This is a genomic window from Dokdonia pacifica (assembly GCF_900188275.1).
In the GTDB taxonomy this organism is placed as follows: Bacteria; Bacteroidota; Bacteroidia; order Flavobacteriales; family Flavobacteriaceae; genus Dokdonia; species Dokdonia pacifica.
The window spans coordinates 115,344-173,014 of sequence record NZ_FZNY01000003.1; the positions used below are offsets into that span (position 1 = coordinate 115,344).

Genomic DNA, 57,671 nt, shown 5'->3' on the forward strand with positions numbered 1-57,671 from the left:
AGCTTTCAGTACTGTTTTATTACCATTAGTATCGGTATGCTCAATACGTGTGTTTCCTTCTTGTGATATCGTTACAGATTTCTCATTATGACGAAAATCTCCTTCTTGCATTGTTGCGACATGAGAAGCAGAATCTGCGCTCCATGCACCCATACTATGTGGGTTATTTTTTGCATATTGTTTTACTGGCTTAGGAGCACGACGATCTGAATTTCCTTCTCTTAATACAGGATTTACAGCACTACCTAAAACTTTAGAATAACGTTTACGTATTTCTTTTTCTTCGTCGGTTTCTGGTTCTTCAGGAAAATCAGGGATAGCATATCCATGACTTTGTAATTCTTTTATGGCAGCTGTAAGCTGAGGTATCGATGCGCTAATATTTGGAAGCTTTATAATATTGGCTTCTGGTTTTTTTGCTAATACACCTAAATCTGCGAGGGAATCATTTTGTTTTTGAGCATCTGTAAGATGATCAGAAAAATTTGCAATGATCCTTCCGGCTAGAGAGATGTCTTCAGTATCTATTGCTATGTTTGAGGATTGAGTAAAACGTTTTACAATAGGTAAGAACGAATGCGTTGCAAGCATTGGAGCTTCATCTGTAAACGTATATTTGATGATAGTTTTAGCGTTTGCCATATAAAAGAATTGTTTTTGCTTTGCTCTTAAGTCGTAATAGACTCAAAAGGATTGCAAATATAGCTAATACGATGCATTTATTATAATGTAAGAAGAGGAGGAAATGGGTTAATTTTTTGCAAAATAACGGTAGATGTCTATGTTGAAAATGCTTGTTGAATTATAAGGGTAAAAAACAAAAGCCATATCAATGCAAATACATGCTTGATATGGCTTATAGGTTTATAATTTGAAAATTATAAACTTGGGAATAGTAATGTGTAACTAATGACTAATAATTCAAAGAAGAGAGTTATAAACAACCCCCTTCTCCTCTTTCTAACTTAACTACCAAATCAATTTATTAATCACGATATTTATTATCTAATGATTAATTTCTTAGTAATCGTATTGTTATTTCCAATAATGTGCAGGAAGTAAACCCCTTTAGCTAATTCATTTGTTTGGATGTTTTGTGAGCTGCTAAAATTTTTCAAATCAACTGTTTTAACAATTTTTCCGTTCATGTCTACAATAGAGAGTTGCTGTAATATAGATTTACCCGTATACCTTAACATTACCTGATCTGTTGCAGGGTTAGGGTATATGTTTACGCTTTCGCGAAAGCTAACTTCGTCTATCCCTAGTGGGTCACGTTCTTCAAATAGAACCGTAAATCGTTCGGGCTGTATTCCTTTGTTGGCGGTAAATGTGTATGTGTTTTCCTTTAGGTTTATACTTGCGTTTGTAAGATGGTCTATTAAGAAAATAGGAGTGTTTTCTAAATGTACACCTTCTAAATGATCAATTCCGATAGTATATGCAACAGTCTCTTCTATAGTAGTAGAAAAACCAAGCTGTAATTCTATCTCAGAATTAAAAGATTCTCTACCTTGAATACCAAGGTATTCTCCATCTAAATTTGTAAATAAGGACAGGAAGGTTCCTAGACGTTTTGAATCATACCCTTGATCAAAACCTGCAGTTGCATTTGGGGTAAACCCAATGGCAGTTTGAGCAATTGCTTCATCATACGTTGAGGTCGTAAGATTTAACCAAAGCTTCTCTATTTCTGATGTTGTTTCTGAAGATCTAAAATCAGTATTGTTTCCTGTAACTCGTTGACTATTTGAAAATATAACTGGCGAATTGTTAACCATTTCTGATTGATCAGCCTTGATTCCAAATCCTTGTCCTGATGCCATGAAAGGGCCTGGCGCCGTACCTCCATTAACAGCAGCCAGTCCCATCATCACATTACGCATTGAGATATCATTCATTGAAAAGTTGCTTGTTCCGAAGCCGGGTAAATCTGCTACAGGATTTGTTATGTGATCCCAATAATAGACCTCATTTACAGCAATGTTAGCATTAAGAAAAGCAGTGACATCTATAGCAGATGCGTAAGGATTACCTAGTAGATTATAGTTATTTGTTGTTTCGGGACCGTTATAATTAATTGGTACAGAGATGATTCCTGAGTTTAAAGTTCCTTGTGTAAACTCAAAAGTATAAGAAGAAGTGGGTGAATCATGAGATGGGGAAGGGAATACAAGATTTCCAATTCCTGAATCTGGCAGGGTTCTATTTCCTATATATGGATCTAGATAATCCCCATCATCATCTAGGAAGTTTTCAGCATTAGTAAACTCAGGAAATGTAACTAAATCAATACTATAGGGGGCAAAATTGCTAGGGATAATACCAAAAACAGCTCTAGAAGTTCCATAAACTCCATCTCTAGTTTCTGCACTCATAGGACTACTCATTGCAAAAAAGTTACGAGCAGCTATAGAAGGGGTTACTTTTTGTACTATAATATCCCCGTTATTTATTGTTACTGCATCTTCTTGAACTTGTACAAGACTACTTTCCGAACTTACAAATAATGAACCAGTTGGGTTTACAGTAATATTGTTTTCTATAGAAATATAAGAGTTATTCACAATTGATACAGGGCCATTTATGATGAGTTCACAAGCAGAGAAGGAGCTTAGAATTGGTCCGCCTACTATAGCACTTGTATTAATAATAGCTGTCATAGTAGCATCAGGAGTTCCATTATCCCAAGAATCATTTTCCCAAGTTGTAATTTCTCCTGAGCATGCTGGTTCTGGAATAGCAGCACCCGAGCAATCAAAAGAGTCATCTGTTATTTGTACTCCGGGAAAAGTGAAACAATCGGCACCAAAGGCACCACCACAGGCCGTATAGTTTAGATCTGTAAAATTGTCACTTGATTCAAAACAAATCATAGGATCGATGTCCACTTGACCAGGAGCATTATATCTTATTTTCAAGTGAGTAAGTACAGTTGGAGTTGTTGTGACTGCTCCATTACCAGACGCTATATAAGCAGATTCTGGTGCAATTTGCACATAACTTAGAGAAAGTCTAGAACCAGTATTATCTGTAAAAACAGTTGTCCAAAATCCCGCAGATAGAATATGTGTACCTTCTTCAAAAATAGCATTCCCAGAAGCTTGTGCTGCTGTACCAAATGCATCTGTGTTGTAATTAATATAAAATTGTCCTGTCCCAAGATAAAAATTGGAGGTAGAAGAAACAACAATGTCTACCTCATAATAATCATCATTACCATCATTTGTGATTTGGGCATTTTCTAATGTAAATGAGATGTCTTGCTGTGCATAGGAGATACTCATACTTAATAGAAAAAGTATATATATAATTTTTTTCATTTTTTTAATATTTCTTATTAATACATTTTTAGATAAAAACTGAATGGATTAGTCATTAAAAGCTTGACCTTTTCCTAGATTCGGAATAAGTAATGAGTTGATATCTATGGTCTGTACTTGTCCATTCATATCCATATCTGCTTCTAGATTACTATCACTTCCAAGTAGAGAAATCACGATATTTAAATCTGTACTTTGCACTTGTCCATTCCCATCAAAATCTCCCCCATATAATGCAAATTTTCCGTTTGCTAGTTCTATTAATGAATTTTCCTCACCTTCAACAAACGCTATTGAAAAAGAAAAATCTAAATCTAATGGCGTAGCTGAATTTTCAAATGTCAAAGGGTTACTAGACATAACACCCAAATGGTTTCGGTGATTAATAGATACATAGTAAGATCCAGCTGGGAGTGGAATGTTTATATTGGAAATCCCATCACTATCCAATATAAAGCCATTACGCTGTATTAGCGCAGATTGACTATACAACACTACTGAGCTGTCGTTTTCATCTCTTATTTCTAACCATACCCAATCAACAATTGATTCTGATGGATTACTAGCCTCATCAAAAACACTTTCGTTACAAGTACGTCCATCTGAATAAGGACTTGTAGTAGGAATTAAATTTGCTATACGTAAATCATCTCTCATTAAATCTTCTTCACCTGATAAAGGACTTGTTCCTGCTCCTTGTAAATAGGCTATAGTTCTCAAGGTTATTGGTTCTAAAATAACTTGCATTTCAATTGCTCCTATATCATACCCTTCATTATTAGAGTTTCTAGGATTCCCTATTTGATCTGTAATTTCTGTAGTAGCTGGATTTCCATTGTTATAAGCAGGGCTATTGTTGTAAAAAGAATGACTTAGAGTGTTTCCACCATTATCCGCTAGTGGTAGCAGCAATGGATTATTAACGCCTATAATATTATTATTAGTACCATCTACTATTGCAGTTGTTCCGGTACCTATAAGGTTATAACTACTTTCCAATTCAAAATCATTAGCTGCTATATCTGCTGGAATATTACCCGAAATAATAGAATTTTGTACTGTCCATATCGTAGTATTGACTCCGCCATCATGACTTATTGCTCCTAAAGGTCCTTGTCCTTCACTTGAATTATTGGTTATGGTGCTATTAGTAATGAGCATCGTGGTTGTGCGTCCTGAATTTGTTCTTGTCTCAATGGCCGAACCTCCACTAGGCGCGGTATTTCCACTAATAGTCGAATTATTTATAATTAAAGTTTGACTTGATGACGAATTTGATGCCCAAACTTTAAGGGCTTCTGCCCCGGTATTATCGTAAACAACAGAATTATTAATATTAAGTGTTCCTGCTTCGCTTTCTATTGCAGCACCATAATTAGCATTATTCCCTCTGAGTGTTACACCATCAAGGTTAACGGTTCCTGTCCATACGGAGATTGCCCCTCCATTAGGAGATGTACAAGAAGCTATAGTTACATTGTTAAAATCCGTTTGATTAGTACCTAACAGTAGAATACCTCCACCATACGTTGTATAAGGCCCTTGAATAGTTGAAGAATTACCATTAATCATGGTTAAATCGTTTATTTCCAAATTGAGATGCGCAAACCCATTATAAAATATTCTGGTTGCATCATTTCCATCAATGGTCAAAAGATCTTGACCTGGCCCTTGAATGATCAATGATCCTCCAAATCCACCAGTAGCTCCAACTTCCATCTGACCAAAAAGTATAGCAGAATTTGTGTCATTTGGATCTGTATATTCTGGTGGATTTACAGTGATCGTCTGAGGTGAATTAAATAAGGATGAAAACTCAATAGTATCTGTCCCAGGGTTATTATTTGCAGCTATAAACGCTTCTCTAAGTGAACAATCCCCATCACAAACACCATCATTAGTGTCTTCTGTTTTTGTGACTACAAAATTACTTACAGATTGTATTTCTATTGCGCCAATGTCACTAGTGCCCAATATACCTCTGGTATTACCTATCTGGTCTAAAGGGAGAGTCGTAAACCCAACATTTAATACAGGGCTATTACCATAAGGAATATGACTCTGAGTATTTCCGCCATTATCGGCTAAAGGAGCCAACAATGGGTCATTGACATTTAGAATATTATTTAATCCACTAATTTGAGTAGCACCAGTTCCAATAAGATTATAATCACTATCAACATGGAACAAATCCGTACCTATATCAGAAGGCGAGCCGTTTGCAAAGTTCCCTGAAACAATAGAATTATCTATCGTTCCATCAATTGTACCTGTTCCGCCAAAAGTAATTGCAGCACCAGCTATACCATCACTATCCGATGTATTGTTGGTAATTGTATTACTGTTTATATTATGTATTTGCGTTCGATCTCCGTTGGTAATAAATTCAATCGCTGAAGCGCCACTTGGTGTAGTATTTCCGCTAATGGTCGAATTTTCCATTTTAAAATCAACATCGGCAATATTAGCATGCATACGTATAGGCGAAGCTCCTGTATTGCCATAAATAGCAGAGTTCTTGATCTCGAAAATCCTTCCTTCCTCTTCGATTGCCGAACCGTATCCATCAGAATGATTGTTTCTAAGGGTTACCCCATCCAGATACATATTGCCACCGTAAGACGAGATAGCTCCGCCTCTTAGAGCTTCACAATTTTCTATGGTGACATTAATAAATCGACAATAAGAGCCTAGATCACCGCCTAGTTTCATAAAACCACCTCCCCATTGCGGGTAAGGTTGGCTGTCATTGTTGGTTCCTGGCTGATCGGGTTTTCCGTTAGCTATAGTTAAGTTATTAATCTCAACATCTATATGTCCGAACCCAGCATAAAATACTCTATGCTGTAAATTACCATCAATAGTTAATAGATCTTGACCCGGTCCATTAATGATATAGTTTCCTCCGTGACCACCTGATGGTGGACCTATTTCTAATTGTCCTAGTAATAATGTAATCGTTTGTGGTGAATCGAACAAGGAAGAAAACTCTATAATATTATCTCCAGGAGTTTGATAAGCCACTTGTAATGCTTCTCTTAAAGAACAGTCTGCATCGCAAACACCATCATTAGTGTCTTCTGCTTTTGTTATTGTGAAAGTTGTTTGCGCTTGTGATTGAAAGGCAGATAGTAAAAATGCTAAGCATCCTACTATCATTTGATAGTTTAATTGTCGAATGTAGTTTTTCATGGAGTACATTTGTTATTGTAGTTTTAGGGTTAAAAAACGCTTCCTCCATTTCTTGATTTCAAGTAAAAGAATAGCGTTTTTTTATGTCAATAATTAAAAACGAGTCAAAAGTATTGTCATAAAGAGACTAAGAGGTATTTTGACGGTAGACTAGTGGTGGACACTCCTTAAAAATAAATGGACAAATGGTGGACAAAAAAAAGGCAAATTATTATAAATGCCTTTTTGTTAGAAGATTATGATGTTTTTTTAAAAACTCTGTAGAAACTCATCTAAATCCTGTCTTTGTGTAAGGTTTAGTTTTTTACGCAATCTATAACGACTTTTTTTTACAGAAGAAGGGTTGATATTTTGAAGTATTGCAATCTCTTTATTTTCAATATTCATTCTAATAAGAGAACATAAGCGTACTTCAGTTTTTGTTAGGTTTGGGAATTGACTATTTAAACCTTTATAGAAACTATTACTTAATGTTTCTATACGATCTTGAAAATCATAAGATCCATCATCTACCCATATTTTGTTTTTAATTTCATTTTCTAAATCCTCTAATTCATTAGCTCTAGCTCTTCCTGTGGTCGTTTTTAATTTTTCAAGTTTTTTGACTAGTGTTTTGGCCCACTCTTGATTCTGGGAAATATTAAATGCAAAATCAGTAAGATCCTTTTTTTGATACTCAATTTCTTTATCAAGCATTTGATTTTTCATTTCGGCTAGATCTTTTTTGTTTTTATTGATTACTGCCTTTTGTTTATTTTTTTTGTTGTTAAAATAGTAAAAAGCTCCAGCCGCAAATAATGCTAGCGCAATTAAGAGCATCCATTGAAATTGAACTTTATTCTTAGTGTCTAATAATTCTACTTGAGTGTCTAATAATTCGATTTCAGATTGTTGTTGTTTAATTTCTGAATCTCGTTTTTCCATTTCATAAAGCGTCTGATAATAGGATAGCGCCTTTACTTTTTTTGTACTCTCTATGGAGTCTTTAATAGTAATATATTCTTTTAAATAATCTAATGCTGCGGTATAATTCCCTATCTTTTCATTTGCTATAAATAGAAGTCTATTCGTTCCCATAATCCCACTATAATATGTAGACTCTTCTTGAATTTTTAACAGCTCTAATCCAGTAACTCTAGCTTGTTCATACTTTTCTTCTTTCAAATAGAGTTTTGTTAAAGCCTCTAAATACTGTCTTTTTAAAATAATATCGGGTCTATTGATATCTATCTTTTCTTTAAGTCTTTTAAGCATTGATTTTGCTAAATTCAAGCTATCAGTTTCTACGTAAGAATTTGCTAATGTTTTAAGGGCTGCAATTTCAAACATTTGAAATTGAGGAAATTCTTTAATGATTTCTAATTGTCTTTTATTGTATTTAATAGCAGCTGCGTAATTATTTTGTGCATATTGATTATTAGCTCGGTTACCTAAATTTACTAGATAGGGACCATATTCTTTCATTTGATAAGACAAGGAGTCAATAGCTTGCTGCTCTTTTTCGGCTTCATCATAAAAATCATTTTGTCCATATAATATAGAGAGTCCAATACGTACTTTTAAAATATTGACAGAGTCCTTTTTGTTAAGAAATATAGAAAGTGCTTTTTGATATTCTTGAGAAGCTTTTGCAAATTCACCTATTTGCGATAGCGCAAATCCTTTATATCCTTTATATCTTGCATATTGTGTAGAATCTTTTGCAATTAGAGAAAATGCTTCTGCTTTTTCATACAATGAAATAGATTCTTGTTCAAAACCGGATTCAAAGTAACTATCGGCGCCACTTCCATATAAATAGGAAAGTGCAAGCGTGTCAGTAACCGGTAAATCTTTGGCTATAAAATTCTTAAATAATTGAAGGCCTTCTTCAGTTTGTCTTATTCTATTTACTAAATAAAAAATACGTTGCCCAGTATGTTTGGCTGCTATATTTATAGAATCTAATTCAAAAGCTAGTGTAATTGTTTCTTTTACTATAGAGTCGTATGGAAACTCTCGTCTTTCTCTTGTTAATTCAGAAAGACTGTCTAAGAGTTTAAGTTTTTCAACACCTTTCGATTGGTGGATAATTTCTTTAAGATTGCTAACTTTTGTTGAAAGTGGATTTTCTTGTGCATTGCTTACCAAAGAAATACAAAAAATGCTATAGAATAGTAACGTTTTCAAAGTGAGGTTGTTTAGGGAAATGTTCTATTTAAATATAAGAAAATATATTTTGATGATTTATAGGTTTTTATTGAGTAGTTACATTGTTTGTTTATTAAGAATTATTTGTTGTGTATTACGCTTTCGCGAAAGCGTATTTTTCATTTCCCTAAATTGGTGCTATATTTTTTACCAGTATTATTAGAGATATCACTTGTTTTAGCAATACTAAATTGACAAATAAATAATACAAGAATTTAAATGGTATTTAGGGAGGTTTTCATTTTAAAGTGATATTCATAAATATTATACCTGCAATGTAAATTGAGATCGTATATAAAAAAATAAGCGCAAACGCGTATTATATAAGAGTTAACACGTATTAAAGCAAAAGAAATTGAATTGAACATAAAAAAAGAGTTATTGACTGCTAAAAATTTGATATAATATCTTTATTCTTTAATGCCCAATAGGTAACTGAATTTGTGACGCCTTCAATGCCTAATTTATGAACCATGTTACTTCGATGTTTTTCGATTGTTCGTATAGATACTCCTAAAGTATTAGCTAATTCAGTATTAGGTGTTTTTAGAGCAATTAATTTTAAAATAGTAATTTCAGAAGGTGTTAATAGTTTTATTTTCTTCAATTCTTCAGTAGCATTTTTTAATGAAAAATCATCAAAAGATGGACTGAAATAGACTTTGTCATTAAGTACAGCTTCTATGCATTGTTCTATTTCAAGAAAACTATCTTCTTTTAACAGATAGCCATTAATGTATAGGGATTTTGCCTTTTTTATATAATCTATTTCTCTGAGGTAGGAAAGTATGATAAATTTAGTGTCGATCCCTTTATCTTTTATCATCTTTATGACGTCAAACCCCGTTAATAATGGCATGTTTATATCTAAGATTGCTAATTTTGGTTTTAATCTTAGTATTAACTCCAAGGCATGCATACCATCTTTGGCTTGTCCTATAACGGAATAATGGTTTTTAGTAAACTCATTATATAATCCTTTTAAAAGCATAGGATGATCATCAGCTATTACTAATGAAATATTTTCTTTTTTTATCATTACGAAATGGGTGTTATGAGTTCCAAGGTTGTCCCTTTATGATCACTATTAATAAATAGTTTAGATTTAATTATTTTGGTTCGTTCTAGGAGTGTTTTCATTCCTAAGCCAGAATTTGACTGAATTTTTTCGGTAAATTCAAAACCTATACCGTTGTCTTTTATAACAGTTTTTATAGCATCTGTCTTTTTTGTAATTAATATAGAAACTGATTTTGCGTTCGCATGTTTTACTATATTATTTAATATTTCTTGAATGATACGATATAAATGCAAGGCATTTTGTTTAGACAATATATCATCAATATTATCAATCTCTGAAATGAAAAATAAATCAGTATTAGCATCTACTTCAATGATCATTGATTGTATGCTGTTAGTAATGCCAAGATGTTCGAAAGTAGTGGGATATAAACTTTTAGATATGCCTCTTAATTCCTTCATAGTGTTTTTGGCTAAATCATTAATGTCATTATTTTTAAAGGATTTTATTTTCTTGGTAAGTAACGTAAGTTTTTGTCCAACGCTATCGTGTAAGTCTCTAGCCATTTGTGTGCGTTGCTCTTCTTGAGTTTTTATTAATTCTTGAGAAAATAATTCTTGATTATGTTTTTCTTTTCTAGAGAAATTCCTCGAATGGATTAAATAAATAATTGTAAATCCAAGAGACAGGCTTAGACCTCCAAAAATCAACCACTGATTTTTGATTTTATGTTGTTGATCTAAAACCGAGATTTCTGATTGTTGTTCTGATATTTGAAAATCCCTTTTTTCTGTTTCGTATAAGGTTTGATAAAAAAGTAGTGCTTTCGTTTTTTGTACTGAACTTACAGAATCTTTTAGAGTTACATACGTTATATAATGTTTATAAGAGTTTTTAATATCCCCTAACATTTTATATATATGAGCTAATTTTTCTTCTATAAGATAACTACCTCTTATCTCACCAATAGATTTTCTGTAATCTAAGGTCCAGGTAGCTTCTATTAGGGCTTTATTATAATCTTGAATAGAAATATAATAATCTACAAGTGCAGATCTGTAATTGTCTTCAAAAGGAATAGGTGTGCGTGTTATATATGTTGTTTGAATATTATTGTAAATTTCTTTAGCTTGATCTATACTGTCGTTTTCTGAGTAGGCACTTAATAATCCATAATGAATCATTGGACTTATCCCTAGATTGTAATCTGGTTCATTTACAAGTGTGTATGCTTCTTTTAAATATGCTATTCTTACTTTTTCATTTCCTAACATTTCTTGTTCTAAAGATGCATTGTATAGATTTGGTATTAAAACATTGAGTAGATGCATGCGGCGTGAGAGAGTAAGGATTTCTTCTCGCTCTTTTTTTGCTTCTTCTAGAAAACCTATCTTGGAATATAAGGTAGCCAATGAGGCTCTGACATCTAGAAGCTTTGATGTGTCTTTTGCTTTTTGAAATACTTGAGCAGATTCTATTAGTAATTTAGAAGCTGTCGCATAGTCTCCGGTGTCTTGATATGCGGCAGACTTATACGCTCGTACAATAGCATACTTAATAGAGTCTCGATCTAACAAAGCATATTGCTCTGCCTTTTCATATATGGGAATCGATTCTAATAACTCTCCTGAAAAAAAATAACTATCACCTGCATTAGTATATAGTTGAGCTAAAAGACCAGAATTTTTAACATCTAAATTTAGTTTTTCAAAAGAATTAAATACTTTGATGCCTTCTTTTGGGTTTCTAGCTCTATTAGCGTAATAAAAAATGAGATCTCCTGTTTGCCAAACACCTAAGTGTATAGAGTCTAGTTCATAAGCATAATGAATAGTTTGCTTAACGATAGAGTCAAATTGTAATTTATGATTATAACGAGTAAGCTTAGTAAGACTATCTAAATAATAAAGTTTTTCCGAACCTGTAGAATTATGAATAATCCTTTTAAGGTTCTTAACTTTATTTTGAATAGAAGTTTCTTGGGAATTACAAATTAGGGTACCGCCAAGTAATAGGTGTAATAATAACCGTTTCAATTATAGGGAAACTTTAATTTAACTTAGAGGAGGTATAGGATAAAGATATTGAAAATATCTCTTGTATAATTATATTTTAACTTTAAATAATATATTTTATCTATAGTTAAAATATAGAAATACTTATATCTTTCATTATATGAGAAGAATGAAAAAAACAAAAGCCATATCAATGCAAATACATGCTTGATATGGCTTTTTTGGTATTTTAAATAGTAAAAAACTTGACGTTTGTAAGGGATGTTTCATTCCTATAAAACTATTTAAAATGCCTTCAAAACATGAATTGTAACCTTGAATTACAATTAGGATGTTTTGATGTGGTCGCTTTTACTTAAGATTTTTCGATGTATGCTTTATTGATAGTTGTACGCTATTAATTAATAATACATCTAGCTTTTGCAGCGCTTCTTGTTAGTTTTATCACGACCGAGTTTCTGAATAACATATGTTTTTTGAAACTTTTTTGGGCTAATACAATATGAACAGAATCGCTTATTTCGTATTAAGCTTACCTAAAGATAATTAATTTTATTGCTCAATAAACAGGGGAGTATGATTTTAATTATCAACCGTTTATGAACTTAGGTTGTTAACAATTGTGCATAAAAAAGCTTTTGATGGATATCAAAAGCTTTTTTTATATTTCGTAATGAAGGTGGTTTCTTAAGAACGCTTTTCTTTAATACGGGCTTTCTTACCAGTAAGACCTCTGAAATAGTAGATACGAGCTCTACGTACACTACCTCTTTTGTTAACCTCTATTTTTTGGATAGATGGTAGGTTTAATGGGAAAACACGTTCTACGCCAATAGTTCCAGACATTTTTCTAATTGTAAATGTTTGAGTTCTTCCAGTTCCTCTTAATTGGATTACAACTCCTCTAAAGAACTGTGTACGGCTTTTTTCACCTTCTTTAATTTCGTAGTAAACAGTAATGGTATCACCAGCACTAAATTCTGGTAAATCATTCTTTGTTATAAATTCGTCTTGTACAAATTTTACTAAATCTTCCATGATGATGGATTTTATATTTTTTAAGTTAGTGCAACATTCACGATTCTCGTCAGAGGTTGATCTAAGCGGATGCAAAAGTACAATTTTAAATTACTTAAGCAATGTTATTTTGATTATTTTTTAATTGAATAGTTCTTATACTTTATATGTATAAACAACAAAAAAACTTCTACAGACTTGTAGAAGTTTTTAAATTTTATGGAGAAGCAACTTATAGTGCTGCTACGTGCTTAGCGAGTTTTGATTTTAAATTAGCCGCTTTGTTAGAATGAATAACATTACGTTTTGCTAATTTATCTATCATTGAAACTACAGCAGGATAAAGAGTTTCTGCTTCTTTCTTAGAAGAAAGATCGCGTAATTTCTTGATCGCATTACGAGTAGTTTTATGCTGATACTTATTTCTCAGTCTTTTTGACTCGTTACTTCTAATTCTCTTTAATGCTGACTTGTGATTTGCCATTGTCTTACTTTAATTATATTATAAAATATGTAGCCCGTAGGGGAATCGAACCCCTCTTACCAGGATGAAAACCTGGCGTCCTAGCCGATAGACGAACGGGCCTAGGTAACATTTTGAAACTTAAAATACATGTGTAATTTTTATTTCAAATGTTGTTTTGTAGCCCGTAGGGGAATCGAACCCCTCTTACCAGGATGAAAACCTGGCGTCCTAGCCGATAGACGAACGGGCCTAGAACAATTGCTTAAATTGCGGATGCAAAAATACAACTATTTTCACATGACACAAGTCTAAATTGAACTTTTTTTAAAATATTTAATATGCCTTTGCAAATAGTACTCTTTGAGTAGATGGTGCACCACTATAAACACAGCTTCCATCTTCTTTTGGATTGTCTAATGGAATGCATCGTATGGTAGCTTTAGTAAGCTCTTTGATTTTATTTTCAGTCTCAGCAGTTCCATCCCAATGAGCACTTATAAATCCTCCCTTAGATTCTAATATATCTTTAAATTCATCAAAGTTTTGTACTTCTGTAATATGGGTATCTCTATATGCTTTCGCTTTATTATATAAGTTTTCTTGAATATCTTTTAGAAGCTGCACTACAGTGTCAACAACATCCTCTTTTGCGACAAACTCTTTTGTAAGTGTATCTCTTCTGGCAAGCTCTACAGTTCGTTTTTCTAAATCTTTTGGACCTATTCCAATTCTGAGTGGCACTCCTTTTAATTCATACTCATTAAATTTCCAACCTGGTTTATGAGTATCTCTATCATCAAACTTAACAGTCACATTGTGAAGTCTTAAGTCATTAACAATTTCATTAGCTACTTGGGAGATAGCATCTAATTGTTCTTGATTCCTATAAATAGGGACAATCACCACTTGGTAAGGTGCTAAGTTTGGAGGTAGTACAAGTCCCTGATCATCACTATGGGTCATGATAAGTGCACCCATAAGGCGTGTAGACACTCCCCAAGATGTAGCCCATACATGTTCTTGTTTCCCTTCTTTTGTTGCAAACTTTACATCAAATGCTTTCGCGAAATTTTGCCCTAAGAAATGTGATGTTCCTGCTTGCAGTGCTTTACCATCTTGCATTAATGCTTCAATGCAAAATGTTTCGTCAGCTCCAGCAAAACGTTCACTTTCTGTTTTTAAACCTTTAATGACTGGTACTGCTAGAAAATTCTCTACAAACGTTGCGTATACATTATTCATTAAATCAGCTTCTGCTACAGCTTCCTCTTTTGTAGCATGCGCAGTGTGACCTTCTTGCCATAAAAACTCTGCTGTACGCAAGAATAAACGTGTACGCATTTCCCAACGTACAACATTTGCCCATTGGTTTATTAATAATGGTAAATCTCGATATGATTGTATCCATCCTTTATAGGTATTCCATATAATAGCTTCACTTGTTGGTCTTACAACAAGTTCTTCTTGAAGTTTTGCTTCAGGGTCTACAATAAGTTTTCCTTCATTATCAGGATCTGTTTTAAGTCTATAGTGAGTAACAACAGCACACTCTTTTGCAAATCCTTCTGCATTTTTTTCTTCAGCTTCAAAAAGACTTTTAGGAACAAAAAGAGGGAAGTATGCATTTTGATGTCCAGTCTCTTTAAACATTCTATCAAGCTCTGCTTGCATTTTCTCCCAGATAGCAAATCCGTATGGTTTGATGACCATGCATCCACGTACAGCAGAATTCTCTGCAAGATCAGCTTTTACAACAAGTTCATTATACCATTTTGAGTAATCTTCGCTTCTTTTTGTTAAGTTCTTCCCCATAAAAGGTTATTTTGGCACAAAATTTGTGACTATATTAGACAAATAATAATTAATACAAAATTAGTTATTTTTAGTACGAACAACAATTAAACACTTTAGAGATATGCAACTTTCTTCTACTCTTAAAATCACTCTAAAAACCTTCCTTTTTTCTGGGTTGGCAGCAATAACCCTTTTCTCTTGTAGTTCTTCACAAGCAGTATATGACGATGATGGTATATATAATGGTAATGATACTGCAGCAACACAAGAAAAAGAAACCGATAGTCTAAGCGCTAAAGATTTGGTTTATAAAAATTATTTTGAAGAAGAAGCAGAAGCGCTAGAAGATCTTATTGAAGAAGATGCAATATTTACAGATGTAGATTCTTATTCTTCAGAAGAAGATGCACAGTATGTAGAAGGCGATGGGTATGATACTAATCGCGGTGCTTGGGGAGATGAGACAGAAACTACTATTGTAAATGTATATAATAATACTCCTTTCTGGGGAGGCGGTTTCTGGGGCGGAGGCTACTGGGGCAATGCATACTGGGGAGGTGGTTACTGGGGTAATCCTTATTGGGGAGGCTTCTGGGGACCTAGATTTGGAGGTTTCTTTAACCCATACTTTGGTTTTGGAAACTTTTATAACCCATATTACTGCTTTGGATATGGAAACGGTTTCGGCTTTGGAGGTTTCAATAACAACTTTGCATATGGTAGTAGATATAATAGAGGAAGAAACGCTGTAGCATATCACAATGGTAGAAGAACTTCAAGATCAGCAGTAGCACAAAGAGATGCTAGAAGAGCAGCAACTAGAAATGCATTAGCTAGTCGAGGTAATAGATCTAGAGCAACTTTTTCAAGAAATAGAGGTACAACACAACCTAGAACTACATCTAGTAGAGGAACAGGAAGTAATTATAGAGATGGTGTTTCTCGCGGAAGCGCAAATTCAAATAGACCTAGTTATAGTAGAGGTGGAGGTAATCGTCCATCGTCAGCTTCTAGACCTAGTGGAAATAGTCGCCCTAGCTATTCTAGAGGAGGAAATTCAAGACCAAGCGGTAGTGCGCGTCCAAGCGGTACACGTCCTCAAGGTTCTGCAAGACCAGCTGGTCGTCCAGCAACAAGACCATCTGCAAGACCTAGTAGTTCAAGATCTAGACCATCATATTCTAGACCATCTTCTTCAAGAAGTAGTAGTTCAAGAAGTAGCGGTTTCTCAAGAGGAAGCAGTTCTTCAAGATCTTCAGGAGCTTCAAGAGGTGGATCACGTGGAGGAGGAAGAAGAGGATAAATAGACGCTTTTAAAATTTATTCAAGAAATACTTAGCTAGATATTTAATCATGAAAAAAGTATATATACTCGTTGCACTTATGAGTGTGACACTGACATCTTATGCTCAAAACATAACAGATGCCTTACGATTAGGAACTACAGATATTACAGGTACAGCTCGCTTTAGAGCATTAGGAGGAGCTTTCGGAGCATTAGGAGGAGATCTAAGTGCTATAGGTATTAATCCAGCAAGTAGTGCCATATTTACAAGAGGTACTACGTCATTTACATTAGCCGTAGATAGTTATGATAGCGATGTGAATTATTTTGGAACTACAAACAATACTTCTGATGAAGATGTTTCTTTTAGTCAAGCAGGAGGGGTATTTATCATTGAAGGAAATCCAAGTTCAAAATGGAATAAAATAGCATTAGCTTTTAATTATGATCGCTCTGCAAATTTAGATGATCAATTTTTCGCATCTGGTATTGGAGATATTTCTATAGCTAACTACTTTGCTGATTTTGCACAAGGAGTTCCATTGGATTTATTACAATTACAAAGCGGCGAAAGTATCACAAGTTTATATCAATTTTTAGGAGAACAAGAAGGGTTTGGAGCACAACAAGCATTTTTAGGTTTCCAATCTTTTATAATAGATCCAGTTGATATTAATGATCCTAATAATACAGTATACACACCTAATATTGTTGGAAATGAATTTGATCAACGATATTCATTTATATCAGAAGGGTATAACAGTAAAGCGTCCTTTAATGTAGGAGCACAGTATGAAGAAAGACTATCTTTTGGATTTAATCTAAACTCTCATTTTGCAGATTATACAGAATCTACAGAATTAGTAGAGTTTAATGATAACGAAGGAAGCCTTATCAATGAAGTACGTTTTCAAAATAGTTTACGTACCATCTCTAATGGTTTTTCTTTCCAGTTAGGTACCATAGCAAAATTACATCAAAACGTACGTTTAGGACTTACCTATGATTCTCCTACTTGGTATACGATATCAGAAGAAGGCACGCAACGTGTTTCTACAGTAGGAAGTGATATTGATGGTGATTTTACAACTTCAATTAATCCTAGAGTAACAAATATTTTTCAAGATTATGAATTAAGAGTGCCAGGGAGATATTCAGGAAGTTTAGCGTATCTTTTTGGGAAACAAGGACTCATTAGTTTTGATTACTCGTATTCAGATTTTTCTAATCTTACGTTTAGACCTACCAATGATGCTTTCTTTCAAGATTTAAATCAACAAATTGAAAATACATTAAAAGGAGCTTCTACTTTTAGAGTAGGGGGTGAATATCGTATTAAAGAATGGAGTTTACGTGCAGGATATCGTTTTCAAGAGAGCCCTTATCAAGATGGAGAAACGGTAGGTGATTTAACAGGTTATTCTGCGGGAGTTGGTTATAATTGGGGAAATGTAAAGTTTGACCTAGCTGTAGATCTTTCAGAACAAGATCGTAACCAAGCATTATTTAATACGGGACTTACGAGTCAAGCAGCAATTCAAAGAAATAATACAGCTATTGTAGGAACACTTACATTTAGTCTGTAAAACAAACATATCATATAAATAGAAAAGGGTAGCTATAAGCTATCCTTTTTTGTTTTAATACTGTATCTTTAATATCCTTTTTAAATTATACATTACATGAAAAAAATTATTGCTTTTGCAGGAAGTAACAGTAAGAATTCTATCAATGCCCAATTAATAGAATATTTAGCAAATCAAATTACAAGTGCTTCTACTTCTGTTATAAAACTTACTGATTTTGATATTCCTATGTATTCTATTGATATAGAAACTGAGCAAGGTTTTCCTGTTGACGTGACGATTCTTAAGAATAAAATTTCTGAAAATGATGGGGTTATTATATCTGTAAATGAGCATAATGGAACTGTTTCGGCTTTCTTTAAAAATATTTTAGATTGGTTATCTCGTGTAGATAGAAACTTTTTAAGTGGAAAAAAGATTTTATTACTAAGTACATCTCCTGGTGCTAGAGGAGGTAAAAATGCATTAGATTATGCTAAAGGATCATTACCACATATGGGAGGTGTTGTTGTAGAAAGTTTTAGTTTCCCTTCCTTTCAAGAAAATTTTGATAGTGCCTCACAAACAATTACAAACCCTACATTAGAATTAGGAGTGCGCGAAGTAATGGCTTCTTTTCTTCAGGAAGTAGATGGTTAACTCTATTTTCCCATTTCTAATAAGGCAATATCAAATGGAGAGCTAAAACTTACTTTTCCATCGATAACCCTTACTTTCTGTTTTGAGTAGGTTTCTATAAGGTATTCTGCTTTCGCGAAAGCTTTATCAACCTTAAATTCTTTCTTTCCAAAGGGAAGGTTAAGACCCACAATCACGTGATCTGTATATTCTCCAACAGTAAGATGACGACTAAAGATATATGACGTATTATTTATAACAGTATGCTTTCCTGCACCAATAGCTGGATGATTTGCTCTGAATTGACCTAATTTTCTCCAATGTTTTAATACTTCTTTTGTTTTTGGAGAGTTTTTCTGATCCTCCCAGTTCATATAACTACGTAATGTAGCATCTCCTTGTGTGCCTTCTATGACAAGACTTCGGGCGCTTTCATCTCCATAATAAATTTGAGATATACCTGGTGTTAGTAATAATTTAGTACCTGTTTCTTTTGCTTTTTCTCTGTTTACATCAAAAGGTTGTCCATCATCATGGGAAGTAGCATAATTTGTAATACTCACCCCTTTATGAGATGTTCTGTTTATACTATCATATTTTGCAAAAAGTGTTTTGTAATCCCCTTGTGCATCATACTTAAACTGGAAATTAATAAGGTTATCAAAACCATTAGCAAAATAATCTACTTTAGTTCCATCGCCAAAGTCAAAAGCACGACCGCCATCTACAGAGTAATTATAAACTTCTCCGAGCATAAAGAAATCAGTATCGTCTAGTACTTTGTCTGGGTTTGCTTTTTTGTATGTTGCAAATGCTTTATCTGCCTGCGCTCTTAATACAACCCAAGATGCTTCATCTACATGTTTTGCGGTATCTACACGATATGCATCTATTCCTAATTCTCGTACATAATCAGTAAGCCACTTGATAATGTAATTACGTGGAGTTTTTTTATAATTGTTTTCAGTAAAAAAAGTAGCAAGCTCTTGCATTTCTTGATCATAACGGCCTTCTGCTTTCCATTTTTCAACAAGAAGTTCTGGAAGTTCTACTTCTGCAGTACTTTCTGTAAGAATATCGGGTAAGTTTTCTACAAGGCTACAGGCAGTTGTATTTTCATAGGTAGAAAATTCACAATTAGGATCTTCTCTTGCCCAATCTGTGCCCCAGAATGGATCTTGTGCTGTAACTGGTCCTGTGTGATTTAGCACCACATCCATTACAACACGTATTCCTTGAGCATGGGCTAGATCTATCAATTCTTTTAAGTTATCCATAGTTCCAAAGTTTGGATCTAACTGTGTCCAATCTTTGGCCCAATATCCATGATATCCATAGGTAACTCCAGTGCCTTCATCTACAGCTCCGTGTACTTGCTCTACAACAGGTGTAAACCACAATGCATTTACTCCTAGTTCTTTAAAATACCCTTCTTTAATCTTAGAGGTAATTCCTTTCAAATCACCACCTTCAAATCCTCGTAATACAGCTGTTTTTTCAGATCTCTCAAAATGAGTGTCATTTGTAGGGTCACCATTATTAAAACGATCGGTTAATAAAAAGTACATATTTGATGCCTCCCATAAAAAAGGGGTAGTAACAACCTCTTTTTTTGAAATATCATGAGTAGGATCTTCTTTTTTTTCTTCTTTACAAGCTGATACTAAAAACAATAAAATAAATAAAGGATAGAGCGTATAATTCTTCATGATGATTGATTTGAAAAGCTAAGCTACTAAATTGCATTTAAAAAGCAATCTCTTTTCGCGCAAAGCAAAAGAAAATAAGTATTTTTGGGATATTAAAAACGTATTTATGTCATCTGTAAAAGCTTGGATTCAAGCCTCTAGATTGCGCACTTTGCCATTATCTATATCAGGTATACTAGTAGGAGGCGCTATGGCGGAACGCACAGGTTTTTTTGATTGGAAAATATTTATTTGTGCATTATTAGCAACCTTAGGGTTTCAAGTATTATCAAATTATGCAAATGATTATGGTGATGGTGTGAAGGGAACCGATAATGAAGATAGAGTAGGTCCCGCACGTGCCATGCAGAGTGGATTATTAACAGCTTCAGACCTTAAAAAAGGCATTGTAATAACAGCGATACTTACTACAGTTGTGGTGATTTATTTGATTTATATTTCTTTTGGAGCAGATCAATTATTCTTATCACTTATCTATATGTTTTTAGGCATAAGTGCTATTGTAGCAGCCATTAAATATACTGTAGGAAAAAGCGCATATGGATACAAAGGGTTAGGCGATGTTTTTGTGTTTTTATTTTTTGGACTTGTTGCAGTGATGGGATCTTATTTTTTGTACGCACAAAAATTACCATTATATCAATTTTTAGGAGCAACAACTATAGGACTATTGTCTACAACAGTGTTGCATCTTAATAATATGCGAGATCGAGAACAAGATCAAAAGGTGGGTAAGAATACACTCGCTGTTATGTTAGGAAAAAATGGCGCATTGCGGTACCATAATATGCTATTTGGTTTTAGTATTTTAAGTTGGATTGCCTATTTGATTCTTTCTAATGCAAAACCCATGTTATTTATGAGTTGTCTAGCATTTTTGCCGTTACTTGGCCATTTTATAAAGGTTCAAAAAACAAAAGATCATGCCGCTTTAGATCCACAACTCAAAGTAGTAGCACTTTCTACGTTTTTACTTTCACTCTTATTTTTTATACTATCTATAACAATTTAAATTCTTTTTTTGAAGGCTACTTATCATAAACATATTCTCAAGTTTAAACGTGCTAGCGGCACATCTAGAGGAATTTTAAAGACTAAAGAAACCTGGTATATTGTTATAAAAGATGGAAATAAAACAGGCATAGGGGAGTGTGGTATTTTAAGAGGATTAAGTTTTGATGATCGTCCAGATTATGAAGAGCGTTTACGATGGACATGCGCAAATATTCAGAAAGGACCAGAAATGTTATGGGAGGAATTAAAAGAGTTTCCGAGTATTCAGTTTGGTGTTGAGATGGCTTTTCTATCTCTAGAAGCGCAAGATCCTTTTGTATTATTTCCTTCAGAGTTTACACAACACAAAGACGCTATTGCGATCAATGGTTTAGTGTGGATGGGCGATGAGGTATTTATGAAAGAGCAGATAGAACAAAAATTAGAAGCTGGTTTTGACTGTATCAAAATGAAGATCGGTGCTATAGATTTTGATAAAGAATTGGCTTTACTTCGTTTTATTCGTAAGCACTATGACGCTTCAAAAATAACTGTGCGTGTAGATGCTAATGGAGGGTTCGCTTTCGCGAAAGCAAGAGAAGTTTTAAAAGAACTTGCTACATTAGAGATTCATTCTATAGAACAACCCATTGCTGTGGGCCAATGGGAAGAGATGAAACGGCTTTGTGAAGAAACACCTACTCCTATTGCGCTTGATGAAGAACTAATAGGGGTGATGGATGTAATAAAAAAGCGTGAATTACTACAAATTATTCGGCCGCAATACATTATATTAAAGCCCAGTTTTGTGGGAGGATATCAGGGTAGTGAGGAGTGGATAGATCAAGCTGAAGCGCTAGGAATAGGATGGTGGATCACATCTGCCTTAGAAAGTAATATAGGTCTTAATGCCATTGCACAATGGACGTATGACTTAAAAGCAAAAGGACCACAAGGACTAGGTACTGGCAGTTTATTTACTAATAATATTCAAGCACCTTTAGAAGTTAGAAAAGGGGCATTACACTATAATAATCAATTAGATTGGGATTTTAATACAGATACATTATGTTTATAGAACAAGCTTATAAAGGAGAAAATGAAACGTGGAAGTTTGTAATTACGACCATCATTACTATGGGGATTTTTATTCTTAATCTTCTCTTTTTCATTTTTATTGATATTGATGTTCAAGAAGAAATGGATAAAATGTCTCAATTAATTCCTAATAAAAATGTACTATTAGGACTTAATTTATCCATTTTTATTCCGATACTTTTAGTTCTCTTTTTATTAGTTTGGGCGCTTCACAGAAGAAATATTATTACGCTTACTACCGCGAGACCTAAAATAGATTTGAAAAGAGTTTTCTTTAGCTGTTCATTGGTAGTTATTTATACCGTGGGAAGTTTTGCAATCGCTTATTATTTTTCTCCAGAAGATTATGTATTGCAATTTGATCCTTTAAAATTTACAATTTTATTTATAGTAAGCCTTATTCTTTTTCCATTTCAAATAGGGTTGGAAGAGTGGCTTTTTAGGGGCTATTTGATGCAGCAAGTAGGGATTATGGTTCGTAATCGTTGGTTTCCTTTACTATTAACCTCAGTGCTTTTTGGAATTTTCCATAGTGCCAATCCAGAAGTAGCAGAAATGGGACCTATTATTATGGTGTATTATATAGGTACTGGGTTGCTATTGGGTATTATGACCTTAATGGATGATGGTTTAGAATTGGCATTAGGATTTCACTTTGGAAATAACTTTTTGGCAGCAACGCTTGTTACGGCTGAGTATTCAGCATTACAAACCGATGCTATATATAAGACAGTTGCTTCACCAGGAACAGGACTTGAGATTGTGATTCCTGTATTGATTATATATCCTATTTTCCTTCTTATTCTTGGTAAAAAATACAAATGGACAAACTGGAAAGAGAAACTTTCAGGACGTATACTTCCTAAAGAAGAAGTGTTAACTTAATAATAACCTCATAGTTAGGTAACTTTAGCTTTATATAAAGCTTGTATTTTGGGTCAATATGGTAAAAACTCCGCAACGATATATACGCGTGCATCCCAAATTTAAACTGAATGGGATACATTATACAATAGCTTCTTTGAAAACCTTAGCTTATGAGTGTATTAAAGAAGGTGAGCCTTATGAAGAATCTGTGGGTAATTTTTTATTAGATTGGCTTAATGACAAGTCGTATGTAACTGTCAAAACTTCAGGATCTACAGGAGCTCCCAAGGCCATAAAAATTAAGAAAATTCATATGTTTAATAGTGCTAGAGCTACGGCAAAGCATTTTAAACTTCCGGAAAAAACAACAGCGCTTCTTTGCTTGCCAGCAGAGTTTATTGCAGGCAAAATGATGTTGGTACGTGCTTTAGTGTTAGGATGGCATATAGATATGGCACAGCCTAAATCTAATCCTTTAGATAATGTATATCGTCGTTATGATTTTTGCGCAATGACGCCTTTTCAACTAGATAATTCTTTATCTAGATTACATTTACTATCAAAGCTTATTGTGGGTGGCGGGGCTATTTCTGAAACATTAAAAAAGAAACTACAAGGGATTTCTACCAAGATTTATGAAACCTACGGAATGACAGAAACGGTAACACATATTGCCGCTAGACGTGTGAATCCAAAGAAGAAAAGAGAAGGAATCATCCCTTTTAAAGCATTGTCTAAAGTAAGTGTTCATACAGATGATAGAGGCTGCCTTGTTATAAAAGCACCGATGGTAAGTAGTGATCCTGTTATTACAAATGACCTTGTTGAACTTGAAACCTATAAGAAATTTGTTTGGTTAGGTCGTGTGGATAATGTCATTAATAGTGGTGGAATCAAATTATATCCTGAGCAAATAGAATATAAATTGTCTTCTATGATACAGATGCCATTTTTTGTGGCGGGTATTCCAGATGATGCTTTGGGAGAAAAACTGGCATTATTTGTAGAACAAGAGGAAGAGTTTGCTTTCGCGAAAGCGGAATATGACGTAACAGATTTTGAAAAATATGAAATTCCTAAAGTCGTTTTTTCTATCCCAAGATTTGAACGCACTGCAAACGGTAAACTACAACGAGGACAAACGGTATTTAAAATATTAAAACCTTTAACTAAAGATATTTAGTACACATCCCTCAATCTTATAGGAGGTTCCCTCATTGTTCATTTTAGAATTCATCTTAATACAATAGGTTTGGATTGAATTTAAAATGGAACACAGATGAAAACACGTTTAATTTGCCTAATACTTACTTTTGTAATGATCCAAGTAAGTGCACAAGAAGAAGTTTCTACTACAGTGATTAAATTGAAAGATCTTATTACTCATGCTGCAGATGCTTACCCTAATGAAGAGCCACAACAAATTTATTTATTAATAGAAACAGATATTACTGGAGTATCATCAGACAATCGTTTTTTCCTAGAACAAGGCGTACAATTACTTCTTAAAAGATTACAGCCAGGAGATAAAGTTGCCATTGGCACCTATGGAGGCAGTAACTCAACCATAGTGTCGTATACAGAAGCTTCTAATAGTACTCATATTTTACAAGAGTTACAAAAGATATACACCATTGAAAATCAAGACGCAGATAAAGACGGCATTGATATGGCATATCAATTTGCTAAAAATTATTTTGTAGAGGGGTCTGAAAATAAAGTTATTATGATGCGGAATGATCAAATTTCTTCACAAGCTATTACAGCAAATGCGAGTAAGAGTAAAAAGACAAAAAAGACTAGAGAAGAACGCAAAGAAGCTGGACAACCCTATAAATTAGGAGGAGCAATAGCGATTACGGCACTTAGTATCTTACCAGAAGTTTTAGAAGTAATTAAAGATTAAAAATTTTAGGCATCATTTTTGAAAAGTAATAAAATCAAATAAAAGATGCATCTTTGTAAAAATTTTTAAAATGAAACGTACAATTGTTTTAGCGCTTGTTCTTTTTTTAGGAACTCTTTCGGTAGGAGCTCAAAACTTAGGTAATATTCAACGTGGTCAAAGAGGATATTCTCCTCCACCAAGACAACTTGATGCTGGAGAACCTGAAAAGCCAGATGTAAATAAAATGAGTATCGAAAAAGCAACGCTTTATAAAGAACTACTGGGTATTGATGTGTTTGAAAAAGAAGTGTTACGTACGTATTTAAAAGATTACTATAGAGCTCGCGTAGATATAGATTATAATCCTGATTTAAAATTTGAGGATAAACAAAAACAAATCAATATCGAACAAAAGAAATTTGAAAAAGCGCTTAAAGAAGTCTTTACAGAAGATCAGATAGAGCAAATACTTATTGAAGAACAGTTTGGTAATAGAGCTGAAGAGAAAAAGAAAGAAGCTAAAGAAGCCAAGAAGAAAAAAAGAAATAAAAAGAATAAAAAAGGATAAGAACCTTTTTATATAGATATTTAGAGAGTGCTTTACGGCACTCTTTTTTATTTTACGTAATTTTAATTGATCAATTAAACCTATTTATAATGACAAGAATCTATACTTTTTTAATACTACTACTATCCTATACTATGACAGCACAAGTAGTATCAGAACGAGAGCGTGCAGTGATTGTAGACGATATTTTGGAAGACCGTTTTAATACATTACTTCCAAAACTTATGGATAGGGCTTCTATAGATATGTGGGTGATTATCTCTAGAGAATATAATGAAGACCCAGTATTAAAAACAATGTTACCTTCTACATGGCTTAATGCACGTAGACGCACGATACTTGTTTTTTATAGAGATCAAGAAAAAAATACCATAGAAAAACTAGCTGTTGCTAGATATAATATTGGTAAAAGTATTACGTCTGCTTGGGATAAAGAAAAAGAACCAGACCAATGGAAGGCCTTGACACAGATTATAGAAGCACGTAACCCTCAAAAAATTGCACTCAATTATTCTGATTATTTCGGGTTAGCCGATGGTGTTGTTCGTACAGATTATAATGAGTTTCTAGAAGCATTGCCATCTCGATATGCATCTAGAATTGTATCGGCAGAAAAACTAGCTATAGGCTGGATAGAAACACGTACACCCAAAGAGATGATGTATTTTGAACAGCTTGTAGATATTACTCATGATATCATAAAAGATGCATTTAGTAATAAAGTAATTACGCCAGGTACCACAACTACAGACGATGTGGTGTGGTATTTAAGACAGCGTGTTACAGATATGGGATTAGAGACTTGGTTTCACCCTACGGTAGATATACAGCGTAGTAATGAAAAACTAGTAAGCCATATCGAATCCTTTTCAAATAGACCAGAAGGAAAGGTTATTCAAAAAGGAGACTTGCTACATTGTGATTTTGGAATCACCTATTTAAGATTAAATACCGATTGCCAGCAGCATGCCTATGTACTTCAAGATAATGAGACGCAAGCACCTGATTATCTTGTGAAAGCCTTTGCAGATGGGAATAGCGTACAAGACATTTTGACTGCTAATTTTAAGACAGGAAACACAGGAAATCAGATTTTGTTAAAAGCATTAAAAGAAGGAAAAGACGATCGGTATTCACCGGCAATTTATACACATCCATTAGGTTTATATGGACATTCTGCGGGTCCTACTATAGGAATGTGGGATAGCCAAGGAGGTGTTGTAGGTACAGGAGATTATCCACTTTATGAAAATACTGCCTACGCTATAGAACTTAATACCACCGTTACCATTCCTGCCTGGAAAAAAGATATTCGAATTATGTTAGAAGAAGCAGGTTTTTGGGGAGAAGAAGGCTTTAGATATGTCTCTGGAAGACAAGAAGCATTGATACTTATAGACTAAATAACCATACGATCATGAAAAATCTAATTGTTGTAATTGCTGTGTTATTCGCTTTCGCGAAAGCGCACACCACCCAAGCACAAGAGAAAATAATATTTTATTGGGACGCATCACTGTCTATGCAGGATAGAAATCTCGATATAGAATTAGAACATTTAGATACCTTTTTTGAAAAACATAAAGAAGCCGCTGTTCATTTTGTGTCTTTTAGTTCAGAAATTATTCTAGAAGAAGATTATACAATTGTAAATGGAAATTGGGATGCTTTAAAAGCAGAATTACAAAGAACAGTTTATGATGGTGCTGTCTCTTTTGAATCTCTAGATTTTACATTGCAAACAGATCGTTTTATCATCTCAACAGATGGAGAAAGTATTTCTTCTGAATTACCTGAAAAAGCAAGTGCTCCTGTTCATATTATTACTAATAATACCAATCGTTCTATTATGAAATTGGCATTAAATTCGGTAGGAAGCCTTACAAATACAAACAAACTTGCACGTAAAAAAGATAGACAACCTACTGTGGTTACTGGGGTAGTGATAGACAATAATTCAGGAGGAGGTCAGGCATTAGAAGGTGCTATTATTAAGATAGTAGGAGGCGATACAGAAACTACCACAGATAGTAAAGGTGCTTATACAATAGAGGCATTTCCGGAAAATGTATTAGAAGTGTCGTATGTAGGAAAACGTTCTAGACGATTTAGAGTAGGGAAGCAACGTACGTTGAATATTATTTATAGTGATCAAGGAGATGTGCTTAAAGAAGTGGTGATTACTAGTAAAGTAAATGAAGCGGTAGCTACCGAAGAAAAAGAAGTAGATCTTGGACAGCATAAAATTCAGAAAAAAAGATTAGGATATTCAGTAGAGACTATTACAGATAAAGAAATATCTCAAATAGATACCAATGTAAAACAAGCTGTAAATGGACAATTTGCAGGCTTAGAAATTGCTAATGATGCGGCTCAAACTAGAGTAGATTTATCTCAGTTTTTAGGAAGACATAAAAACATGACACTTCTAGGGGATCAAACTGGACTTGTGGTGATAGACGGGGTGCCTCAATCTAAAACAGATTCAGGACAGTTTTCTGGAAACACAGGTAGTACAGGAGTGACAACTAATATCAATCCTGATAATATTGCTAGCATATCTTATTTAAAAGGACTTGCAGCTACAAATAGATATGGAACACTAGGAAAAGGGGGCGTTATATTAATTACTACAAAATCATCTCTAGCTGGAGAAGTCACCAAAAAAGATAATACCCCTCAAGGAACTACAGCAACCTATGCTGATACGGCTATAGAAATAGAATCACTTCCTAAAACAGAATATATAGCAGCTTTGCAAAAGCATAAAACAATAGATGCCGCTTTTGAAGAATATCTCATACAACGTAAAACCTATGGTAGTACCCCTAGTTTTTATCTCAATGTTGCCGATTATTTTAAAGGATGGAATAATATAGAAATGACTACTCGAGTACTTTCTAATGTATCTGAAATAGCCAAAAATGATGCAACAGCTTTAAGAGCAATGGCTTTTAAAATGGATGAGATAGGGAATAAAAAGAAAGCTTTAGAGGCGTATAAATACATCAATAAGATTAGGTCTTTAGAAATACAATCCTATCGTGATCTGGCACTTTCCTATGCAGAAAATGGCGATGTAAGTAATGCTTTTAATATTTATCAGAACATAGTAGAAGGTAAAGGAAACATTGCAGTAAACGCATCTGGGATAGAAGAAAGCCTTATTAAGGAGTATCAAAACTTTATAAAAAAATATAAAAGTGCCATTAATGTAAGTACCATTTTACCACGATTCTTAAAAGAGCCTGAAAAACTTAAAAAACGTATTGTTTTAGAATGGAATCATCAGGACGCAAAATTTGATTTGCAAATTGTAAATCCTCAAAAAAGATTCTTTACATGGGAACATACAGATAAAGCAGCTGCACAACGACTTTCTCAAGAAAAACGAGATGGTTTTCAAATGGAAGAGTTTTTCTTAACCGAAGATGATAAAGGAAAATGGACCTTTAATATTATTTATTATGGGAAAATTACAGATGATGACGGATCACCTACCTACATGAAATTTACAGTATATGATGAGTACGGAACTCCTCAAGAATCTAGAGATGTGAAGGTAGTGCGCTTAATTGATGTTAATCAGCCCTATACAGTGCTCGAAGTGTCATTATAATCCTGTTTAGAAATTATTATTAGTTCTTACTTCTAGGATGAAATTTATGTAATACCTCAGAAAGTTGTGACCTATCCACGTGCATATAAATCTCTGTAGTGGTAATACTCTCATGACCTAACATCTGTTGTATAGACCGCAAATCTGCGCCATTTTGTAATAAATGAGTAGCAAAACTATGTCTAAACGTATGCGGACTAATGGTTTTTTGAATCCCAGCCTTGACAGCCAAGTCTTTGATAATAGTAAATACCATTGCCCGTGTTAATTGTCGTCCTCTACGATTAAGAAATAAAGTATTGCTGTATTCTGGTTTTGGAGCTGTGTGTATGCGCACTTCATTACGATAAAGGTTAATGTATTTTTGGGTATGTGTACTTATAGGTACAAATCGCTGTTTATCTCCTTTTCCTGTCACACTAATAAACCCTTCTTCAAAATACAAATCAGAAAGTTGTAAACTGATTAATTCAGAAACACGAAGTCCGCAAGCATATAAACATTCTAACATAGCTCTATTGCGTTCTCCCTGTGGGTGTCCTAAATCAATAGTAGCAATCAAAAGATCTATTTCTTCTTCAGAAAGTGTATCAGGTAATTTGCGCCCTATTTTAGGAGGCTCAATTAGATCTGTAGGATTATCTTCACGATAATCTTCAAAGATGAGGTAGTTAAAAAAGCCTTTTAACCCAGATATGATTCGTGCCTGTGACCTAGGTTGCACTTCTTTTGCGACATCATATATAAATTTTTGAATTTCTTCTTTTGTAATTGAAATGGGGCTTTTGTCTATTTGATGTTGATCAAGAAATCGAATCAATTTTGTGATATCTCTAGAATAATTAGAAATCGTATTGTCAGAAAGTCCCCGTTCAATACGCAGGTAATTCTTATAGTCTATGATACTATTTTTCCAGTTCATGTAAAAATACTTTCTTTTGTGACTACTCCTAAACTTGTAGTAAAATGAGTAACCTAAAAATACTTGTTCTATTTGATTTAACTAATGAATCCTATAAAATCTAGTGCACAAATTAAAAATATAGCCATGAAGAATACTACATTATTAGGATATTTTACTAAGTAAACTTAAAAGTTGATTAGTATACTAATGATTTTAAATACTCGTTATTGCTTAAAATTGAGTTAACTAAAGAAATTAAATTATGAGAAAAATCATTTTATCAGTTGCAATTGGCGTTTTAACACTTATGGGAGTAAATGCGCAAAACATTCATTTTGGTGCTAAAGGAGGTATCAATTTAGCTTCTTTAGATATTGAAAATGCAGCTGGAACTATAAATGGAAGAACTTCTTTCCATCTAGGAGGAGTGGTGAATATAGAACTTTCTGAAAATATTGGGATTCAATCCGAGCTTTTGTATTCTGCTCAAGGGGCTAATTCAAATGTTAATGGATTTGAGTCTACTATAAAATTGGATTACATTAATGTACCAGTTTTGTTAGATTATAAAGTTTTAGATAACTTTAGTTTACAAGGAGGACCACAAATAGGATTTAATATTAACGCAGAAACAGAAACTGATAACAGTACATTTGAGATACCCAGTGTCGAAACTATAGATCTTGCTTTAGCCTTTGGAGCACAGTATACATTAGAACAAGGAATTTTCTTTCAAAGCCGATATAGCCTTGGTCTTACAGATTATGCCCAAGGGATACGTTCAAGAAATAATGTATTCTCACTATCAGTAGGATACTTCTTTAACTAAAAAGTTTTAATATATAGAAAAGTGTTTTCCATTATGAAAGCACTTTTTTTATGCTTTGTAATGTAGTATTTTTACGCTTTCGCGAAAGCGTATACCTTAATGAAATAAGTAAATTTAAAAAGTTTTATAGTAATACAATTGATTACTATATGCATTGCATTTGACTTTTAAAATAATAACATAAAACAGATGAAACTACGTATTATTAATGGCCCAAATCTTAATCTCTTAGGAAAAAGAGAACCTGAAATATACGGAGGAAAATCTTTTGAAGATTATTTTAAAGATTTACAAATCAAGTACAACCATATTGAGCTTTCTTATGTTCAATCTAATATAGAAGGAGAACTGATCACTCATATCCAAGACGCTGATACAATGTATGACGGAATCATTTTGAATGCTGCGGCATATACACATACCTCTGTAGGTATAGGAGATGCTGTAGGAGCTATTGAAATTCCTGTTATAGAAGTTCATATTTCCAATACGTTTGGTAGAGAAGAATTTAGACATCAATCCTATATATCAAAATATGCAAAAGGAGTTATTTTAGGTTTTGGTTTACAAAGCTATGATCTAGCTATTCAAAGCTTTTTATAAAACAGATGCATAAAACGTATTTTAATTGGAGTAGCGGCAAAGATTCTAGCCTTGCATTATACAAGATATTAGCAGACTCTGAGTATAAAATCTCAACCTTACTTACAACGGTAAACTCAGATTTTGAACGTGTGTCTATGCACGGATTGCGTATAGAGCTTTTAGAACAACAAGTAAAAAGTATAGGATTACCTCTTCATAAAATTGCATTTCCTGCGCAAGTAACCATGGAAGATTATTCTAATACGATGCGCACAGAAGTTACACAGCTTAAACAAGATGGATATACTCATGGGGTGTTTGGCGATATTTTCTTAGAAGATTTAAGGGCGTATCGAGATGAACAATTAGCAGAAGTAGGTATAAAAGGCGTATACCCTTTATGGAAAAAGGATACAAAAGCATTACTTAAAGAATTTATTGATCTAGGATTTAAAGCGATTACAGTTTGTGTAAATGCAAAACATTTAGATAAACAATTTTGTGGAAGAGTCATTGATGCATCTTTTATAGAAGACTTACCAGATACAGTGGATGTATGTGGGGAAAATGGAGAGTTTCATACGTTTGTTTATGATGGTCCTATCTTTAAAAAGCCAATTCCTTTTACCATAGGAGAAAAGGTTTTACGAGGATATCATAAAGCCACTAATGATGATGATAATTGTTTTGTAGATGAAGATGAGCAAAAGAATTGGGACACTGCTTTTTGGTATTGTGATTTATTACCCACATAAATATAAAAACAAAATCAGGTATTTCTTCTCTTTTATGTAGAAGTATTTTTGCATACTTTTAGATACTAATGTGTTAACTTAAAAATGTATGCCTATGATACCACCTATAGTTTTACCAAAAACAAATGTCTCTGAAGCAACTTCAATTCTAGAAACGTGGATGAATAAGCCAGTTGTTTTATGGGTTGTTTTAGGAGAAGGTTCTGTTGCAGACACGGCTGTAGCCAAGTCTGAAGAATTAATAAATTCTACCGACCCTGACGACAATCCATATCATTTGGCTAGAGTGGTGCATGCACCTGATCCAAGTTTAATTTTAGAAAAGCTAAAGTCACTTCGGGTAAATCCAAGGTTAAGAGAACCTATTGAGTGGAATAATCTTACTAAATATATAATTCTCTCTATTTCTGTAAATACAGATACCATAGGCGCTATCGTATTAAAATCTAAATTTCCAAATCAACCACGTGGATATATCAATAGAATTTTGCGTAAAGCTCTTGCAGTAGATGCTGTGTAACAAATTAACGATATAATCAATTATGAAAACTAACTATAAGATTTATATAGCAATCATTGCTATATGTATTAGTTCTATATCACAGGGACAAGAACAACATATTATCAACATTGGAGAGATAGATGAAGACGGGCGATCTATTGATAAAGAAACTGGAGAGATTAAAGAATCCTATATCAATACCAAAATTGTTGATATTAATAGTGTTCTGGATATAACCTTAGATAAGACACTCTTAACCTCAAAGATTAGTAAGGATCCTGAACTTCCCACTGAATTATCAGAAAAAATTTCTGAGCTTCATAATGCTTTAAAAAATAGAGAAGAAAATCTAAAAGCAGTACAAACTCTTATAAATTCATATGATTTTGACACTTTTGAACGAGATGCAGTGGGAACACAAGCATATTTTAATGATTTGTCTACAATAGTTAAAAAAGTTGATGATATCACGTATATAGATGATAGAATAGAAGATCTAACACTTAAATATGATGATAAAGGTCCATTTGGATCGGTTTATTTTGCAGCTGAAGAAGTTTTAAATGAACTTACCAAAGAAGTAGAAGAGATCGCTACTAAAAATGGAGTATATGTACAGTTTGGAGGATGGATAGTCGCTGGAGGAAGACAGACTCCTTTAAACATTCCTGGTTATGACGATATAAAACCCCAAGACCCTTTTCAAGTAGATAGATGGCAGCTATTACCTTCTCCAGAACAATTAGAACAATTAGAAGATTTGCAAAAGCTAGCCAAAGACAATAGAGGTAAAGAAGATGAAATCATAAAGAGTATAGCAAAGAACCACTTAGACCAAATGCGTGGTATAATAGATGCAACTATTAGAACCATACAAGATAAAATTGATGAGGAAATTGAAAAAGTAAAAGAAATAGGTCTTGATATTTCAGAACAGTCTAGTTTTGATACATTAAAGTCTGACATTGATGAGGTTAAGATGATGATAAAAAACCTTAAAGAAGAACTCATTCGTAGAAAAGAATTCTATACATCTATTGTGTCAAATCCTGAAAATATAGCCTTAGGTACATTCTTATCTAATATGCAAAATGATATTACCTATATTAAAAATGAGGGTAAATTGCTTTTAGATAAAATTAATTCAGTATCTACTACTTTAACTGGAATCGTTGGGGATTTTGGAACTAAAATCGAATCAATTAAGGAGGTATTTTCGGAATTAAAAACGCATTATACAGGAATATATAATAAAGTTAAAAATACAATTTCAAGTAGAATCGAACAATTTCTATATGGTCAAAAACTTGACTTTGCAGCTTTAAAATTTAGTGAAGAGGTATATAAGTTTACACTAGATAAACTTCCACAGTCCAGTACTTTTGATTTAATTAATTCTGGAGTTCGGAAAGATGGAGATCAATTAGCATTTAAGTTAGAAGTTACTGGCAAGGATGGTGTTATTTATACAGAAAATCGTAAAATAAGCATGTTTAGGGTATTACCACATGTAGAAGGAACCGTAGGTGTTATTTTTGCAGATCCATTAGCTAGAACATCTGTCGAAACACAATTTCAGTTAGCACCTTATTATAATGTGATTTTCAAAGGTTTTCTTGATAGAAAGGCAAGAAGGAAAAGCATTACTTATAATAGACTTCTTGATTGGGGGGTAGGGCTTCATGTTTCTGCTCCAGATTTTGATGGCGATGATGTGCCTGAATTAGGAGCCGGTGTGGTAGTATCTATACTAAATGATTACGTACAATCTGGTATTGCTGTTAATGTATTTACGGGAGATCCTTATTGGTTTTTTGGATTACGTTTACCAGTACCTTCATTTAATATCGGTAATGTGCGAACTAATAATTAATCTTGTAAATTCTTATATGACTTTAAATAGTTTATCTGTATAAGAAAAAAAAGATATAAAAAAACCTCTACGTATTTGTAGAGGTTTTTTGTGATATATGTTTTTGTCTATTATAAATGAATGACTTCATCATACGCATCGGCTACAGCTTCCATTACTGCCTCACTCATAGTAGGGTGTGGGTGAATCGTTTTTAAGACTTCGTGTCCAGTTGTTTCTAGTTTACGTCCTAAAACAGCTTCTGCAATCATATCTGTTACGCCAGCTCCTATCATATGACATCCTAACCATTCTCCATATTTTGCATCAAAGATTACTTTTACAAAACCATCTTTTGCTCCAGAAGCACTCGCTTTTCCAGAAGCAGAAAAAGGAAACTTACCAACTTTCAGTTCGTAACCAGCTTCTTTGGCTTGTTTTTCAGTCATTCCCACACTTGCAATTTCTGGAGTAGCATACGTACAACCAGGAATATTAGAATAGTCAATAGCTTCTACATGCATTCCAGCAATTTTTTCTACACAAGTAATTCCTTCGGCAGAAGCAACATGTGCAAGAGCAGGACCTTTAGTAACATCTCCTATAGCATAGTATCCTGGCATATTTGTTTGATACCAATCATTTACAATGATTTTATCACGATCTACAACAATACCAACATCTTCAAGACCTATATTTTCAATATTCGTTTTAATTCCTACAGCAGAAAGTACAATATCAGCTTCAAGTGTTTCTTCTCCTTTTTTAGTTTTAACTGTAGCTTTTACACCACTATCTGTTTTTTCAACCTTCTCAACAGAACTATTCGTCATTACCTTAATTCCTGCTTTTTTCATAGAACGTTCAAACTGTTTTGAAACATCTTCATCTTCTACAGGTACCACAGTAGGCATATATTCTACAATAGTCACTTCTGTTCCCATTGAATTGTAAAAACTAGCAAATTCTACTCCAATTGCCCCAGAACCTACTACGATCATTTTCTTAGGTTGTTCAGGTAATGTCATAGCCTCACGGTATCCTATTACTGTTTTACCATCTTGTGGTAAACTAGGAAGTTCTCTAGAACGAGCACCCGTAGCAATGATAATATGATCTGCACTATATTCTTTACCATCAACGTCTACTTTCTTTCCAGGCTTAATTTTTCCATACCCTTCAATAACGTCAATTTTATTCTTTTTCATAAGGAATTGAACACCTTTGCTCATTCCATCTGCTACACCACGACTACGTTTTACAACTGCTGCAAAATCTTTGTCGGCATTTTCTACTTTAAGACCGTAATCTTCTGCATGTTTAAGGTATTCAAATACTTGCGCACTTTTTAGTAATGCTTTTGTTGGGATACACCCCCAATTTAAACATACACCTCCAAGGCTTTCTTTTTCTACAACTGCAGTTTTTAACCCCAGTTGAGAAGCTCTAATAGCTGTTACATATCCGCCAGGGCCACTCCCTAAAACGATAACATCATACTTGCTCATATTTAGATTTTTTATGGTCTATTTTTACAGTGCGAAAATACATATTAAACACCATATCTTAAAACTAAAATCCTGAAGTGTCTCTTCAGGATTCTAATTAACTGTTTTATTGGCTCCACCAAAGGATTTAATACTCCGAGGTAGTTATATTTAAAAAGATGTTACTCTTTAAAATCGATACTAGCAGAGTTTACACAGTATCGTTGTCCTGTTTCTGTTGGTCCATCATTGAAAACATGCCCTAAATGTGATCCACAATTTGCACATAATATTTCAGTACGTATCATTCCATGAGTTGTATCTCTTACATACTCTACCGTACCGTCTATAGAAGCATCAAAACTTGGCCATCCGCATCCACTATCAAACTTGCTAGTACTATCAAATAATTGAGCATTACATGCACCACAATTATAAGCACCATTTTCTGCATGTAAATTATACGCGCCTGTAAATGGACGCTCAGTACCTTTTTTACGCAATATAGCATAACGTTCTGGCCCTAATTGCTCTAACCATTCGGCTTCTGTTTTTTCTACAGGATATTTTTTCATAATAGTGTCATTTCCATACTTCGACTATGCTTAGCATAAACTCCAGCGGAAATATTTTTAAGTTAGTTTTAAATTTCACTCGACAAAATAGTCTTGTTATTCTCCTTCAGGTACAAATACCAATGCGTCTCCATTAATGCAGTGACGCTTGCCTGTTGTATTTCTAGGGCCATCACTAAATACATGTCCTAAATGTCCGCCACAATTTGCGCAGTGTTCTTCTGTTCTTGTATATCCTAATTTGCGATCTGTAGAATAGGCAACATTATCCCCTATAGGACGGTCAAAACTTGGCCATCCTGTACCACTATCAAATTTATGCTTTCCTTCAAATAGCGCAATACCACATCCAGCACATTTATAGGTGCCTTCAGAATAGTTTTTATTTAGTTTACTTGAAAATGGACGTTCAGTACCTTCTTGACGTAATATATAATATTGATCTGCCGTTAATTCTGCTTTCCATTCAGCATCTGTTTTCTGAACAGGAAACACTTCAGGCTCTTTTTCTTGTGCTTTTCCATTGCAACTAATAAGTAGCAATGTAAATAAAGCAATGGCGCAGTGTTTTATCATGATTTCTTTTTTTATGTAAAAATACGGTTTATTGATTTTTTTGTCGTTAAAACTACTTTAAAATGACATATGATAATGCATTTTTTTAAACAGAAACTATAACGTTGTAAATGTTTTTAAAGTTTTGATTTTTAGTTTTTTAAAAAATACTACTGCTGTGATATTGATAAAATTTTAATGTAATTTTTACATATAAATGCTTGGAAAGCAAGAGATTTGTTTTAATTTAATAAACTTGTATACCTATTAACCACCATTCATGAAGATTATACACATTAGTGCAGAGTGTTACCCTATAGCTAAAGTTGGCGGTTTAGCAGATGTTGTAGGAGCACTCCCTAAATATCAAAATAGAATTGGTCATCAGGCTACTGTATTGATGCCATATTATGAAACAGCATATGTAAAAAAAGCAACGGCAGTCGTTGATTTTTGCTATAATCTGGTGATGGATCAAAAAACATATTTTGCCGAAGTACTTTCTGTAAATGATGCTTCATTAGGATTTCCATTGTTTTTAGTTCGTATTGCAGAATTAACAGATCGAAAAGAAGTATATGGTTATGAAGACGATGCGCTACGTTTTGTAGCATTTCAAAGAGTCGCATTACAGTGGATTATGAGTAAAGATGCCATGCCAGATGTGGTACATTGTCATGATCATCATACAGGGCTTGTTCCTTTTATGATGAGTCGTAGTGAACCTTTTGAAACACTCAAAGATATTCCAACTGTACTCTCTATACATAATGCACAATATCAAGGACAATTTTCTCATGAAATGGGAGGTGTTTTACCACGCTTTCGCGAAAGCGATCTAGGACTGCTAGACTGGGATGGAATGATTAATCCGCTTGCGGCGGCTATTAAATGTGCTTGGCGAGTAAATACAGTTTCTCCATCATACATGGAAGAATTAAAGCAGAAAGCTAATGGACTCGAATGGTTGTTAAATCATGAAAGCGATAAATGTGTTGGAATTCTTAATGGAATAGATGCCGAAACATGGGATCCAGCTACAGATACCTATTTACATAAAAACTATACTATCAGAACAAGACAGTCTGGTAGAAAGACCAATAAAGAAGCATTGTGTGAAGAATTTGGATTGGATTCTAGCAAGCCTCTTTTTGGCTTTATAGGACGATTAGTATGGGAAAAAGGAGCCGATATCTTACCAGCAATTATAGACAAAGCATTACAGGATTATGATATTAATATCATATTGTTAGGTTCAGGTTCTCCAGAAGTAGAATCGCAACTTAAAACCTTAGCTATAAAATACAAAGGACGCTATAATGCTTACATAGGGTATCAAGAACGTATGTCGCATCAAGTGTATGCTGGAGCAGATTTTCTATTGATGCCTAGCCGAGTAGAGCCTTGTGGCCTCAATCAAATGTACTCTTTGCGTTATGGATGTATGCCTATAGTAAGACGTACGGGAGGATTAAAAGATACTGTAATTGACCTTGGAGAAAAAGGTGGTTTTGGTATATGTCACGACCATACTTCAGAAGAAGATGTAGTGTATAGTATTGGAAGGGCTGTAACACATTTTGAAAATCAGAAAAAATTTAAAGAAATACAAAAAACAATGATGCATTTAGAGCACAGTTGGGAAAACTCAGCTCAAATGTATGTATCTTTATATAATCAGTTAAAATAGAATAAAATGAATAAAAAGGTATTAGCTATTATCTTAGGAGGAGGACAAGGATCAAGATTATATCCACTTACAAAAATGCGATCAAAACCTGCAGTGCCTATTGCTGGAAAATATCGTTTGGTAGATATTCCTATTTCTAATTGTATCAATTCTAATATCAAACGAATGTTTGTATTAACGCAGTTTAACTCCGCGTCACTAAACAAGCATATAAAACATACGTATCAATTTAGCTATTTTTCTGATGCATTTGTAGATATCCTTGCAGCAGAGCAAACACCTGAAAATAAAGGCTGGTTTCAAGGTACCGCAGATGCTGTTCGTCAAAGCATGCATCACTTTAAAGGATATGAATCTGATTATATTTTGATCCTTTCTGGAGATCAGTTATATCAGATGGACTTTAATAAAATGCTAGATGCACACATTGAAGCTGGAGCAAAAATTAGTGTAGCCTCACTTCCTGTAAATGCTAAAGATGCTACATCCTTTGGAATTTTAAAAACAAATGATGATCAAACCATAGGTTCTTTTATTGAAAAACCAGATACAACACTATTACCAGAATGGAAGTCACCTGTATCTCCAGCTATGAAAAAGCAAGGAAAGCATTACCTAGCTTCTATGGGGATTTATATCTTTAATAAAGACTTATTAGTTGACTTATTAGAAGATACAGATACCATGGATTTTGGAAAAGAGATTATTCCGCAATCTATCAATGATCATAAGGTATTAAGTTATGCCTATGAAGGATATTGGACAGACATAGGAAATATAGATTCTTTTTTTGAGGCTAATATAGATCTTACGGCAGATATTCCTAAGTTCAACTTATTTAATAGAGATCAAAGTATCTTAACACGTCCACGTGTACTACCACCTACAAAAATATCTGGAACCACATTAGAAAAATCAATCATCGCAGAAGGAAGTATCATACACGGAAGTCGTATTGCAAACTCTGTAATAGGAATACGTTCTCGAGTAGGAAAAGGAACAGTGATTGAAAACTCCTATGTTATGGGAAGCAACCGCTTTTTAGATCTAGAAGAGATTGATGCTGCTCGTGCAAACGGAATACCACATGAAGGAATAGGAGATCGTTGTTTTATTACCAATTGCATCATTGATAAGAATGTAAAGATTGGAGATGATGTGCGTATTACAGGAGGAAAACATTTAGAAGATGTAGAGACCGATACCTATGTAGTACGAGATGGTATTGTGGTGGTTAAAAATGGAGCCTTGATTCCTTCTGGAACGATTATTTAATATGAGTAACGTACAAAGCTACAGTCTGTTTACAGACTTTGATATTTCACTTTTTAAAGCTGGAAAACATTTCCGTTTACACGAAAAAATGGGTTCGCATATCTGTACGGTAGATGGTATAAAGGGTACCTACTTTGCAGTATGGGCACCAAGCGCAAATCAAGTTTCGGTTATAGGTGATTTTAATCATTGGAAAGATGGTGAACATCTGTTACAAGTGCGATGGGACTCAAGTGGTATCTGGGAAGGATTTATCCCTAATGTAGGGCATAGTGATACCTATAAGTACAAGATTCATTCAAATCACGATGGGATTGTTACAGAAAAAGCAGATCCATTTGCAAGACGCGCAGAGCATCCTCCTAAAACAGCTTCCATTATTTACAGCACAGATCACGTTTGGAAAGATCAAGATTGGATGCAAAAGCGTCATAAGCACAATAGTTTAAATGCCCCTTTTTCTGTATATGAATTGCATGTAGGCTCTTGGAAACGAAAAACCGAAGAGAATAATAGAAGCTTAAGTTATTCAGAACTTGCTACAGAATTAGTTGCTTATGTAAAAGAAATGAACTTCACACACGTAGAGTTTATGCCTATTATGGAATATCCATATGACCCTAGTTGGGGATACCAACTTACAGGTTATTTTGCACCGACATCCCGATTTGGATATCCTGAAGAATTAATGACACTTATTGATGCATTTCACCAAAATGATATTGGTGTTATTCTGGATTGGGTGCCTTCCCATTTTCCAGAAGATGCCCACGGATTAGGAAATTTTGATGGTACGGCCTGTTATGAACATCCAGACCGTCGTAAAGGATACCATCCCGATTGGAAGTCATTAATCTTTAATTATGAACGTAACGAAGTACGCTCGTTTTTAATAAGTAATGCACTCTTCTGGCTAGATCAATATCACATAGATGGATTACGAGTAGATGCTGTAGCCTCTATGTTATATTTAGATTATAGTAGAGAAGAAGGTGAGTGGGAGCCAAATGACCAAGGAGGAAGAGAAAATCTAGCAGTCATTAGTTTTTTAAAAGAACTCAACCAAGAAGTATATGCTAGTTTTCCAGATGTACAAACCATTGCCGAAGAATCTACGAGTTTCCCTATGGTGAGTAAACCTGTATTTTCAGGTGGTTTAGGATTTGGAATGAAATGGATGATGGGATGGATGCACGATACATTATCTTATTTTAAAAGAGATACACTTTATAGAAATCATCATCACAATGAGATTAGTTTTAGTATGACCTACGGGTTTACAGAAAACTTTATGCTTCCCTTATCACATGATGAGGTGGTATATGGTAAACAATCTATTTTAGGCCGTATGCCAGGTGATGAGTGGCAACGCTTTGCAAACCTTAGACTTTTATATACCTATATGTATACCCATCCGGGAGGGAAGCTTCTCTTTATGGGTAGCGAGTTTGGACAAGGATCTGAATGGAATTTTGAAGAACAATTAGATTGGTATGTATTACAATATGATATCCATAAAGGCATACAGAAAACAGTAGCAGATTTAAATCATCTATACCAAACAATACCCGCATTGTACGAAAAACAGTTTGAAGCCGATGGTTTTGAATGGGTAGCGCATGATGATGATGAAAATGCAGTTTTAAGCTATATCCGTAAAGGAAATGATCCAGATACATTAGTGATTGGAGTATTTAATATGACACCCGTACCACGTACAGCTTATCGTATTGGAGTTCCTAAAAATGGAAACATTCAAGAAGTATTCAATAGTGATGCATCCATATATGGAGGAACAGGAGATTATCATAATAAAAAACTCAAAGTTTCTAAAACATCATGGAATGGGAAGACACATTCTATCGAAATTGTAGTGCCGCCATTGGCAGGAATTGTATTGGAATTAAAGGCATAAAAATTTTGCAAATAATACTGTATACGCTTTCGCGAAAGCGTATAATTCACCCAAAAAACCAGACAAAACACTATTAATTACGCTACGAAAACGTTAGCGTTAATAACTTATCATAATTAATTTTCTTCTTTTGAATAGATAGTGTTTATTTGAATTTAAAAATAAGGATCCTATGATCATTAATACAGAATTACAACAAAAAGGGAACCAATTTCCTAATCAAATTATAGATTTTAATAAAGAGGTAGATACGCTGTATTTTAAAACAGAGAATCTTGTTATTTTACAACTTACGGTATTAAGAGATAGTGTTATCAGATTTAGATATGCAACAGGAGGCGCTTTTGAAAATGACTTCTCATATGCTATAGATGAAGGTGCCAATAGAGGATACAATCATTTAGAAGTAATGAGTAATGACCTGAATTATATAGTGACAACATCAAAACTCGTTGTCCATATAGAAAAACTAAGTCTTCAAGCAAAAATCTATGACTTAGAAGGGAATATTATAAATGAAGACGAACTTGGTTTTCATTACGAAGAAAGCTTTGAATATGGTGGAAACATCGTTAAGATGAGTAAAAAAGCACAACATGCCGAGAGTTATTATGGATTAGGTGATAAACCAATGCATATGAACTTGAGAGGAAAACGTGTGCAAAATTGGGCGACAGATCAATATGCTTTTGGAAAAGATCAAGACCCTATTTATAAAAGTGTTCCTTTTTACATCGGATTAAATAAGAAGAAAGCCTACGGAGTATTCTTTGATAATACCTTTAGAACCTTTTTTGACTTTTGTCACGAACGTATGGATGTGACAAGTTTTTGGGCACAAGGAGGCGAAATGAATTATTACTTTATCTATGGCCCTAGTATGCCAGAAGTGGTAAAAAGTTATACCAATCTTACTGGAGTTCCAGAAATGCCACCATTATGGGCATTAGGATACCAACAATGTAAATGGAGTTATTATCCAGAAAGTAATGTAAAAGAAATAGCAGCCAAGTTTAGAGAACTTCAGATTCCTTGTGATGGTATCTATCTAGACATTGATTATATGGATGGTTTTAGATGCTTTACTTGGAATAAGGAATATTTTCCAGACCCAAAGCGCATGGTAAAAGAACTTGCTGATGATGGGTTTAAAACCATTGTTATTATAGATCCAGGTATTAAAATAGATAAGGATTATAGTGTGTATAATGAAGGAGTAGAAAATGATTACTTCTGTAAACGCGCCGATGGTCCCTATATGAAAGGAAAAGTATGGCCAGGAGAGTGTAATTTTCCAGATTATACAAACCCTAAAGTGCGTACATGGTGGGCAGGTCTTTTTAAAGAATTAATAAGCGAGATAGGAGTAAAAGGAGTGTGGAATGATATGAATGAACCTGCAGTGATGGAAGTACCAGGCAAGACATTTCCACCAGATGTAAGACATGATTATGATGGAAACCCTTGTAGTCATCGTAAAGCACATAATATCTATGGAACTCAAATGGCACGCGCTACCTATGAAGGCGTAAAGAAATTTGCCTATCCAAAACGTCCGTTTGTGATCACACGTTCGGCATATAGTGGGGCACAACGTTATACCTCCTCTTGGACAGGGGATAATATTGCAAGCTGGGAACATTTATGGGTAGCTAATATCCAAGTACAACGTATGTGTATTTCTGGAATGTCATTTACAGGAACCGATATTGGAGGATTTGCAGAACAACCTACAGGAGAGTTATATGCACGATGGATTCAATTAGGTGTTTTTCATCCATTTTGTAGAACACATTCTTCAGGACATCACGGAGATCAAGAACCTTGGGCATTTGATCCAGGTGTGACCGATATAGCACGTAAGTTTATTAACTTACGATATAGATTATTACCGTATTTATATACCATGTTTTATGAGTATACTCAAAATGGTACCCCATTATTAAAACCACTTGTATACTTTGATCAGGATGACCCGCAAACACACTATAGAACCGATGAGTTTGTGTTTGGACACCAAATTTTAGTTTGCCCTGTATTAGAACCTAATGCTAAGGGAAGACGTATGTACATTCCAAGAGGCACTTGGTACAACTACTGGAGTAAACTTCCAGTAGAAGGAGGCAAAGAACAATGGGTAGATGCAGACGTAGATAGTATGCCATTATTTGTAAAAGCTGGGGCTATTATTCCAAAATATCCAATACAACAATATGTAGGAGAGAAGAAGCTAGAACAAATAGAATTAGAGGTGTATTATGCCTTAGGGAAAAATCAATCTAATGTGTATGAAGATGCACAAGATGGATACGATTATACCAAAGAGCGCTATAGTTTCAGAACCTTTAAAATGTCTGGTAGAGAAAGTGACTGGATCATACAACAACACAAACGAGGAACCTATGTTACACCATACGATACTTATAGAATTCACTTGATTGGGTTGCCTTTTAAAATAAAAGACATTGAATTAGATAATACGCAAGTATCGCTTGAAAGTGTACAGTACGACGATGAAACTTGTTCTTTGATCGTACCAAAGAATTTTACAGAGCTTCATATTTCTGGGATTGCAGATAATTTGTAACTTTATAGTACTTAAAATCAATGACCATGAAGACAAAGCAATTATTCACACTTATATTAACGATAGTATTAGTATGTGCTTGTAAAACAAGCCCTTTTACAGGTAAGAAAACCTTAAATTTTGTAAGTAACGATCAGTTATTTCCAATGGCTTTTCAGCAATATGATCAATTTCTATCAGAGAATAATGTAATTACTGGAACAGTAGATGCAAATATGGTGAAGAGTGTAGGAGAAAAAATTGCAGTTGCTGCAGAGCGATACCTTACTTCATTAGGAGAACCAGGATACCTTAAGGATTATCGATGGGAATATAATCTCGTACAAGATGATGCCGTAAATGCTTGGTGTATGCCCGGTGGCAAAATTGTAGTGTATACAGGTATTTTACCTATAACTCAAACAGAAACAGGACTTGCTATGGTAATGGGGCATGAATTAGCACATGCACTAGCAGATCATGGAGCACAACGTATGAGTGCTGCTCAATTACAACAGATAGGAGCTGTTGGAGTTGCTGTAGGTACAGGTGTTGCAGGACAAAGTCAAGAACAACAAGCTACATGGATGCAAGCTTATGGTTTGGCATCACAATTGGGAGGAATGTTACCTTTTAGCCGTTCTCATGAAACACAAGCCGATGAAATTGGAATTGTGATTGCTGCCATTGCAGGATACAATCCAGATGAAGCAGCAAAATTATGGCAACGTATGAAAGCTGCTAGTGGAGGACAAGCACCACCACAAATACTAAGCACACACCCTTCTAATGATTCTAGAATTGCAAACCTTACAGCAAAAGCACCTTTTGCAAAACAAGAAGCAGCAAAATTTGGAGTGACTTCGTTCAAATAAATAAAATTATCAATAATATATTCTTAAGAAAGCTACACAATCGTGTAGCTTTCTTATTTTAGTAGGATGAAGACACTATTACAAAAAGGAGATAAAAAACTTTTAAATGCTTGGGCATTTTATGATTGGGCAAACTCAGTATACAGTTTGGTCATTGCATCTGCGATTTTCCCTATTTTTTATGACGCTATATTTTCAGAGATAGGACAGGAAACAGTAGAAGTATTTGGAAAAGATTGGAAAAGTAGTTCTTTGATTTTCGGAACCACCGCGGTTGCGTTTTCCATTGTAGCTATTATATCCCCTTTACTATCAGGAGTTGCTGATTTTTTAGGAAACAAGAAATTTTTCTTAAAATTCTTTTGCTACTTAGGTGCCTTTAGTACGATAGGGTTAAGTTTTTTTTATGTAGAGCATATCTTTCTTGGTCTTACGTTGTACCTATTGGCACTCATAGGTTTCTGGGGAAGTCTAGTGTTTTATAATTCATACTTGCCAGATATCGCCCATGTAGATCAGCATGATAGTATCAGCGCCAAAGGGTTTTCTATGGGATATATAGGAAGTGTTATTCTTCTTGTAATATGTCTCATCATGGTAATGGGACAAGAGACTGACGAAGAAAGAGTAGAAATGATGCGATTTTCATTTGTGCTTACAGGTATTTGGTGGATTGTCTTTAGCCAGTATACCTACCTCTATTTACCGAAAGGAAATAAAAGTGAAGGTAAACTATCTAAAGATATATTTTATCAAGGCTTTAGAGAGCTCAAAGCAATATGGTCTGAAATGCAGCATAAACCTCGTTTAAAATCATACTTAATTGCCTTTTTTGTATATAGTATGGGAGTGCAAACTGTTATGCTAGCCGCTTCATATTTTGGAGCTGAAGAATTAGATTGGGGTACTACAGATAAAACATTAGGGCTAATTATTAGCATCTTACTTATTCAACTAGTAGCCGTAGGCGGTGCTTTTTTAACATCAAAGTTATCTGCACGTATAGGAAATGTAAAAGCGCTAATTGTGATTAATGTGATTTGGATTGCTATTTGTGCATGGGCATTTTTTGTTTACACACCGATACAATTTTACATAACAGCAGGAGTTGTAGGTCTTGTAATGGGAGGCGTACAAGCGCTTTCGAGATCTACCTACGCAAAATTCCTTCCAGAAACAGATGATACCACATCCTATTTTAGTTTTTACGATGTTTCAGAAAAAATAGGAATTGTATTTGGAATGCTTATGTTCTTGGGAATGCAAGAACTTACAGGAAGTATGCGCTATTCTATTATCTTTTTAATTGTGTTTTTCGGTGTTGGGGTATTGTTATTAAAAAGAGTACCTAAAGTAGAAGATAAGTAAGGTAATGATGCATGGTACGCTTTCGCGAAAGCATATACAACTAGCTATACACCCTATATTGGTACATTTTAATAAAACAGAGTAGAATATTTTACTTATGTTTGCGTTAGAAGTTTACAAACCTACAATTAGCATGAAAAAAATATCCTACTATCTACCCTTTCTATTATTATGTTTTGTCATTACATGTATTTCATGTGATGATGAACAATTAGAAGGAGAATTCTTTACAACACCAGATGGACAAGAAATAGTTATAGATGACTCACCAGAGTGTCAGGCAGCTTTAACAGCTTTTCAACAAGCTTCTTTAGAGCTTCAAAATGCAGATCCAGCCAATTCAGCGGCTGCATGTGCTGCATTATCAACAGCCTTAGATAACTTTGTGTTTGCTTGTGGAGTTGATACCACTGATGCTTCTGTAATGGCAGCAATGACACTTCTTAATGGTTGTGCAGATATGACAAATAATTGTACAACAGCTACGGCTAACGCTGCAACTGCACAAACAGCATTTGAAAATGCTACTCCAGAAAATGAAGTTGCTTTATGTAACGCCTATACAATCGCATTACAAGCTCAAATCGCTGCATGTGGTGATGCCGATGGAAGTATTCAAAATATCATTAACGGATTAAATTGTGTTGATCAAGAATGTGCAGATGCTACTACAGCTACCGAAGAAGCGCTTGCCATATTTAATATGACAGATATTACTGATGAAGCAGCATATGTAGAAGCTTGTGGAAATTACTCATTAGCATTACAAGACCAAATTATAATTTGTGGAGACCCAGACGGAAGCTTACAAGCCATTGTAGATGAACTTGGTGATTGTTCTATTCCAGAAGATCCAGGACCTGTACAAATGACGATAGATGAAGAATTCAAAAACTTTAATGTAGCAGAAGCGCCTATTAATGGCTCTACGTTTGAAGTAACAGCAACCGATGTAGATACGGGAGATACTTTTGAATTTTCAGTAACATTATTACAAACAGGAGAAAATGTACTTCAAAATATAGTATTAACTATAGATGGGGTAATGTATAATCCTGTATTGAGTGGTGACCCTCAATTTATAAATGAGATTACTCAAAATGATGGCGAAGTAATTATAGGAACATTTAGTGGCCCTATGATGAATGCAGATGGAGATGTAATAAACATTACTGGAGGAATCATAGATATCGAAATATAAAACTGTTTATATACTTAAATGAAAAAGAGGCGGTTTTTACCGCCTCTTTTTTTATACCATAATAAAATGCTTGTACAAGTTTGTTCAGATTTACACTTAGAGTTTATACAAAACCGTCATTGGATAAGGGAACACCCTTTAGTACCCAAAGCAGAAATACTTCTAATTGCAGGAGATACATTTTATTTAGATGAAAAAATAAAAACACTAGACTTTATAAAAAAAGTAGCTGACGATTTTAAGGCAGTATACATTGTGCCTGGAAATCATGAATATTATGGAGGATATAATGTGGCTACAGCATTAGAATCTACTCATGAATCTATAATGGATAATGTCTTTCTAGTCAATAATTATTCTGAAAATATAAACGGAGTTTTATTTGTTTTTTCAACCCTATGGTCTAACATTCAAAAACATATTCTAGCTGTTATGCGAGGGATGACAGATTTTAGAAAAATACAATTTAACAATGAGAAGTTTACAGTAAATCACTTTAATGAGATTCATGAAGCGTGTTTTGATTTTATAAAGAAGGAAGTCAAAAAAGAAGGGAAGAAGATCGTGGTGACACATCATTTGCCTAGTAGATTGTGCAATGCAGATGAGTTTAAAGGCAGTTTGCTAAATGATGCGTTTTGTGTAGAAAAAACAAACTTTATTTTAAGCAATACAATCGATTATTGGGTGTATGGACATAGTCATAGGAATCTCAAAGATTTTAAGATAGGAAACACACAAATGATTACAAATCAATTAGGGTATATTGGTCAAAATGAGCATTATCATTTTAATGCAGAAAAAGTAATAAAACTATAGTCCAAAAAAAAGCGCTCATAAAGAGCGCTTTTTTTGGTGTTCAAGGTTGCTTATTGCATTTTGATATTTCCAGAACCAGAAACTTTCGTGTCCTGCTTATCAGGGTTTCCATAATAGTCTACATCTCCAGATCCGCTTACACGGGCTTTGATGCTTTTACTACAGTATACAGCTACATCTCCAGAACCTGCAACACTAACATAAGCATTATCTGCTTTTAAGTCTTTTGCATGTACTTCTCCAGAACCTGCAACACTCGCTTCTATATCTCTACTATTTCCTTTTAATGTAAGATCTCCAGAACCGGCAACACTTGCATCTACAGTATTTACATCTAGTTGTAGTGTAAGGTCTCCAGAACCAGCAACAGATGTTTTAAAATTAGTCGCTTTGATAACATCTCTTGATACCACATCTCCAGATCCTGCTAAGGTAACTTCATTTAAATCCTGAAAAGGAACTGTGATTTTAATCTTTTTTGAAGCACGGATATTTTTATTATTTTCTACTTTAATTTTAAGAGCATTTCCTCTTACTTCAGTAACGATATATTCTAATAAATTACTATCTCCTTCAATAGTAATAGAACCTTCTGTACCTGCAACAAGTTCTACATCAAAAGAGCCTCCTACATTTACTTCATCATACGTCCCAACAGAACGAGTGATGGTTGTGATATTACCATTTCCTTTAACTCCTTTGCCCCACCATTGTGCTTGTACTTGAATAGCAGATACTAGAATAAGACAGATTGTGATTACTTTTTTCATAATGTTTGATTTTTAGATTGATTTATATTTTAGTGAATGTAACTCCTCCATATTCAGAGTTGATATTAATATTATTTTGACTATTTGCATCTCCATGGTATCCTTCGTAGTATTTGTCTGAAGAGTCGATACGTTGTTTTGTGATCTCTAAACCGTCTTTACCGCCAAGGCCTGCATATTCCAGAGAGATATTAAATGTAAATGAGTATTGTTGATTATATCCTAACTTGATGCCAGTATAATCACTTTGGATGATCACATCTCCAGCATTTGCTCCAAGCTCATTGATACGTACAGAACCATAATTTGTATTGAGATTTACATTTCCTTGCACCGTCTCAAATGTGGTTGTTAAATGATCTCCTCGTCCGGTAAGTTCTCCTACAGTTCCAATTTGTAACTTCCCATAATCACATACATAATTAAGATCATTTACATTTCCTATTTCGCTTCTTGAGTAATCAGCATTTAAATCTACTTTTTCAGCACCTTCTAGATTAAAACTTGAATAGTCTGCATTGATACGACCACTTTTCATATACTCAATGGTAGAATTATTAGTGTAATCAAAACTTAAGCTACTATTATCTCCTAATAACTTTCCTATAGATAACTTTCCATAATCACAGCTTATTTTGGCATTTCCTTTTGTCTCATTAATACTAATCCCGCCATAATCGTTACTAATATCTAGATCATTTGTTACAGGAACTTTTACTTCATAGCGTACTTCCATATTGACATTACTGTTTCTCCAGCTTTTCCACCATGAGCGTCCTCCACCTTTATTGAATTTAGTAACAGCACTTACAAGACCTGCACTATCATCAAACACAACATCAATATCGTCTAGTTTTTCTTGTACTCTTTCTTCGTTATTTCCATTTGTCTTAATAAAAACTTCAATAACCGTTTTATTTTCGTTCCAAGAAGTGATATTTACATTACCGTAGCTATTCTCAATTTTAAGACGCGCATCTGGATTTACTGTAAACTCTTTTTTTACTTTCTTCTCTTTGGTATAACGACCTTTAAAACCATTGTATGCTAATGCAACTGTAGGTATAGAGATTAAAATAAATAATAGTGTGTAAATTTTTGTTTTCATAGTATGTATATAATCAAGGCTTCTTACAACGTTGAAGCTTTTAATTCATTTAAATTTTTAATAGCATCTATATGCTCTAATACTTGTTCTAGAAGATCTATTCTATTTTGAAAATTATTGATCATCGCATAAATAACTCTCTTGTCTTGACCACTTTCAGCAAGGTCACTTTTTAAGTTGTTATAATCAGCTTCAAGATCTCCTAGTCTTTTAATGGCATCATCTATAACTGCCTGTGTTTCTGGGGTTGCTTGCGCATTAATTTCGAACAATTCTTTTTCTATAGTCTGCGTAAAGAATTGTTGTGTTTGTTCCATTTCTGGAGATACATCGGCAAGTTCTTTTGCATCTGGATTTGTATTCCACGTAAGTGAAACCATAAACACTAAAGCAAGACTTGCTGCAACCGCTAGTGGTTTCCACCAGTTAAGTTTACGAACAGGAGTTTCTTTTACAGGTTGCGTACTCTGTAATTTTTCTAAAAATCGTGTTTGATGGTCGGTGCTTGGTTCTTTTGTACTAAGCTGACCTTCTAATCGATCAAATAGTTGTTCTATATCGTCCTTCTTCATCATTATTTAATAATTTGCGTAAACTATCTTTTGCTCTAGAAACTACCGTTCTACAATTGGCATAGCTTACATTTAATATAGTACTCATCTCTTCATAATCATATCCTTCGATGAGGTGTAGGGATAATGCTTGTCTATAATTATCTTTAAGATTATCCATGGCTCTTAAAACTTGTTGTGCTTTCACTTGACTTAAGTCAGCTTCTGCAATACCGTCAGCTTCATCTTCAATACGGTATAAATGATCTTCTAGCGGTGTTTCGTCTAGTCGTTTTGAACGTTGATAGCTATTTAAGCTTTTGTTCACCACGATACGCTTTAACCAACTCCCAAATGAGGCTTCTCCTTTAAAGCTATCTAATTTTGTAAATGCATTGAGGAAAGCTTCTTGCATGACATCTTCTGCTTCGGCGGTATCTTTTACAATATGCAATGCTGTATTATACATTGCTTTGTAATAGCGGTTGTACACTTCTAGTTGTGCACTTTGCTCTCCACGTTTACACATAGGAAGGAGATCAGTAATATCGCGATTGGTTAGTGTCACTTTATATTTTTGGTTACTTCTGTTATAAAGATGCGCGCTTTTTTAAATTGTTACACTTTCGTGAAAAAATATTTAAAATGTAGTTTTGTTGTACTCCATTAAAGATAGTGAAGCTATCGTATTTAAAGATGTTACGGTGTTTTTTTTCTTTTAGTCTTTTATAAATTACATACATGTTTTATGAGAAAAAGAATGGGAATAGTGACAGAATTGCTTTTCGCGAAAGCGTAAAAAGACTTTTTAAAAGTAGTAGACTGGCATAAGAATTGTCTAAGTATAGATAGAAATCGTGTATATGTATTGGTTTTTATAGAGAGAAGTACAATACACTGGTAATTAATAAAAAAAACAAAAGGTCTAATGGATCAGGAATGTGACATTATGACGTATATATAATATGGCGAAATCAAAATTCACAACACTTGACAGATTGTCATTGCAGGATATAGATGGAGATGCAGAGTTAATTCCCTTAATGACTCCTGAAGATGAAGAGGCAATTAATAAAGAAGAACTTCCTGTAAGTATTCCTATTTTACCATTGCGTAATATGGTACTTTTTCCAGGAGTAGTGATTCCTATTTCAGCGGGAAGAGACACGTCTATTAAGTTAATAGATGAAGCAAATAAAGGCGGGAAGATTGTAGGGGTGGTTGCTCAGAAAGATGAAGAAGTAGAAAACCCAACAGCAGACGATATTCATAAGGTGGGTGTAGTTGCTCGTATTTTACGAGTGCTTAAAATGCCAGATGGAAATGTAACGGTGATTATTCAGGGGAAAAAACGTTTTGAAATTACAGAGGTCACTTCAGAAAAGCCATATATGATGGCACGTATTGCTGAGTATCCAGAAAAACGACCTGCAAAAAACAACAAAGAGTTTAAAGCAGCGATAGATTCTATACGTGATTTATCACTACAAATTATTCAGGATTCTCCTAATATTCCTTCAGAAGCCTCTTTTGCGATTAAGAATATTGAGAGTAATTCATTTCTGATCAACTTTGTGAGCTCTAATATGAACCTAACAGTTACTGAAAAGCAACAACTGTTAGAAGTAAATGATCTTCATAAACGTGCTTTAGAGACGCTTAAGTTTATGGATATGGAGCGCCAGAAACTGGAACTTAAAAATGATATCCAGAGTAAGGTGCAAAGTGACATGAGTCAGCAACAACGTGAGTATTTCTTACATCAACAAATGAAAACCATTCAAGAAGAATTGGGTGGAGTTTCTTCTGAAGATGAGATTGAAGAAATGCGCATGCGTTCTAAGGATAAGAAGTGGGATGAAAAAGTAGCAAAGCATTTTAAGAAAGAACTTGCGAAGATGCAACGTATGAATCCGCAAGTTGCTGAGTATAGTATACAGCGTAATTACTTAGACTTATTCTTAGACTTACCGTGGAATGAGTTTAGTACCGATAAGTTTGATTTAAAACGCGCAAAGAAAATATTAGACCGTGATCATTATGGTCTTGACGATGTAAAACGTCGTATCATAGAATACCTAGCTGTTTTAAAGCTTCGTAATGATATGAAATCACCTATTTTATGTTTGTATGGACCTCCTGGGGTTGGTAAAACGTCCTTGGGTAAATCTATTGCAGAGGCGTTAGGAAGAGAGTATGTACGTATGAGTTTAGGTGGGTTACGTGATGAAGCAGAGATAAGAGGGCACCGTAAAACATATATTGGTGCGATGCCTGGCCGTATTATTCAAAGTCTTAAAAAAGCAGGAACGAGTAATCCCGTATTTGTACTTGATGAGATTGATAAATTAAGTGCAGGTCATCAAGGAGATCCTTCATCGGCTTTATTAGAAGTATTAGACCCAGAGCAGAATAGTGAGTTTTATGACAACTTCTTAGAAATGGGATTTGATCTTTCTAAGGTGATGTTTATTGCAACTTCTAATAGCTTAAATACCATTCAACCCGCATTACGTGATCGTATGGAAATCATTAATGTAACTGGATATACAATCGAGGAGAAGGTAGAAATAGGAAAACGTCATTTGTTACCAAAGCAATTAGGAGAGCACGGTATGAATGATACCCAACTTAAAATTGCAAAACCGCAACTTGAAAAAATCGTAGAAGGCTATACACGTGAGTCAGGTGTACGTGGTCTTGAAAAGCAAATAGCAAAAATGGTACGTTATGGCGCTAAAAATATCGCCATGGAAGAAGACTATGATGTTAAAGTTACCAATGATGCGATTATAGAAGTATTAGGAGCTCCTCGTTTAGAACGTGGTAAATACGAAAATAATGATGTAGCTGGCGTTGTAACAGGACTTGCTTGGACACGCGTAGGTGGTGATATCTTATTTATAGAATCTGCCTTATCTAAAGGAAAAGGATTACTTTCTATTACAGGAAACCTAGGAAAGGTAATGAAGGAGAGTGCAACTATTGCCATGGAGTATATCAAGGCAAATGCAGAAATGCTAGGATTAAAACCTGAGATATTAGATGCATATAATGTACACATTCACGTACCAGAAGGAGCAACACCTAAAGATGGACCTAGTGCGGGAATTACAATGCTTACGTCATTAGTATCTTTATATACACAACGTAAAGTAAAGAAGAGTATCGCGATGACAGGAGAAATTACTTTACGCGGAAAAGTATTGCCTGTAGGCGGAATTAAAGAAAAAATTCTTGCAGCTAAACGCGCAAAAATTAAAGAAATATTATTGTGTGAGCAAAACCGAAGAGATATCGAAGAGATTAAAGAAGAATATCTTAAAGGACTTACGTTTCATTACGTAAAAGATATGAGCGAAGTTTTAGAATTAGCGCTTACAAAACAAAAAGTAAAGAATGCTAAAAAGCTTTAATTTTTTAATATACATTATAAATGTAAGGACGAGAATATATTCTCGTCCTTTATATTTTACGCTCCTATCAAAATATATTATACTTGTATGCGTTTTGAAATAGTACATTGCGTATCCTAAAAAAAAGATAGTCTATAAAGACTAGATAAGTTGCATGCAGAAATATTTATTCTTCTTACTATTTTTAATATCTACTCTTTGTCATGCGCAGTTAGGAGGTCGTGCTACGTATCAATTTCTAAATTTATCTACATCACCTAGACAAGCAGCATTAGGAGGTAAAGTAATCACAAATTATGATTATGACCCTGACTCTGCCCTATATAATCCGGCAACGATTAATTATAGGATGGACAATCAATTGTCTGTAAATTATGTCAATTTCCTAGCAGATATCAATTACGGTACAGCAAGTTATGCGTATTTATGGGATAGACGTACACAAGTAATTCATGCAGGAATTACATACATTAATTACGGAACATTTGATGGGAGAGATGAAAATGGAAATCCAACAGGAGATTTTGGAGGAGGAGAAGCAGCTTTATCTTTTGGATATGCTGTAAATATTCCCCGTACAGATTTTCATATAGGAGCCAATGTAAAATTTATTACTTCTAAACTGGAAGAGTTTACATCTGTAGGAGTAGCAACCGACCTTGGATTTATTTATAATTACGAAAAATGGGATCTTAATATCGCTGCTGTTGTTCGTAATCTAGGAACACAGATTACTCCCTATGTAGACACTTTTGAAAAATTACCATTAGAAATAGACGCTGGAATTTCTCAGATTGTACCTAATGTACCTGTACGATGGCATCTTACTTTTGAGAATCTTCAATTATGGAATATCGCTTTTGAAAATGAAGCAAGAGGTATTACAGATCTTGATGGAAATACGACGGGAGAAGAGATAGGATTTTTAGATAATGTTATTCGTCATACCATTGTAGGAGTTGAACTGTTCCCTCGAAGTGGTTTCAATATCCGATTAGGTTATAACTTTAGACGTAGTGAAGAATTACGTATTATCAACCAACGAAGCTTTGCTGGAATTAGCGCAGGTATTGGAATTAAGATCAATAAAATACGCTTTAACTACGCCTATGCACGTTTTAATAGTGTAGCTTCTAGTAGTTTGTTTGGACTGAATATTGATTTGCAGTAATATTTTGTTTTGTAATAAAACACCATAATATTTTATCCCTCCATTTCTAATTTTTACTTTCGCAGTCTTAATTGCACTTTCGTGAAAATTACTATTGCCATAGACGGATATTCATCCACAGGAAAAAGTACGGTAGCAAAACAACTAGCCGATTGGCTTGAGTATATCTATGTAGATACCGGTGCGATGTATCGTGCAGTAACCTTATTTGCAATGCGAAAAGGATTGATTAGTGATGGTTTTTTTGATAAAGAACAGCTTATTAAAAAACTAGATGCTATTACTATCACTTTCGTGAAAAACCCCTCTACAGGAAAAGCAGAGGTATGTCTGAATGGTGAAAACGTAGAGAGCCTCATCAGAACATTAGAAGTTTCTTCTTTTGTAAGCCCAGTTGCGACAGTCTCAGAGGTACGCGCAAAATTAGTAGAACAACAACAACGTATGGGCGAGGAGAAGGGTATTGTGATGGATGGTCGTGATATAGGTACGGTTGTTTTCCCTAATGCCGAACTTAAAATATTTATGACGGCTAGCGCTGAAGAACGTGCTAAAAGGCGTTATAATGAACTACTAGAGCGTGGCGACTCCATTACCTATGCATCGGTGTTAAGTAATGTAATAGAACGTGATACCATAGATACAACACGCAAAGATTCTCCATTGGTTAAAGCAGCAGATGCTATTGAAATAGATAATACAGAAACCAATATAGAAGATCAGTTTCACACGATCTTACAACTTGCAAAAGATCGTATTGCTAAACGTGTTTAGCTGTTAGCTGATAGTCGGTAGCTGTTAGTCATTAGTTTTTTATACAGTTGCTCCCTTTTAAAAATCAACAATCAACAATCAACAATCGTTAATCTTCAATCAATTTTGAAGTTGGTAGCTATTAGAATTTACTTTCTATGGTCTAGGTTAAAAGAATATTATAAAACTGGTCGTACTCCTATACTTTTAAAGAGTTTTGCTTTTGCTTTTAAGAATCCATTTTGTGTCTTATTTCTTTTTAAATAAGCATCTATAAGGCTTTTTTCACGAGAGTTTACTAGGAATATAGAACTTTCCCCTAATTCAAATTTACGCTCTTCTCCAGTAAGTAATACTTGATAATTGGTAACAATATCAGTAATAAGCGTATTTTGTCTTGTATACGAATCTAGCTCTTGATAGATTGCTTTTACACTATTCTGTATATTCGTTTCTGTCGCTATTAAGTCTAGCTCTGCATCACGTATTTTAAGTTTTGAAAGTTTTAAATCCCCACGCTCTTTTCTTAAAAATAATGGAAAACTAAAATTAACTCCTCCTTTATATTGATTTGCCAAAAAGCTATTACCTATATCAGGCGTTGAGGTAAGAAAGTTATACTCCAGTTTTAATTTTGGTAACAATTTATTTGCCTTTAGGGTACGATCTACCTGTAATCCTTCTAATTTTAGATTTAGTGATTGTAGCTTTGGATGATTCCCTATTGTAAATGTTTCTAGTGATTGTCCTGCAATTTGTAATGAAATATCTACTTCACTTTTGATATTCAAATTAGGGATTACATTATCCTCTAACTCTAGGGGTGTATTACTATTCAACCATAAGAAATTTGAAAGCCGCATGCCTGCATTAAACAAAGTGACTTGTGCTTGCTCAAGA

At 34.2% G+C, this 57,671-nt stretch carries 46 protein-coding genes and 2 tRNA genes (2 of these 48 cut by a window edge); 27 read left to right on the forward strand and 21 right to left on the reverse strand.

Annotation, left to right across the window (positions count from 1 at the left end; translation table 11 throughout):
- From CHB80_RS10550 to proS, 11 genes are all read right to left on the reverse strand, one after another.
- Positions 1–642, reverse strand: the beginning of a protein-coding gene (locus CHB80_RS10550) for an NADP-dependent isocitrate dehydrogenase (RefSeq protein WP_089371437.1). Its footprint begins 1,584 nt before the window's first position; the window shows 642 of its 2,226 coding nt (coding positions 1–642); its start codon is at positions 640–642; its stop codon lies beyond the left edge, outside the window.
- 359 nt (positions 643–1,001) lie between these two features.
- Complete coding sequence (locus CHB80_RS10555) at positions 1,002–3,323, reverse strand: T9SS type A sorting domain-containing protein (RefSeq protein ID WP_089371438.1); 2,322 nt, start codon at positions 3,321–3,323, stop codon at positions 1,002–1,004.
- A gap of 48 nt (positions 3,324–3,371) precedes the next feature.
- Positions 3,372–6,515, reverse strand: coding sequence for a CSLREA domain-containing protein (locus tag CHB80_RS10560; RefSeq protein ID WP_179218132.1), 3,144 nt, complete (start codon positions 6,513–6,515; stop codon positions 3,372–3,374).
- 249 nt (positions 6,516–6,764) lie between these two features.
- The gene (locus tag CHB80_RS10565) at positions 6,765–8,684 is read right to left on the reverse strand and encodes a tetratricopeptide repeat protein (protein ID WP_143337102.1); all 1,920 of its coding nucleotides are present in this window, start codon (positions 8,682–8,684) and stop codon (positions 6,765–6,767) included.
- 409 nt (positions 8,685–9,093) lie between these two features.
- Complete coding sequence (locus tag CHB80_RS10570; protein ID WP_089371441.1) at positions 9,094–9,744, reverse strand: response regulator; 651 nt, start codon at positions 9,742–9,744, stop codon at positions 9,094–9,096.
- Positions 9,744–11,762 (reverse strand): tetratricopeptide repeat-containing sensor histidine kinase, encoded by a 2,019-nt coding sequence (locus tag CHB80_RS10575; RefSeq protein ID WP_089371442.1) that lies wholly within the window; start codon positions 11,760–11,762, stop codon positions 9,744–9,746. The genes CHB80_RS10570 and CHB80_RS10575 overlap by 1 nt, the downstream gene beginning before the upstream one ends.
- 666 nt (positions 11,763–12,428) lie before the next feature.
- Positions 12,429–12,779 carry a 50S ribosomal protein L19 gene (gene rplS / locus CHB80_RS10580; protein WP_089371443.1) on the reverse strand — a complete coding sequence of 117 codons (351 nt, stop codon included), beginning with the start codon at positions 12,777–12,779 and terminating at the stop codon, positions 12,429–12,431.
- A gap of 211 nt (positions 12,780–12,990) precedes the next feature.
- Entirely contained in the window at positions 12,991–13,242 is a 252-nt protein-coding gene (rpsT, locus tag CHB80_RS10585) for a 30S ribosomal protein S20 (RefSeq protein WP_089371444.1), read from the reverse strand.
- Positions 13,243–13,272: 30 nt separating this feature from the next.
- Positions 13,273–13,344 (reverse strand) — tRNA-Glu (locus CHB80_RS10590).
- 58 nt (positions 13,345–13,402) lie between these two features.
- A tRNA-Glu gene (locus tag CHB80_RS10595) sits at positions 13,403–13,474 on the reverse strand.
- An 83-nt stretch (positions 13,475–13,557) separates the two neighbouring features.
- The gene (gene proS, locus CHB80_RS10600) at positions 13,558–15,036 is read right to left on the reverse strand and encodes a proline--tRNA ligase (protein WP_089371445.1); all 1,479 of its coding nucleotides are present in this window, start codon (positions 15,034–15,036) and stop codon (positions 13,558–13,560) included.
- A 103-nt stretch (positions 15,037–15,139) separates the two neighbouring features.
- On the opposite strand from proS, the gene CHB80_RS10605 reads away from it, so the two are divergent.
- The 3 genes from CHB80_RS10605 to CHB80_RS10615 all read left to right on the forward strand — a co-directional run bounded on the left by CHB80_RS10605 (position 15,140) and on the right by CHB80_RS10615 (position 18,528).
- Positions 15,140–16,321, forward strand: a complete 1,182-nt coding sequence (locus CHB80_RS10605) for a hypothetical protein (protein WP_089371446.1) — start codon at positions 15,140–15,142, stop codon at positions 16,319–16,321.
- Between the two features lie 50 nt (positions 16,322–16,371).
- Positions 16,372–17,889, forward strand: coding sequence for an OmpP1/FadL family transporter (locus tag CHB80_RS10610; RefSeq protein ID WP_089371447.1), 1,518 nt, complete (start codon positions 16,372–16,374; stop codon positions 17,887–17,889).
- Between the two features lie 96 nt (positions 17,890–17,985).
- Positions 17,986–18,528 carry an NADPH-dependent FMN reductase gene (locus CHB80_RS10615; protein ID WP_089371448.1) on the forward strand — a complete coding sequence of 181 codons (543 nt, stop codon included), beginning with the start codon at positions 17,986–17,988 and terminating at the stop codon, positions 18,526–18,528.
- A 2-nt stretch (positions 18,529–18,530) separates the two neighbouring features.
- Here the strand turns inward: CHB80_RS10615 and CHB80_RS10620 are convergent, their stop codons facing one another.
- On the reverse strand, positions 18,531–20,216 hold the full coding sequence (locus CHB80_RS10620; protein ID WP_089371449.1) for an alpha-amylase family glycosyl hydrolase: 1,686 nt from the start codon (positions 20,214–20,216) through the stop codon (positions 18,531–18,533).
- 106 nt (positions 20,217–20,322) lie between these two features.
- Between CHB80_RS10620 and menA the strand changes: the two genes are divergently transcribed.
- The 8 genes from menA to CHB80_RS10660 all read left to right on the forward strand — a co-directional run bounded on the left by menA (position 20,323) and on the right by CHB80_RS10660 (position 29,249).
- Positions 20,323–21,228, forward strand: coding sequence for a 1,4-dihydroxy-2-naphthoate octaprenyltransferase (gene menA / locus CHB80_RS10625; RefSeq protein WP_089371807.1), 906 nt, complete (start codon positions 20,323–20,325; stop codon positions 21,226–21,228).
- A 9-nt stretch (positions 21,229–21,237) separates the two neighbouring features.
- Complete coding sequence (gene menC / locus CHB80_RS10630; RefSeq protein WP_089371450.1) at positions 21,238–22,287, forward strand: o-succinylbenzoate synthase; 1,050 nt, start codon at positions 21,238–21,240, stop codon at positions 22,285–22,287.
- Entirely contained in the window at positions 22,278–23,192 is a 915-nt protein-coding gene (locus CHB80_RS10635) for a CPBP family intramembrane glutamic endopeptidase (protein ID WP_089371451.1), read from the forward strand. Before menC ends, CHB80_RS10635 begins: the two co-directional genes overlap by 10 nt.
- A gap of 136 nt (positions 23,193–23,328) precedes the next feature.
- Complete coding sequence (locus CHB80_RS10640) at positions 23,329–24,357, forward strand: AMP-binding protein (RefSeq protein ID WP_308489032.1); 1,029 nt, start codon at positions 23,329–23,331, stop codon at positions 24,355–24,357.
- 96 nt (positions 24,358–24,453) lie between these two features.
- Positions 24,454–25,080, forward strand: coding sequence for a vWA domain-containing protein (locus CHB80_RS10645; RefSeq protein WP_143337103.1), 627 nt, complete (start codon positions 24,454–24,456; stop codon positions 25,078–25,080).
- Positions 25,081–25,150: 70 nt separating this feature from the next.
- A complete protein-coding gene (locus tag CHB80_RS10650; RefSeq protein ID WP_089371454.1) occupies positions 25,151–25,630 on the forward strand; it encodes a hypothetical protein in 480 nt (159 codons plus the stop codon).
- 89 nt (positions 25,631–25,719) lie between these two features.
- Positions 25,720–27,033, forward strand: a complete 1,314-nt coding sequence (locus CHB80_RS10655; RefSeq protein ID WP_089371455.1) for a M24 family metallopeptidase — start codon at positions 25,720–25,722, stop codon at positions 27,031–27,033.
- Positions 27,034–27,047: 14 nt separating this feature from the next.
- Positions 27,048–29,249 carry a carboxypeptidase-like regulatory domain-containing protein gene (locus CHB80_RS10660; RefSeq protein WP_089371456.1) on the forward strand — a complete coding sequence of 734 codons (2,202 nt, stop codon included), beginning with the start codon at positions 27,048–27,050 and terminating at the stop codon, positions 29,247–29,249.
- A 19-nt stretch (positions 29,250–29,268) separates the two neighbouring features.
- Here the strand turns inward: CHB80_RS10660 and xerD are convergent, their stop codons facing one another.
- The gene (gene xerD / locus CHB80_RS10665; RefSeq protein ID WP_089371457.1) at positions 29,269–30,171 is read right to left on the reverse strand and encodes a site-specific tyrosine recombinase XerD; all 903 of its coding nucleotides are present in this window, start codon (positions 30,169–30,171) and stop codon (positions 29,269–29,271) included.
- 244 nt (positions 30,172–30,415) lie between these two features.
- Between xerD and CHB80_RS10670 the strand changes: the two genes are divergently transcribed.
- The 5 genes from CHB80_RS10670 (at position 30,416) to CHB80_RS10690 (ending at position 34,697) form a co-directional block, all read left to right on the forward strand.
- A complete protein-coding gene (locus tag CHB80_RS10670; RefSeq protein WP_089371458.1) occupies positions 30,416–30,982 on the forward strand; it encodes a porin family protein in 567 nt (188 codons plus the stop codon).
- Positions 30,983–31,171: 189 nt separating this feature from the next.
- Positions 31,172–31,585: a type II 3-dehydroquinate dehydratase gene (gene aroQ / locus CHB80_RS10675; RefSeq protein WP_089371459.1), complete on the forward strand. Its 414-nt coding sequence runs from the start codon at positions 31,172–31,174 to the stop codon at positions 31,583–31,585.
- Positions 31,586–31,590: 5 nt separating this feature from the next.
- On the forward strand, positions 31,591–32,322 hold the full coding sequence (locus CHB80_RS10680; RefSeq protein ID WP_089371460.1) for a Dph6-related ATP pyrophosphatase: 732 nt from the start codon (positions 31,591–31,593) through the stop codon (positions 32,320–32,322).
- 94 nt (positions 32,323–32,416) lie between these two features.
- On the forward strand, positions 32,417–32,842 hold the full coding sequence (locus tag CHB80_RS10685) for a hypothetical protein (protein ID WP_143337104.1): 426 nt from the start codon (positions 32,417–32,419) through the stop codon (positions 32,840–32,842).
- A 22-nt stretch (positions 32,843–32,864) separates the two neighbouring features.
- Positions 32,865–34,697, forward strand: a complete 1,833-nt coding sequence (locus CHB80_RS10690; protein WP_089371462.1) for a hypothetical protein — start codon at positions 32,865–32,867, stop codon at positions 34,695–34,697.
- Positions 34,698–34,807: 110 nt separating this feature from the next.
- On the opposite strand, the gene lpdA is transcribed toward CHB80_RS10690, so the two are convergent.
- The 3 genes from lpdA to msrB (CHB80_RS10705) all read right to left on the reverse strand — a co-directional run bounded on the left by lpdA (position 34,808) and on the right by msrB (CHB80_RS10705) (position 37,314).
- Entirely contained in the window at positions 34,808–36,184 is a 1,377-nt protein-coding gene (lpdA, locus tag CHB80_RS10695; RefSeq protein WP_089371463.1) for a dihydrolipoyl dehydrogenase, read from the reverse strand.
- A gap of 161 nt (positions 36,185–36,345) precedes the next feature.
- Entirely contained in the window at positions 36,346–36,738 is a 393-nt protein-coding gene (msrB, locus tag CHB80_RS10700; RefSeq protein ID WP_089371464.1) for a peptide-methionine (R)-S-oxide reductase MsrB, read from the reverse strand.
- A 96-nt stretch (positions 36,739–36,834) separates the two neighbouring features.
- Positions 36,835–37,314 (reverse strand): peptide-methionine (R)-S-oxide reductase MsrB, encoded by a 480-nt coding sequence (gene msrB, locus CHB80_RS10705; protein ID WP_089371465.1) that lies wholly within the window; start codon positions 37,312–37,314, stop codon positions 36,835–36,837.
- Positions 37,315–37,573: 259 nt separating this feature from the next.
- Between msrB (CHB80_RS10705) and CHB80_RS10710 the strand changes: the two genes are divergently transcribed.
- The 8 genes from CHB80_RS10710 to CHB80_RS10745 all read left to right on the forward strand — a co-directional run bounded on the left by CHB80_RS10710 (position 37,574) and on the right by CHB80_RS10745 (position 49,002).
- Positions 37,574–38,983, forward strand: coding sequence for a glycogen synthase (locus CHB80_RS10710; RefSeq protein ID WP_089371466.1), 1,410 nt, complete (start codon positions 37,574–37,576; stop codon positions 38,981–38,983).
- A 6-nt stretch (positions 38,984–38,989) separates the two neighbouring features.
- Complete coding sequence (locus tag CHB80_RS10715) at positions 38,990–40,258, forward strand: glucose-1-phosphate adenylyltransferase (protein WP_089371467.1); 1,269 nt, start codon at positions 38,990–38,992, stop codon at positions 40,256–40,258.
- Position 40,259: 1 nt separating this feature from the next.
- Complete coding sequence (gene glgB, locus CHB80_RS10720; protein WP_089371468.1) at positions 40,260–42,173, forward strand: 1,4-alpha-glucan branching protein GlgB; 1,914 nt, start codon at positions 40,260–40,262, stop codon at positions 42,171–42,173.
- 172 nt (positions 42,174–42,345) lie between these two features.
- Entirely contained in the window at positions 42,346–44,760 is a 2,415-nt protein-coding gene (locus CHB80_RS10725; RefSeq protein ID WP_089371469.1) for a glycoside hydrolase family 31 protein, read from the forward strand.
- A 26-nt stretch (positions 44,761–44,786) separates the two neighbouring features.
- Entirely contained in the window at positions 44,787–45,614 is an 828-nt protein-coding gene (locus CHB80_RS10730) for a M48 family metallopeptidase (RefSeq protein WP_089371470.1), read from the forward strand.
- A gap of 66 nt (positions 45,615–45,680) precedes the next feature.
- The gene (locus CHB80_RS10735; RefSeq protein ID WP_089371471.1) at positions 45,681–46,982 is read left to right on the forward strand and encodes an MFS transporter; all 1,302 of its coding nucleotides are present in this window, start codon (positions 45,681–45,683) and stop codon (positions 46,980–46,982) included.
- Positions 46,983–47,115: 133 nt separating this feature from the next.
- Positions 47,116–48,183: a hypothetical protein gene (locus tag CHB80_RS10740; protein ID WP_143337105.1), complete on the forward strand. Its 1,068-nt coding sequence runs from the start codon at positions 47,116–47,118 to the stop codon at positions 48,181–48,183.
- A gap of 66 nt (positions 48,184–48,249) precedes the next feature.
- The gene (locus CHB80_RS10745; RefSeq protein WP_179218133.1) at positions 48,250–49,002 is read left to right on the forward strand and encodes a metallophosphoesterase; all 753 of its coding nucleotides are present in this window, start codon (positions 48,250–48,252) and stop codon (positions 49,000–49,002) included.
- Positions 49,003–49,052: 50 nt separating this feature from the next.
- On the opposite strand, the gene CHB80_RS10750 is transcribed toward CHB80_RS10745, so the two are convergent.
- The 4 genes from CHB80_RS10750 to CHB80_RS10765 are packed head-to-tail and all read right to left on the reverse strand — an operon-like array spanning position 49,053 to position 51,999.
- Positions 49,053–49,772, reverse strand: a complete 720-nt coding sequence (locus CHB80_RS10750) for a head GIN domain-containing protein (protein ID WP_089371474.1) — start codon at positions 49,770–49,772, stop codon at positions 49,053–49,055.
- A 22-nt stretch (positions 49,773–49,794) separates the two neighbouring features.
- A complete protein-coding gene (locus CHB80_RS10755) occupies positions 49,795–50,880 on the reverse strand; it encodes a hypothetical protein (protein ID WP_089371475.1) in 1,086 nt (361 codons plus the stop codon).
- Positions 50,881–50,903: 23 nt separating this feature from the next.
- A complete protein-coding gene (locus tag CHB80_RS10760; protein ID WP_229746836.1) occupies positions 50,904–51,455 on the reverse strand; it encodes a hypothetical protein in 552 nt (183 codons plus the stop codon).
- Positions 51,421–51,999 (reverse strand): RNA polymerase sigma factor, encoded by a 579-nt coding sequence (locus CHB80_RS10765; protein ID WP_143337106.1) that lies wholly within the window; start codon positions 51,997–51,999, stop codon positions 51,421–51,423. The genes CHB80_RS10760 and CHB80_RS10765 overlap by 35 nt, the downstream gene beginning before the upstream one ends.
- A gap of 397 nt (positions 52,000–52,396) precedes the next feature.
- Here CHB80_RS10765 and lon point away from each other — a divergent pair, with 397 nt between their 5' ends.
- The 3 genes from lon to cmk all read left to right on the forward strand — a co-directional run bounded on the left by lon (position 52,397) and on the right by cmk (position 56,792).
- Positions 52,397–54,847, forward strand: a complete 2,451-nt coding sequence (lon, locus tag CHB80_RS10770; RefSeq protein ID WP_089371477.1) for an endopeptidase La — start codon at positions 52,397–52,399, stop codon at positions 54,845–54,847.
- Between the two features lie 154 nt (positions 54,848–55,001).
- Positions 55,002–56,018: a type IX secretion system protein PorQ gene (porQ, locus tag CHB80_RS10775; RefSeq protein ID WP_089371478.1), complete on the forward strand. Its 1,017-nt coding sequence runs from the start codon at positions 55,002–55,004 to the stop codon at positions 56,016–56,018.
- An 81-nt stretch (positions 56,019–56,099) separates the two neighbouring features.
- Entirely contained in the window at positions 56,100–56,792 is a 693-nt protein-coding gene (gene cmk, locus CHB80_RS10780) for a (d)CMP kinase (RefSeq protein WP_089371479.1), read from the forward strand.
- A gap of 158 nt (positions 56,793–56,950) precedes the next feature.
- Here cmk and CHB80_RS10785 read toward each other — a convergent pair whose 3' ends face one another.
- A protein-coding gene (locus CHB80_RS10785) for a TolC family protein (RefSeq protein WP_308489039.1) crosses the window boundary here: on the reverse strand, positions 56,951–57,671 show its 3' portion. Its footprint extends 698 nt past the window's final position; 721 of the gene's 1,419 nt are visible here — the last part of the coding sequence; the start codon falls outside the window, past its right edge; its stop codon occupies positions 56,951–56,953.

Coding starts and splice junctions, on each gene's coding strand:
- CHB80_RS10740 (WP_143337105.1), top strand. CDS start 47,116: ATGAAAAAAATATCCTACTATCTACCCTTTCTATTATTATGTTTTGTC.
- CHB80_RS10670 (WP_089371458.1), top strand. CDS start 30,416: ATGAGAAAAATCATTTTATCAGTTGCAATTGGCGTTTTAACACTTATG.
- CHB80_RS10715 (WP_089371467.1), top strand. CDS start 38,990: ATGAATAAAAAGGTATTAGCTATTATCTTAGGAGGAGGACAAGGATCA.
- CHB80_RS10635 (WP_089371451.1), top strand. CDS start 22,278: ATGTTTATAGAACAAGCTTATAAAGGAGAAAATGAAACGTGGAAGTTT.
- CHB80_RS10760 (WP_229746836.1), bottom strand. CDS start 51,455: ATGATGAAGAAGGACGATATAGAACAACTATTTGATCGATTAGAAGGT.
- CHB80_RS10610 (WP_089371447.1), top strand. CDS start 16,372: ATGAAAAAAGTATATATACTCGTTGCACTTATGAGTGTGACACTGACA.
- CHB80_RS10730 (WP_089371470.1), top strand. CDS start 44,787: ATGAAGACAAAGCAATTATTCACACTTATATTAACGATAGTATTAGTA.
- CHB80_RS10645 (WP_143337103.1), top strand. CDS start 24,454: ATGAAAACACGTTTAATTTGCCTAATACTTACTTTTGTAATGATCCAA.
- CHB80_RS10690 (WP_089371462.1), top strand. CDS start 32,865: ATGAAAACTAACTATAAGATTTATATAGCAATCATTGCTATATGTATT.
- lpdA (WP_089371463.1), bottom strand. CDS start 36,184: ATGAGCAAGTATGATGTTATCGTTTTAGGGAGTGGCCCTGGCGGATAT.
- porQ (WP_089371478.1), top strand. CDS start 55,002: ATGCAGAAATATTTATTCTTCTTACTATTTTTAATATCTACTCTTTGT.
- CHB80_RS10555 (WP_089371438.1), bottom strand. CDS start 3,323: ATGAAAAAAATTATATATATACTTTTTCTATTAAGTATGAGTATCTCC.
- CHB80_RS10725 (WP_089371469.1), top strand. CDS start 42,346: ATGATCATTAATACAGAATTACAACAAAAAGGGAACCAATTTCCTAAT.
- CHB80_RS10620 (WP_089371449.1), bottom strand. CDS start 20,216: ATGAAGAATTATACGCTCTATCCTTTATTTATTTTATTGTTTTTAGTA.
- CHB80_RS10615 (WP_089371448.1), top strand. CDS start 17,986: ATGAAAAAAATTATTGCTTTTGCAGGAAGTAACAGTAAGAATTCTATC.
- CHB80_RS10570 (WP_089371441.1), bottom strand. CDS start 9,744: ATGATAAAAAAAGAAAATATTTCATTAGTAATAGCTGATGATCATCCT.
- proS (WP_089371445.1), bottom strand. CDS start 15,036: ATGGGGAAGAACTTAACAAAAAGAAGCGAAGATTACTCAAAATGGTAT.
- CHB80_RS10605 (WP_089371446.1), top strand. CDS start 15,140: ATGCAACTTTCTTCTACTCTTAAAATCACTCTAAAAACCTTCCTTTTT.
- CHB80_RS10560 (WP_179218132.1), bottom strand. CDS start 6,515: ATGAAAAACTACATTCGACAATTAAACTATCAAATGATAGTAGGATGC.
- msrB (WP_089371465.1), bottom strand. CDS start 37,314: ATGATAAAACACTGCGCCATTGCTTTATTTACATTGCTACTTATTAGT.
- CHB80_RS10755 (WP_089371475.1), bottom strand. CDS start 50,880: ATGAAAACAAAAATTTACACACTATTATTTATTTTAATCTCTATACCT.
- xerD (WP_089371457.1), bottom strand. CDS start 30,171: ATGAACTGGAAAAATAGTATCATAGACTATAAGAATTACCTGCGTATT.
- CHB80_RS10655 (WP_089371455.1), top strand. CDS start 25,720: ATGACAAGAATCTATACTTTTTTAATACTACTACTATCCTATACTATG.
- msrB (WP_089371464.1), bottom strand. CDS start 36,738: ATGAAAAAATATCCTGTAGAAAAAACAGAAGCCGAATGGTTAGAGCAA.
- lon (WP_089371477.1), top strand. CDS start 52,397: ATGGCGAAATCAAAATTCACAACACTTGACAGATTGTCATTGCAGGAT.
- CHB80_RS10650 (WP_089371454.1), top strand. CDS start 25,151: ATGAAACGTACAATTGTTTTAGCGCTTGTTCTTTTTTTAGGAACTCTT.
- CHB80_RS10685 (WP_143337104.1), top strand. CDS start 32,417: ATGATACCACCTATAGTTTTACCAAAAACAAATGTCTCTGAAGCAACT.
- CHB80_RS10745 (WP_179218133.1), top strand. CDS start 48,250: ATGCTTGTACAAGTTTGTTCAGATTTACACTTAGAGTTTATACAAAAC.
- CHB80_RS10750 (WP_089371474.1), bottom strand. CDS start 49,772: ATGAAAAAAGTAATCACAATCTGTCTTATTCTAGTATCTGCTATTCAA.
- glgB (WP_089371468.1), top strand. CDS start 40,260: ATGAGTAACGTACAAAGCTACAGTCTGTTTACAGACTTTGATATTTCA.
- rplS (WP_089371443.1), bottom strand. CDS start 12,779: ATGGAAGATTTAGTAAAATTTGTACAAGACGAATTTATAACAAAGAAT.
- aroQ (WP_089371459.1), top strand. CDS start 31,172: ATGAAACTACGTATTATTAATGGCCCAAATCTTAATCTCTTAGGAAAA.
- CHB80_RS10660 (WP_089371456.1), top strand. CDS start 27,048: ATGAAAAATCTAATTGTTGTAATTGCTGTGTTATTCGCTTTCGCGAAA.
- menA (WP_089371807.1), top strand. CDS start 20,323: ATGTCATCTGTAAAAGCTTGGATTCAAGCCTCTAGATTGCGCACTTTG.
- rpsT (WP_089371444.1), bottom strand. CDS start 13,242: ATGGCAAATCACAAGTCAGCATTAAAGAGAATTAGAAGTAACGAGTCA.
- CHB80_RS10735 (WP_089371471.1), top strand. CDS start 45,681: ATGAAGACACTATTACAAAAAGGAGATAAAAAACTTTTAAATGCTTGG.
- CHB80_RS10680 (WP_089371460.1), top strand. CDS start 31,591: ATGCATAAAACGTATTTTAATTGGAGTAGCGGCAAAGATTCTAGCCTT.
- CHB80_RS10710 (WP_089371466.1), top strand. CDS start 37,574: ATGAAGATTATACACATTAGTGCAGAGTGTTACCCTATAGCTAAAGTT.